The organism is Akkermansia sp. N21116 (assembly GCF_029854705.2).
Taxonomy (GTDB): domain Bacteria; phylum Verrucomicrobiota; class Verrucomicrobiia; order Verrucomicrobiales; family Akkermansiaceae; genus Akkermansia.
This window is the reverse complement of sequence record NZ_CP139035.1, coordinates 2,709,642-2,767,312: the sequence shown is the minus strand read 5'-3', so window position 1 is coordinate 2,767,312 and position 57,671 is coordinate 2,709,642. Positions and strand designations below refer to the sequence as shown.

Genomic DNA, 57,671 nt, shown 5'->3' with positions numbered 1-57,671 from the left:
GACCTGAATGTGCTTGCCACGGGCATCCATGAAGGGACTGACGGCATGGTCCAGAAGTTTGTCCCAGTCCTTGTTGGTATCTCCTCGGGTGGTGTCGAAGTATCCGTTGACTTTGCCTGTGACGAAAGTAACGGGGATTTTGGGGGCTTTGTCGTAGTCGTCGGCAAAGTAGCTGATGTATGCGTTGGTCGGTGTTTCCACCTGCACGATGTTGACTCCTTCATGAAGGGGCACGACGACTTTGTGAAGTCCCCATCCGTTGGGGTCCTTGGTCGGTTCGATGCCGGGGGCCGGCTTGCGCGTCAGGTTGGGCAGGAGGAGTTTGATCTCACGTCCCTGGGTTTTGCCGACGATGACAATGTGTTCTCCTTTGTCGAGGTACACGCCGGTCATGTTTTCGTATTTGCTGAAACCGTCTCCCAGACGCAGAGTCTGTCCGATGACTTGGGGAGTGGGGTAGGCTTCGTATTCCGCGGACAGATAGGCAGGCTGGAATTGATTGGCGAGAATTTTGTCGGCAAGGGCCTTCAGGGCATCCGATTGGAATTGCTGGGTACTGTTGACTCCATCTTTGAGAGCCGTACAGGTGGAGTCCTTAAAAAGTTTCATGTCGGCTTCAAGGCCCTGCTGCGTATTGGCGGCGAAGACGCTGCCCAGGGAGATGGCCGTGAGTGTCAGGATGAGGAATTTGTTCATATGGAAATCCTTGGATGGATGGGAACGGCCGGGAAGGACAGGGGATTCCCCGGTATTTTCCGGCCATTTAGGGGTTGATATGTTAGCCAATACGTTCTGTTGCTGGTGTTCCTTTCATGAGTGTTGTTATTATGACAAGACCCGTTTCGGCGGGGTTTAGCCTTTCCTGAATCCGGCTTGGTTGCTAGGATACTGCTTATGCAATCCGAGCTTTGTGATATGATCGTGACGGGCGAATGCCTGATTTCCCAGGATGAATCCCGTCCCGTCCTGACAGGCGGCGTGGCTGTCGCCGTCAAGGAAGGGAAAGTGACTGCATTCGGGAAACGGAGCGAAGTTTTGACTGAGTGGAGATCCGGCGATGTCCGCGATCTGAGGGAGTCCCTCCTAATGCCGGGACTTGTCAATGCCCATACCCATGTTCCGATGACATTTTTGCGCGGATTTGCGGATGATTTGCCTCTGATGGAGTGGTTGACTCGCCACATTTTTCCGGTGGAAGCTCATTTGACGCGTGAAATTGTGGCTCTTGGCGCCCGGATGGGGATGTATGAAATGATGCGGACGGGGACGACGTCGTTTGTCGATTCATATCTTTTGGAGGAATCTGTTTTGGAGACGGCTCTGTCCATGGGCATGCGTTGCGTGGGAGGGGAAGTCGTGTTCGCGTTCCCGTCTCCGGCTTATTCCGGGATGGAGGGGGCAGCCGAGTTGTATCGGAACCACGCGGAAAGATACCCGGCCGGTTCCCGCGTCCAGACCGCCTTGATGCCCCATAGCGTTTATACGACGAATGACGATGTGCTTGCCTCCTGCCGGGATCTGGCGGAAGAACTTGATTTGATGCTGCACATTCATCTTTCGGAATCGTCCGGGGAAGTGGCCCAGTCGTGCGAGCAGCATGGAGGACGGCGTCCCGTTTCCTATGCGGCGGATATGGGCCTTTTGTCTTCACGGTCCGTACTGGCGCATATGGTGGATTTGACGGATTCCGAACTGGAGTTGGTGGCGCGTTCCGGTGCCCAGGTGGTTCATAATCCGGCCAGCAATCTGAAACTGGCCTCCGGTTTTGCCCGGGTGGATGAAATGCGGCGTGCCGGGGTTTCCGTGGCTCTGGGAACGGATGGCGCGTGCAGCAACAATACTCTGGATATGTTTGAAACGATGAAGCTGGCTGCCCTTCTGTCCAAAGGGAGTACGCTGGATGCCACGTCGATGCCAGCAGCGGATGCCTTGCGGATGGCGACGGTGGATGGAGCCCGTATTTTTAGGACGCCGGGTCTGGGAACACTTTCCGTGGGGGCTCCTGCGGACATGATTGCCCTTGACTTGACCGAACCGAACATGATCCCGGTGTTTAATCCCGTGTCTCATGCCGTCTATTCAGCATCCGGAAAGGATTGCATAATGACGATGGTCGATGGGAAAATCTTGTATGAAAAAGGTTGTTATCTGGATGGCTGTTACGAGGATACCCGACTGGCTCTGGGAGATCTGGTCGGCTGGGTGCGCGATCGTGCCGCCGGAAAATGACGGCTCCGGATTATTGCGAGTCTTTTCCTTTACCCGGACGGGCAAATAAGTTAGGAGTACTGTATGCAATATGATTTGATTGTCATTGGCGGCGGTCCCGCTGGATATGTTGGCGCTATTCGTGCTGCGCAGCTTGGCAAAAAAGTTGTCTGTGTCGAACGCGAACGGGTAGGGGGAACCTGCCTGAACTGGGGGTGCATCCCAACCAAGGCTTTGTTGAAGAACGCGGAAGTGTTCCACTCCATCGACAAGCGTGCAGAGGAATTCGGCCTTGCCGTCGAAGGGCTCAGCTTTGACTGGAGCGAGGTGATCGGGCGGTCCCGCAAGGTGAGCGACCGGTTATCCCAGGGCATCGGCTTCCTGTTCAAGAAGAACAAGATCGAGTCCGTGACCGGAGAAGCCTCCATCCTTGGAGAAGGCAAGGTGGAAGTGAAGGCGGGAGACGGTACGGTAACGACGCTGGAAGGTTCCCATATTCTTGTTTGTACGGGGGCTGTCACGCGAACGGTACCCTCTATGCCGTTGAACGGACGCAATATCATCGGTTCCCGTGACGCCATGGTGTTGCCGGAACGTCCCGAAAGCATGATCGTGATTGGCTCCGGCGCTATCGGCATCGAATTTTCCTATATCTACAACGCATTCGGTACCAAGGTCACAGTGATTGAAGCATTGCCGCGCATTCTTCCCAACGAGGACGACGAGTGCAGCCAGGCGCTGGAACGCTGTTTCAAGAAGCAGGGCATCAAATGTCTGACGGGCGCTTCCGTGGAAGAACTCAAGGAAACGGAAGACGGCAAGGTGACGGCCAAGGTAAAGACGAGCCGCGGCGCCGAAGAGGAAATTACGGCAGATGTCTGTCTGGTGGCTATCGGGGTTAAACCCGTCGTGCCGGGAGGCAAGGAGTTCGAATTGACCCCCAAAGGTTTCATCAAGGTAAACGACCGCTACGAAACGTCCATCCCAGGCGTTTATGCCGCCGGTGACGTGATTGGCGGCGTGCTGCTGGCCCATACGGCTTCTTTCGAGGCTGTGCAGGCGGTGGAAGGCATGTTTGTTGACAGCTGCCAGCCCAAGCAGGTGAAGTTCTTCCCCAGCTGTACATATTGCCATCCCCAGGTGGCTTCCGTCGGCAGGACGGAACGTTCTCTGAAAGAAGAAGGCGTAGAATACAAGGTTGGCAAGTTCCCCTTGATCGCTATCGGCAAGGCTGTGGCCGCCGGAGAAACGGACGGTTTCGTCAAGTTGCTTTACGGTAAACAGTATGGAGAATTGCTCGGAGCCCATATCGTGGGTGAAAATGCCACGGAATTGATTTCCGGCCTCGGTATCAGTCTTCAGGCCGAATTGACGGACGGCGATATCCATGCCACGATTTTTGCCCATCCGACGCTTTCGGAAGCAATTCACGAAGCGACTCTGGCTGCCGACGGGCTCCAGATCCACGCGTGATTTTTTCCTTTCAACAGAATGTTTTTTACGGGCAACCGTCCATTCCATGACCGGGATGGACGGTTCGTCTTTTTATTCGTCCGAAGCCTGAATGTAATAAGCAGGCTTGCATACCTGGCGGTGATATGTAGCATGTCGGTTCCGTTCCCCCTAGAATATCCCGTTAATTATGAGCAGTGAATTGTATCCGGAGGATCATGAGCAGAAGTTGAAGGCCGGTCTTTGCATCGGTGCTCTTGGAGTGGTGTTCGGAGACATAGGAACGAGTCCTCTTTATACGATGCGGGAATGTCTGCGCGCCTTGCCGACGAACGGCGATCCCCAGGCGGATATTTTGGGAGTGCTTTCTCTGATTTTCTGGACGATCTCCCTGGTGGTCTGTTTCAAGTACGTGATGAACATCATGAGAGCCGATAACAAGGGAGAGGGCGGCATTTTTACCTTGCTGGCACTGAGCGGCTTGAAGAATGGTTGGACGAAAGGGAAAGGCGGCTTGTGCGGCGGCGTCCTTCTGGCTTTGTTTGCGGCGGCTCTCCTGTTTGGGGAAAGCAGTATTACGCCGGCTATCACGGTTCTGTCCGCCGTGGAAGGGTTGAAGGGGTTTGATATTTTCCTTAGTACCAACTGGTGCATCGCCATATCCCTTGTGGTGCTGCTGGTGCTGTTTTTTGTCCAGAGGAAAGGGACGCATGCGATCGGCAAGGTGTTCGGGCCGGTGATGCTCGTCTGGTTTGCCGTGCTCGGCGGTATAGGCCTGTACCATATTATTGGCAATCCCGTCGTCATTAAAGCCCTGAACCCCGGCTATGGCATCCGCCTCTTGCTGACGGGACTTCCTCCCGGCGGCGTGACCATGTTGTGCGGTTCCGTCGTCCTGGCGGTTACAGGTGTGGAGGCATTGTACGCCGACATGGGGCACTTTGGGCGCAAAGCGATTGCTGCCGCCTGGTATTATTTCGTCATGCCCGGCTTGCTGCTTAACTATTTCGGACAGGGTGCCTATGTTTTGGGGCATCCCGGAGCGGAAAACCCGTTTTTCGAGCTTTTACCCGTTGGCATTTGGCAAGGTGGATTGTCCTTGTTCGCCATTGTAGCGGCTGTTATTGCCAGCCAGGCCGTGATTACCGGGGCCTATTCCGTGACGAGTTCCGCAATTCACCTGGGCTTCTTCCCCCGCCTGAAAATCCTGCATACAAATCCGGAAGTTCCCGGGCAAATTTACGTTCCCATCGTCAATTTCGCCATGCTGGCCTTTTCTCTGGGGATCGTCATTTTGTTCAGGACGAGTACGTCTCTGGCCGCTGCCTATGGCGTTGCCGTGACCGGGGCCATGATTGTGACGACCGTTCTTTACTACTTCGTTCTGGTGAACCGTCGCCACTGGACTCCTTCCAAGGCGCTTGCCTTGTGCGGTGCCTTTTGGCTGATGGATTGGTTCCTGTTTATTTCCGCCATGCATAAATTTATGGATGTCGGTTGGATAGCTTTGCTGGTTAGCTTGTTCATGTTCATCATCATGCATACGTGGAAGAGTGGGCGCATGGCTGTCGAGAAGGCTATTTCCAGTGCGACATTGGAGAGCATGTCCGTCGATTTTCTCATCAAGGATCCCAAACTTGTCCGGGTTTCCGGGTGCGGCGTTTTCATGTCGTCTTCCGGCAAGGGGATTCCCCTTGTCTTGATTCATCACGTCAAGGCCAACAAGTGCATCCAGAAGACTGCCGTCATTCTCACTATTGTCACGACGGAAGAACCGTACGTCATTGATGAAGAACGTTTGCAGGTGGTAGATCAGGGAAGCGGCCTGTGGCGTGTCCATTGTTCCTACGGCTACATGGAACAGCCGGATGCCGAAAAAATATGCCATGGGATCAAAAAGGCGGGCGTTCCTCTTGCTCTTCCTGCAACGACGTTCTTCTTCAACCGGGAAATCGTCATTCACGGGGATAAAAGCCATCTTTACGAATGGCAGGCGGAGCTTTATGCCTTCCTCTCACGCAATGCCCAGCCCATGCGGGATTACTACAGCATTCTTCCCAATCAGGTGATCGAAGTCGGACTGCCCGTTAAAATATAATCCCGGTTACTTCTTGGGCATTTCCCCCCTTTCTCAGCCTGGTTCTTCTACCCGGTCTGCCGGATGGTATAAAAATGAATCCTCCGCAAGGTTTGTTTCATGCGGAGGATCAAATCAAAAATGGGAAGCCGCCCCATTCTTCTCTCTTGTTGCCCGGGGCGGCTTCCTGTGTGTTTGCGTCTTCTGTTCCTAATCAGAAGTTGTACCTGTATCCGAGTGATCCGTTGATGCTTGTGGCTCCGGAGCGGATATCGCCGTTGGCTTCGGCGAAGATGGTGCCCTGTTCACCGCTGGGGATGCTCAGTCCCGCCCCGAATTGCAGCGAGGTGGTTCCCAGTTCGGCTCCGCGCACTCCCGTCCTGTATTGCGGGAGCCCCGTGAAGCCGACGTCGGCCCGGGTGCGCGTGTCGCCCATGTCCTGGGCCACCTGGAGGCGGAGTTCGCCCTGGGACTGGCGTCCGAAGACGTTGCTGCCAATCAGGCTCAGGAAGCGGGCTCCGGCGGCGACGGTGGCCGTGGTGCCTTCCAGGCCGCCGACGCCGAGGCCGGCGGCTCCGGCTCCCGTTTCGCTGTAGTCGTTCATCGTGTAGCGGGCGACCTGAGCGGTGACGATGGGCTGGAGGATCATGCCGGAGGTTTCATCCCCCAGGGAGATGTCGTAGCTGAGTTCGTAGAGGGCTCCGTAGGCGCTGCCGCTGGTTTCCCCGTGGCCTTCGTAGCCTCCGGTTCCGGCCCCGCCGTTGACGCTGCGGTCGTAGGTGGCGTTGTTCCAGCTGCCGGTGAGGATGAGGCTATGGCCCCAGTTCTTGTGCTGGTAGCGCCCGAAGAGGCTGACGTAGTAGCCGTCGAGGGTGCCGCTGAGGGTGTCGGCCGCACTGGAGGTGAGGTCGCCGTAGCTGGCGCTGAAGGCGGCTCCGACGGTGAGGCTGGGGCTCAGGTCGATGTCGGCTCCGAAGGTGCCTCCCCAGGTGTTGAGCTGGTAGCCCGCGCAGTCTCCGTCTCCGTCGACCCGGTTGTAGCTGCCGGTGCCCTGGGCCCACATGTTGTAGAGGGGGAGGTCCCCGGCGTAGGTGTAGGCGGGGTTGAGGCCCATGTTGGCTACGCGGTTGCGGAGCATGTTCTGCTGGTTCTGGAATTCCCACCGCTGGGCGGTCAGGAGGCTCGTGACGGTGCTGCCGGCGGAGGCGGCCATGAGGCGGCTGGCTCCGGTGGCGTCGCCCGCGGAGATGCGGGCGTCGACGGCGTTGAGCAGTCCGGCGAGTTCTCCGGCGGGGTCCTGGGCCTGCGGGTTGAGGGTGGTCAGCACGCGGTCGAGGAGGGAGCCGCCGGCCGTGGCGACTTCACTCTGCCCCCGGTGGATGTAGAAGCCGTTGCGGTTGGCGGCGGTGGTGAGGGTGAGGATGCCGTTGACGGTGCGGACGCTGGAGGCGGCCGTGTCGAAGTATTTGCCGAAGAGTTCGTCGAAGGCGAGGCGCACGTCGCCTTCCTGGACGACGTGGTCGGCCAGGGCGACCTGGAGGGGGAGGTCCCCGTCGATGTATTCCTGGCCCCGGGCGGCGGCGAGGCGGAGGGTGGCTCCGCTGCCGATGCCGAGGGTGGCCTGGACCGCGTCTTCTCCCTCGGCCGAGGCGACGTGGAGGAGGGGTCTGCCTTCGCTGTTGATTCCCTGGGAGGTGTTGAGGGTGAAGGCGAGGACCGAGTCTCCGGCGATACTTCCGCCGTTGTTGAGGGTGAGGGTGTTGTTGGCCCCTTCGGAGTTGCCCGCGAGGAGGTGGACGGTGCCGCCTCCCGAGGCGCTCAGGGAGCCGTAGGCGGCGCTGCCGGCCCGGTAGTCGAGGGTGAGCGTGCCGGAGGAGTCCGCCGCGAGGGCGGCCCCGGCTCCGTCGAGGGTGGTGACGGTGAGATGCGCCCCGTCGCCGGCGGCTTTGAGGCTGCCGGTGAAGGAGGCGAGGCTGCCGCCGAAGGTGGCCGTGCCTGTGATGGCGGCGGTGCCGGCCCCGGAGAGGCTTCCCGCGACGGCTCCGGGGGTGCCGGAGGAGTCGGAGGTGTACCAGTCGCGGAGGCGGGCTTCGGCGCCGCTTTCGAGGGCGAGGGTGGCTCCTTCGGCCTGGTCGAGGGTGACGCCGTCGAGGCCGGACCGGGCCGCTTCTCCGGTTTCTCCGGAGGTGTCCGGGCTGCTCAGGAGGAGTTCCCCTCCCCGGAGGGTGACGAGGGCTTCCCCGGGGGTGGCGGCGCGGATGGTTCCTTTCCAGGTGCCGCCCCGGACGAGGTTGAGGCGGGTGCCTTCACCCAGGTCGATGGCGCCTCCCGTGGTTCCGTCGAGGGTGTCGGCGCTCAGGAGGCTGCCGTCTCCGTCGAGGGCGATGCGCCCGTTGGCTCCGACGCTCAGGGAGCCGGCTTCCAGGACGGAGTCGAGCCCGCTGAGGGTGAGGAGGGCTTCCGTTCCCGTTCCGGCTCCGGTGACTTCGAGGGCGGCCACGCTGTGGCTGCGCCCGGAGGCGGTGAGCTCGAGACGGCCTTCGCGGACGGCTACGGTGCCGGCGGAGGAGAGGGTGCCTCCGATGGCGAGGGTGGCTTCTCCGGTTTTCTCAATGAGGGTGCGTTCGCCGCCGGTGAGGTTGCCGGCGAGGCGGGAGTGGACGAGGTCTCCGTCCTTGTCGCGCCCGTTGAAGAGGATGGCGCGGGCCGTGCCGGAGGCGTCGCCGCAGGAGATGTTGAGGTTGGCTCCGCGGACGCCGCTGACGTATTTCATGACGAGGGCGGGGTTGTCGCCGTCGCTGCCGGAGGCGGGAAGGGTGACGTTCATGTCCCGGTCGACGTAGACGGCACGGTAGTCGATGAGATCCCCGTTGCCGGTGATGTCGCCGTGCCTGGAGGCGAGCCAGACGGAGAGGTTGCCGTCGACGATGACGTTGCCTCCCTGGATGCCGACGATCTGCAGGCCCCATTCGCGGAAGAGGGGGTTGAAGCGGATGGCGGTGCCGGGGTCGAGGGTGCCGTTGGTGATGCTCAGCGAGACGCGGTCGCCCAGGGGCTGGGGTTCGGCGTAGTCGGGGAGCAGTTCGCTCGCGTCGTATTTGACGGTGAGGGCGCGCAGGATGTTGGTCTGGAGGTCTTCGCCCAGCTGGATGTTCATGACGCCGTCTCCGGCCATCCCGACGGTGGTTTCGCTGCCCTGCGGGGCGGCGAAGTTGATCAGGGCGGTGGCCGCGCCGCCGGGACCCTGCGGGATTTCCTGCCCGGTGGAGGCGTCTTTGATGGTGGCGTTCATGGAGTCGAGCACGAGGTCGGCCCGGTTGAAGAGCACGTTGCCCCGGCCGAGGTTGTCGATGCTGCTGCCGGAGGCGAGGGTGGCGTTCCGCAGGGCGCTGCCGGTGAGCCCTCCCATGTCGAGGCTTACGGCGGGGCCGCCGATGAAGCCGCTTGCGTCGATGGCGCCTCCCAGGGCGGTGACGGTGCCGGAGGCCGACCAGCCGCCCGCGCGGCGGAGGGCCCCTCCCTTGATGGTGATGTCGTTGTCCAGGGCGAGGTCGTTGAGGTCGAGGATGCCTCCGTCGACTTCCATCAGGACGCTGCCCGTGTCGACTCCCGCGTTCAGCAGGACGACATGGTCGACTCCTCCGGCAGCAACGAGGGTGTAGTCCCCTTCGAGGGCTCCGGAGAGGACGGCGTCTTGCAGGACGAGGCGCTGGCCTTCGCTGCCGGTGATGGCGGCGTCGGCGTTCAGACGGAGCTTGTCGAGGGCGAGGAGGGCGTCTTCCCCGTCCCCGAGGACGAGGGAGGTGTCGCGCGTTCCGGCGCCCGGGACTCCGTTGCCCAGGACGATGGTGACGGCGTCCCCGTCGATGGCGGCTCCGGAGAGGTTGAAGACGGCTTGGTCGAGGACGAATTCACAGGCGCTTCCGGCGGTTCCGGAACTCCGGACGGCTCCCGCGAGAGTGATGGGACCGCCGTTGCCCGAGAGAGTGGCCGAGGTGCCCGAGAGGGAGGTGTCCCCGGACAGGACGGTGCCGTTGCCGACGCTCATCGACGAGCCTTGCCCGTAGGCGACGGAGGCGGAGACGGTGGCGTCTTCTTCCAGCATGGCGAGGCTTCTGCCTCCGAGGATGGAGACTCCGCCTTCCCCGGCGACGGCTTTCTGCAGGGTGACGGCAGCGCCGTTGATGCGCAGGGTGTGGCCCGCGTCGACGGTAACGAGGTTGTAGGATTCGCCCGAGAGGGTGAGGGTGCCTCCCTGGCCGGCGTCGCTGCGGCGGATGTTGGAGTAGGTGTCGGCATCGCGGTCGGTCAGGCGGATGCTCCCGGCGAAGTCGCCGGTGAGTTCGAGGTCGCCCGTGCCGAACTTGTTGAGGACGAGTTCGGCGTTGGAGTTCAACACGCTGTTGAGGCCGAGGGAGACGCTGCCGGCTTCCCCGCCGACGGCGAGGTTGAGGTCGTTGAGGATGGTGTTGCCCTGGTCGTCCTGGGTGGTGTTGACGCTGAAGCGGTCGGAGAGGGCGTCGGAGACGCTCTTCGCCATGGCCGTGCCGAACTCGAGGGTGCCTCCGTCAAAGGTGATGGCGCCCTGCGTGCCGAGGGCCCGGGCGTCCTTCATCACCAGGGTACCCCGGCGAAGCGTGGTGCCGCCGGTGAATTCGTTGGCCTGGTGGAATTCGACGATGCCCACGCCGCTGACGAGCATGGTGGTGGCCAGGGGGGCTCCGGCGGCATTGAGGCCGTCTTTGATGGCTCCTCCCCGGAAGATGTAGGTACCGTTGGATTCCACCTGGACGTAGACGGGGGTGACCCCCTCGGCGGCGATATCGACGGTATGCTCGGTCAGCGAGGTGTCGCCCGCCGCCCCGAAGAAGACGGCGTGGTTGGCCGGCCCGTCGGTTTCGGCCTCCTTGCCTTGCCAGTTGGCGTTGAAGGTGTTGCCGTCCACCCAGTCGGCCCGGGCGTTGCCCGCCCAGATCCAGGTCTTGGTGTCGGTGTTGATGTAGGCTCTCAGCACCCACGAGGCTCCGTCGCCGGAACGTTCCAGGGCGTAGGAGTAGATGGGCGAGACGTCGTCCCAGTCCATTTCCACCCCTCCTTCTCCCAGGGCGATGCCTTCCGTGAGGCTGCCCCCGTCGCTGCCGAACGAGGCGATTGTGTAGTTGCCTTCCGAGAGCTTTTGGAGGAAGTCGGCCGAGAAGTTCAGCGCGACGGATCCCTGCGAGGTGAGGGCTCCGGCGACGCTGACGAGGGCGTCCCCGGCGGACATGCTGAGGTTGTCCATCGTCAGCGACGTGCCCAGTTCCAGGCAGTCGGCCTTCAGGCGGGAGTTGGTCTTGAGGACCGTGCCCCCGGTGACGGAGAGCGTGGAGCCCGGCGTCATCGAAGAGAGGGTGTTGCCGCCGCCCAGGGAGAGCGAGGCGGCCGTGAGGGTGCCGTCGAGCGTGGCGGTGCCCGTGGCGTCCGACAGGGCGATATCCAGTTTGCCGACGCCCGAACCGGCGCCGCCCTTGAGCGAGCCGCCCGTCATTGAGACGTTGTTGGCCAGGGCGTTGCCGTTGATGTCCAGAACGCCGCCCGAGATGCTCGCCTCCTGCGTCCCCAGGGCGGAGGCGGATCCTGCGCGGAGGGTGCCCCCCGAAATGGAGACGGCGCCGCCGTAGCCCGAGTTGTCGCCCGACAGGAGCACGGTGGAACCGGTCACCGACAGGGCGCCCGTTCCGGTCATGCTCCCGGAAATGGTTTTATCTCCCGTGCCGCCGAAGCTCAGCGACGAGGCGGAGTCCCCGGTGTTCACGGCGCCCGCCGCGAAGGCTCCGCCGACCGTCAGGCCGGCTCCCGAACCCAGCACGACCGTGCCGCCGAAATCGCCGTTCGCCCCCGTCAGGGACAGACGGGAACCGCCGGCCACTTCCACCGTCCCGGTAAGCCCTCCGTACCCGGAGAGGGAACCTCCGTAGACGTAGCCTCCGGCTTCCGTTCCGTTGAACCTGACCGTGCCGCTTCCGGCGATGGCCATGTCCCCCGCCCTGAGGGAGGCGGACTGGAATTCCAGAACGCCGGATTCCACGCGCACCGCGCCGGTGGCTTCATAGTTGCCCGTAATCTTCAGGGAACCGGCACCTTGCTTGATGAGGGCATGGTTGCCTTCGTCCCCTCCGAGGTGGTTTCTGACCGTGCCGGAAATGAGGAGGTCCACATCCGCCGAACCGTCGGCCACGCTGATGACCGTGTCGTTCTGGCGCAGACCCACGTCGGCGGAAATCGTCGCCGTCGTTCCGGACGCTTCCGTAAGAATCTTCGCACCGCCCCCGAAGAGGTCGATCCCCTTGCCGGTCACTCCCGAGGCCAGCCCCACGGAGCCTCCCCGGAGCGTCAGGACGAGCCCCTTCATGGTCTGGCTGCCGGCCAGTTCGACGCGGCCCGCTTCCTCCACGCGGATTGCCGAGGTGTTCACGGAGGAACCTCCCCAGCCCGTCGCGTCCTTGCCCATCTTGAGCAGGCCGTCGACGACGGACACAGCCCCCTTCACCACGCCGCCGGCTCCGCCGTCGCCGTTGCCCTTGAGTTCCACCGTCCCCCCGTTTATGGTCAGGGAACCGGATAAAATCCCCGTCCCGTCGAGCGTCAGCGTCCCGGCTCCTTCCTTCGCATACGAGGCGGCATTGTTCACCGCCGTGCCGAAGGTGACTTCGTCGCCGGCTCCGGAGATGTTCAGCGCCAGGGAGGTCCCGGCGGCGACACCGTCCTTCAGGCGGGCGGAAATGTCTTCCTCGTTGCCTTCCAGCCAGGTCAGCTTCGCGCCGCTGCCCGCCGAGATCTTCCCGGTGCCGAGGCCGCCGGAGACAAATTGCACTTCGCCCGACTGCAGGGACACCGCCCCCGACCAGTCCGAGCTGGCGAACTTCATGGAGACGACCGTGCCCGTCCCGGACACCGTCAGCGCTCCGTTGCCGGAAAGAGCCCCGTCCGTACCTTTCTCAAACGTGTAGCTGCCGCCCGTCACCGAGAGGGAACCGGGCTTCACCGTGCCGTTGACCGTCACCGTCTTGTCGGCCGCATCGGCTCCGAAGACGACCGAGTCGCCCGTGTGGAAGGCCGCCTCTTCGCCCGTCAGCCCCTGGGTGTTGGTCCAGGACGAGGCGTCCTTCAGGACTTCCCAGGCGTGCGAGCCGGAGGTGCCGGCCCAGGAGAGGCTCACCGGATCGCTCTTCTTGAAATTGAGGGTCAGCGTGTTGCCCGACGTATCGAAGCTCAGCTTGCTGCGGGCCGTCTTGTCGTACTGCATCCCGATGACGGCAATTTGACTGTCGTCCAGGGAGCTGAAGCCGAGGCTCGCCGCACCCAGCAGCTTCATCGTGTAAGTGCCCGCCCCGAATCCGGCAAACGAGGCCAGGTCGAGCGTCAGCACCGTATCGCCCGTCCCCAGGGAGAGCGCTCCGTCCACCTGGTAGAGAGCCTTCGAATCGTTCTTCAGCGAATAGTCCGCCACGATCACGCCGCCGCCCAGCACCAGTCCGCCCGCAAGCGTCCCCGTACCGGCCGCGCTCGTCGTCAGCGTCTGTTTGCCGCTGAGCGTCCCCAGCTTCAGGGCGCCTCCGTCAAGATTCAGCGTCACGGCGTTCGTCGCTCCGAGATTCGTCGCGCCGCTCACGTCCAGAATGCCCTGGCGGGCCGTCATGACCGAGTCGAACGTGCCCAGGTCCCCCGTCAAAATCTGCGTCCCGGCCCCGTCGTGGATGATCGAAACCCCATCCCCGATATCGCTGGTGTACGTGTTGCTCACGCCGGACGCCGTCGCGATCGTCAGCGTCGCCTTGTCCACGCCGCTTCCCCGGGCGACGTTGTTGTGGTAGCCGCGGCTCTTCAACCCGGCAATCGTCACCTCCTCCACCCCGAGCTCCAGCTTCGAGGTCCCGTAGGTGTTCGTCGCGCTTTCAGACGTATCGGCCTGCAGCTCCACCGTCGCGTTCTTCAGGGCATTGGTGTCGTTGAGGCGCAGGATGAAGTGCTCCCGCCCGGCCGCTCCGCCACAGTCGTTGAGCAGCGTCACCGTCCCGTTGAACGTCCCGGCACCGTTCAATTCGAAAATCCCGTCCACATCATTGTTATAGTCCTTCCGCAGGGAAAGCGTCTTGCCCGCGGCATCCCCGTCGAGGGAATCCGCCGACACGATCCCGATGACCTTGTTGAGGGAAATCGACGAATTGTCCGTCACCGTCAGCTTGCCCGCCCTGAGCAGAACCTTCGCCGACGTGTCCGAACCTTCCTTCTCCGCCAGGTTGATCGTGCCTCCGTTCAAATTGATGTCGAGCTTGTTGTCTCCAAAGGAAACCTGGTTGGTGAAATTGAGCGTGCCGCCGTTGATCGTCACCGCCCCCGTCTGGCCGCTCAGGTCGATGCCCTTTTGAAGAACCAGCTTCCCGTCCTTGCCCACCGTCACTTCACCCGATACCCCGAGATCCGAGAGCTTCACCGTCGTATCCACACCGATCGATCCGGCCCCCCTCAAGTTCCCCGCATAGGCGAAATTGTCGTTCTTGGAACCGGCGAAAACGAGCCGGCCGCCCTCTTCGAAGGTGATGGCCGAGGCGCTGTTGATGCTCTGGGTCACCTGGGCGCCGCTCTCGTCGCCCTCCACAACCCCCACCAGGGAATTGACCGTCAGGGTCGCGTCCTTCGTGATCGTAAAGCCGCCCAGATAGGAAAGGTTGTTGCCCGCCAGCACGACGCTGCCGTGCCCCTCAATGCGGAGTGAGGCATCGGCAGACCCCGTCAGGGTCCCCGAAATCGTCATGGCCGCCCCGTCCGTCGAACGCTGTCCCCCGGCCGCGTCGGTCGTGTTGAGCACGTACTTGTCCGTATGCAGCGTCACCGTCCCGTCAGGAAGCGTCAAACCCTTCGCCACCGTCGCGTCATCGATCAAACCCAAAGTCGAACCGGAAGACAGGGTCACGGTCAGGTTGCCGATATTGGCAATGCCATTGCTCCCGGCGATGTTCAACGCAACACCATCGGCAACATTGACCTTCACCGTACCTCCCCCGCTTACGTTTACACCCTTGTTGAAATTGCCGATCCCCCCTTCTTTAATGTTAATCGTCCCTGTTTTTTTACCGGAACTATTCATTCCCATAAACGCATTGACGAGATTGAATTCACCGAAAATGTTAATCTCCGTATTGTCGTACATCCCGAGGAACAAGGCCCCGTCACCCGTATTGCTTGAACTGGTGCTGGTGCCGAGCGCGGAAAACACAATCCCCTTATAGATATTGATTATATTGGTTTTACTTCTCGAATAGGGAGACAAAAGAATGGTTTTATTGATAATGACGGCCCCGCTGTTTTCAACATCGCTCCGACCAAAATCAATCTGACCGTAAGCCATTCCGATTTTGTCCATTTCCAGCGTACTCCCCTGTTGCAAATAGATGCGGCTGGTAAGGTATGTACTACCTAAATCGTTATATTCCTTCCCGAAAACTTTCGCGCCTCCGGTCAATTGATACGTCGCATTGTTGAGCATCCCAATGCCGTTGCCGAACTTCTTGGTCCCGCCATCCAGGGTGACGACGGCCCCGGATTCGGAACGCAGGACCAAATCCCCGTCAACGTCTCCGGAAATCGTCGCATCTTTCTGGAAGATCAACTTGCCCGCACCCGTCACATTGCCTATCTCGGTCTCTCCGGAAGTCGACAAAACCAAATCCCCTCCCCCCATGTTGAGAGAGGAGACGAGCAGGAACCCCGCGTTACTCCCGTCCTCAATCGTAAATGTCCCTGTGGTTTCGTTAAAAGACAAAGTTTCTTTAACATTCAGAGTGACTCCGTTTAGCATCAGGGAATCAGCCGTCGTTTCATCCGTGTCGAGGGTAACGATTAGGTTCTTCATGGAGTAGATGGTATCTGCTCCTTTGGGATTCAAGGTCGTAACACCGCCGGGCCGTGCATAGGTCAGATTATCTCCGGACGGAGAACCGTCGACGAGATTGTTGATTTGGGCAAACAGGATTTTGTTGCCGGAAACAGAACTTCCATACAAGACTCCGTCGATATCGGCCAGAATGGACTTGTCGACCCAGGAAGTGTCTCCCACAAGTGAGGCAGTCAAATCGAAGTTGGTCAGTTGACCGTCGGTAATCTTGGCGCCGGACAATTTGAAGGTGAGCGTGGAATCTTCCAACAGGGAAAGACTACCCATATTCAGCGTGTTGGAACCGTCGGTCAGATCCAGATTGATCGAAGAGATCCCGGAAAGGGCTGTTGCTCCGAGCGTTTTGCCGAGAAGACCGGATACTTCGGCATTGTCCATCAGGAGCAATTGACCGGAAAGATCTGTCGAAGCAGCCAGAGAGAGGGAACCGGAGAGTTGCAGGGAACCCTGGGCTCCGATATTGACAGCTTGTGTCAGTCCCGTCGATGCCCCCAGAGACAAACGGCCTGACTGAATGGTGATTGCTTTGTTGATGGCGGACAAGTCGCCGCTTAGCGTTTGCGTTCCCTTGCCTTGTTTGACCAGGGAAATGTTGGCTCCTATGGAACCGGTATATTCCGTCGTGCTGTTTTCAGCATTATTGAAGGTCAGAACCCTCGCCGTATTGTCCGCGCTGCGGACGGTTACGAAAGCATTGCTGTTTTTCAATCCTCCGATGGTAGCATCGTTGGAAAGTTCCAGAATAGCCTTGCCTTTGTCCACTGCCTTGCCCGCAAGGTTGACCGTCATACTGGCCAGGGCATTGGCCGATGTGGGGGACAAGATCAGTTCTCCAGCCTTTTCATTATTGTTCTGGACATTCAATGTTCCCGAGAAGGTACTTGTACCACTGACGTTGAGCTGGGATTTCCTGAGGTCGTCCGCATTGTTTCGAGTGACATTCAGGGTGATGGAGGCTCCATTGTCCGTTACTCCTTCCGTTGTTCCCAGCCCATTCAGGTTGATGATGGCGCCTCCACGGAAGTTGAGGGTTGAATTGGATGAAACGTCGATGGTTCCGGCGTCATAGGTATTCAGAGTATCGGAACCGCTGTATCCGATGGCCAGCGTACCTCCGGCAAGGACGGTATTTTTCATTCCGGCACCATTGACAATGCCCGTTTTAAGAAGCACCATGCCTCTTTGGACTTTCAGATATCCGGTGAAGTCCTTGAAGACTTTCGTATTGTCTCCGTCATCGCTACCGAAAAACAAGTCTTTGGCTCCTTCCTTCAGGATTTCACCGGAACCTGTGACAGTACCGGTCATATAGATCGTATTGGCTTGGACGCCGATCCGGGTTCCTTTGGACATGATCTCCCAGTTGCCGACGAAGGTTGCTCCGGAATCGGTACGAAAAGCGCTATGATAATAGCCGGGATAGCTCGATTCTTTATCCCCGCTCCATGTACCTTGTCCGAGGATGAAGTCATTGGTAATATTCGTGTTGTCAAAATTGAGCCATAAATGACCTCCATCAAGAATAATTGTTCCCGCGTTTTTGATGATGTCGTAGCTGGTAATTTGGAAACGCCCCTGTTCCAGAGACAGCGATTTGGACGTAACTCCGGCATTAATTTTGAACGACGAATTGGTCGCATTGCCTCTCAGCTTGACATTGTATCCGTCGGCACTGATTCCCGGAAGGGTTTTCAAAGATGATGCATTGTAGTTGAGGAACCAGTCCGTATCCTTGTCGGCGGTCAGTGTTTCCGATGGATTGGCGGTCAGTGTAATCGTTTCATAGGCGATTTCGTCGGCCGCCTGTGCCTGTTCGGAGACGAAGCAGGAGATGAGACAGGTTCCGATCACGGCCGTTCCGGTAGCGACGGAGGAGAATACTGTAGCGGTGTGCATGCAGGCAACAACGGCCGCACGCAAAAGCGAGGGTAAGCGTAGTTTCATGAGAAAGAGAAGAAAGAATTTACCTTTCTCTGATATAGTATCCAAAATACATTGACAAGCGGAAAGTTGACTTTTTTTTGATGGGTTGTCTTGATGCTTGCAAATTGTATTTTGTAAAGTTATTTAACTGCTATATGTGCTTATTATAAATGAATTAGATCATAAATGAATCGCAATTATCACGAGTTATTTTACAAAAAAACAGGATTTGATATTGTATGTGATACGTATCCTGGAACCCGAGTATTCCTATTGTGTTCACAGGACGTGAACGGTTGTATAAAATTATCGTTAATCGTGTATAATAGACACATAGAGAGAGGGAAAGGAAAGAGAAAGAAAGCAGATTCTGAAAACAGAGACTCCAGAGAAACGGGTATATTTTCAGAAATATCGGTGTGACATATAAGCGTCCTCGCCACTATTCGAGGAAGAGTTATAAAAGATAAAAACCCTTCTCCCTCAAGAGGACGGAATTTTGCCGGAAGGACGGGAAAAAATCAAATTCCGGTGTCCGGGAACAAGCCTAGGACTGTTTGGGCGGCTTTGGCCGCTGCTCCGCCGTGACCGAGCTTGTCGGTGGCTTCCTTCATGTTTCCGAGAACTTCTCGGCGGACGTTGGGATCCATGAGGCGTTCGATTTCGGAAGCGACGGCAATGGGGGTGAAGTCGTGCTGGATCAATTCCCGGACGACGGGGCGTTGTGCCAGGATGTTGACCATGCCCAGGAACTGGATGTTGATGACGGCTCTGCCGACGAGATAGGTTAAATAGGCGACTTTATAAACGAGGACATAGGGAAGCCGGTGCAGGGCGGCTTCGAGGGTGGCGGTTCCGGAGGCGACGGCGGCGGCGGCGGCGCGATCCATAAGGTCGTGATAGTTGCCGACGCGGATGTCGAGGGCTTCCGGGCTGAGACCGGCATCGACGACCATGGCGCGCATGATGTCCGCCAGCCTCTCATTGGAAGCGGCGGTTTCAAAACGCCAAAGCGGGTGAGTTTTGCGGAGCATCATGGCGGTTTGAATGAAAACGGGGAAGTGGCGTTCGATTTCGCGGGTACGGCTTCCGGGGAAAAAACCGATGAGATCCGGTTCCCGAATGTCCGTCCGGCGGTCTGCCAGGATGTCGTCGACGAGAGGGTGTCCGACAAACTCCGTAGGGAGACCTGCGTTTTCGAACAATTGCTTTTCAAAGGGAAAGATGCACATCATCAGGTCAAGCATCTTGACCATTTTCGGGATGCGGCCCTTGTGCCAGGCCCAGACCTGCGGAGAGATGAAGTAAACGATTTTGGTATCGGGGCAGTATTTGCGGACGCGTTCCGCAAGGCGCAGGTTGAACCCCGGATAGTCGATGAGGATCAGGCATTCGGGCTTTTCCCGTTTGATGCGTTCCAGCATGCCGAGAAGGTGTTTTTTGAACCATCCGTAGCGTTTCAAAACTTCGACAAGCCCGACGACGGCAGCTTCATCCGCCCAGTTTTCGACCTGGGGGCAGAGTTCGTGCATGCGTTCTCCGCCGAGACCGGAAAATTCGATATCGGGATTCAGCCGGGTTAGTTCACGCATCAGGAGGGCACCGTGTTTGTCCCCGCTCATTTCTCCGGCGATGATATAAAATTTCATGGTAGGCTACTGAACCGAATCTCGTTTTCGTGAGAATGATAATGGAATGGTTTCCTTGGGGCAATAAAAGACTTTTCAAGCCCTGCTTATTGTGCAGACTGTGCGCGTATGTTTCATGATTTGCTAGTACTGTGGATGAGCTGGGTGGAGGACTGGGGGTATGCCGGGGTGGTGATTTTGATGGCGATGGAAAGTTCGATTTTCCCGGTGCCGAGTGAATTGGTGATACCGCCGGCCGTGATGCATGACAACATGAGTCTCGTCGGCGTGATTGTTTCTGGGACATTCGGTTCCTGGCTGGGTTCCTCGATTACCTATGGCGTAGCGAGGTGGCTGGGCAGGCCGATCGTGATGAAGTGGGGCAAGTTTTTCTTCATGCCTCCGGCAAAGGTGGAAAAGGCGGAAGTGTTTATGCAGAAATATGAAGTGGGAGGAATTTTCTTTGCCCGTCTTTTGCCTGTGATCCGGCACTTGATTTCCATTCCGGCTGGTCTGGTGCGGATGAATTTCTGGATATTTTCCCTGGTGACTGTTCTTGGTTCTTTGACATGGTGTACGGTGCTGGCCTGGTGCGGGCAGTGGGTTAAAGAGAAGAATCCCGGTGTGATGAACAGCCCGGAAGAGTTAATTGCCGCCGTGAAGGCTGAAAGCCATATGATCATTATCGGAGTAGTCATTCTCGCTTTGTTGTACTTCGGGATGCTGGCGCTGACCCGCAAAAGCAGGACGGAAGGAACAGAACCCGCGCAAGGAGAATAAGTTTTCCCCGGAAAATCCGAAAAAGGAAAGATGGAAACCGTTGCATCAAAATTGGAAGGAATTCCCCTGACTCCGCGCGTCCTTGCTGCGCTGGATTATTTTCACCAAGGGTACAATTGTTCGCAGTCCGTGTTTGCGGCATTTGCGGATTACTGCGGTTTGTCGCCGGATGCGGCGTTGCGTCTCTCGTCGCCCTTCGGAGCCGGTATCGGGCGGATGCGGGAGGTGTGCGGGGCTCTTTGCGGAGCGTCGATGGTAGGCGGCGCCTTGAAAGGCAATGCAGGAGCTTCGCCGGAGGAAAAGGAACGTATTTTTTCCCTGATCCGCGAATTTGCCGAGGCATTCAAACGTGAGTTCGGTTCCATGTACTGCCGGGATTTGCTGCATTTGGAATCGGCTGAGGAAAGCGCCCGTCCCTCCGTGAGGACGGCGGCGTATTATGCTTCCCGTCCGTGTGAACGGTGTGTGGCTTTTTGCGCCGCACTGGCGGATGGCCTTGTTCCGGGGGAAGGGTGACGGATTTCGGCTTTCCGGGTTATCTGGGAGCGACTCCGAGATAGTTGCGTACGTTTTTCATCGAAGGAAAATAGACGCCGGTTTCGTGGCACCAGAAAGAGGATGAACTGCCCCCGTCCAGGTTAAGGGCGGATTTGACGGAAAATTGGCCGAGACACCCCGGTGTGGCCAGCCAGGAGGCGAGTTCCGCGAGCGTTAGCGGGGAAGTCATGGCGATGCACCAGTTGCCCCGGCGATCCGTGGCGACGAAGGTGCGGTAGGTTGATTTGGTGTTGTTGAGTCCGGCGACGGGTTTGCCGTTTTCGACGAGGAACGGACCTCCCTGGATGGCTTCGCGCGGAGCGGCCCCCTTTTGTGAGGCAAAGGCTTTGGAACGCTGCAGGAAGATGCCTTTGCCTGAGTCCCAGAGAATACCGGAGACCGTGAAGGAACCGGTGGCTAGAGGAAAGTTTTTTTTCCCGTTTTGGATGACGATGCCTAGAGGGCTGCCTTCGGGATTTGCGCCGAAGAAGCTGCCGTTGATGCCTGCGACACAGGGCGATTTCTTCATGGCCTGGTCAAGGGAACCGTATTTGGGTTTCCGCATGTCGCCTTCGTCGAGGACGACCAGCCGGTGAGTTTTGGAGTTGAAGAAGTAGGCGTTGATGCGGTCGCTGACGGAGAAGATTCCTTCTTTGCGCGTGAATGTTTTGTGTTCCGCGTGAGCGGCCAGTGAGACGGCGCAAACGAGGAAAGGTATGATGAGGCGGCAGAGAGACATCATGAGCGGGAGGGGAGGAATACGGTGGAATCGGCCCGGGTATTTTCCGGAACGACGGCTCCGGGCCAGACGATGCAGGAATTGAGACGGCTCCCGGGGCCGACGATGGCTCCGGGACCGACGACACAGTCGGCGTCGAGTTCGGCTCCGGCGATGTCGGCGGACGGGGCCAGGCGTATGCAGGATGATGCCGGCAGGGCGGTGACGGGTGACCGATGGGCGGCAATATAGGATTCCGGAGTTCCCAGGTCCATCCAGTCTCCATCGTCCATGACGACGCCGTTGACCTGGCCGCGTTTGATCAACGCCAGCAAGGCGGGGACGATGGAAACGATTTCTCCGGGGGGGATCAGTGGGAGGATGTCTGCCGGGCGGACACAATAGATGCCGGTAAACTGGTGGGTGCCTGGATGAACGCCCAGGGCATGTCTCATGTCCGTGATTCGTCCGCTGGCGGGATCGAAACCTACATTGCGCGTGGTGCCTGTACTGCGGAGCCCGAGCGTAGCGGATGCACCGGACAGGAGGTGTCCCCGGACAAGAGTGTCCAGGGGCAGGTTGGAGACGATGTCCCCGTTGTGAATGATCAGAGGGGAGTCTTCGTCCAGAAGGTCTGCGATGTTTTTCAGGCCGCCTCCCGTGTCGAGCAGGACGGGTTCGTGACGGAAACGGAGCGTACAGTCTTCCCAGAGACCGTCCGGAAAGAGTTCATCCCAGACATGCGGAAGGTGATGGGTATTGACGATGAAGTTCCGGATACCGAGTGCCTTGAGCCGGCGCATCGTATGAACGACCAATGGATCCTGGAAGACGGGAATCAAAGGTTTGGGGCGTATGTCGGTCAAGGGGCGGAGGCGTGTTCCCAAACCGGCTCCCAGAATGAAGGCCTGGATGGCGGAGGATTCCATGCGGAGACGTGAAGAAGTTTGGATGGATCAATGATGATCCAGTCCCAGTTTTTCCAGTTTAGGACGGATGACAAGACGGCAGTAGCCGTTCTTCTGCCAGTTGTTGCGGTAGTAGTCCATGTGGTACTGTTCCGCAGGATAGAACGTTTCCGCCGGGCCGATCCGGGTGACGACGGGGACGTCATAGCGTGCCGCTTCATTGGCAACGGCTTTTTCCGCAGCGCTTCTCTGGGTTTCGTCATGGTAGAAGATGACGCTTCTGTACTGGGTGCCGACATCTTCCCCCTGACGGTTGAGCTGGGTGGGATCGTGAAGTTTGAAGAACCATTCCAACAGGGTTTCGTAGGTGATGACGGCGGGGTCGTACACGATACGGACGATTTCCGCATGGCCTGTTTCCCCCGTGCAGACTTCTTCATAGGTCGGGTTTTCTTTGCTCCCCCCCATGTATCCCGGAGTGGCGGAGAGAACGCCGGGAAGTTGCGAGAAGGCGGCTTCCGAACACCAAAAACAGCCCGTCCCGAAATCGGCAATCCGCGTTGATTGATCTTCCATGCACGGAAGCATAACGATTCTGTCTGCTGATGCGAGCCGAATCCGGGGAATATCCCGGATGACCCGCGTCATGCCGATTGTTACAAAAATTCATAGAATCTTGACAGGATTGGGATGTTTCCCATATTATGACCTTTCAAAAATTCGTTCCCGCAAGAGGGAACATTCTCATCTATGCCAGCGTTTGTAATCGCCGTAATCGTTTTCCTCATTGTCGTCAATGCGCTCTATGTGGCGGCCGAATTTGCCGTCGTCAGCGTCCGTGCCAGCCAGATCCGCGGGATGGCGGATGAAGGGAGCCGTCTGGCGTCCGGGCTGCTCGGTATTATGTCCGAGACGTCCCGCCTGGATAGGTACATTGCGGCCTGCCAGTTCGGCATTACCATTTCCAGTCTGATCCTGGGGGCCTACGGACAAGTGTCCCTGACGGCTTATCTGTACCCGCTTCTGGAACACATGGGGATGGGGACTGCGGCGGCATTGTCAGTATCGGCTTTGGTTGTGCTTGTCTTTTTGACTGTGTTCCAGGTGATTGCCGGGGAACTGGTGCCCAAATCCGTGGCGTTGCAATTCCCGGTTCAGGCGGCCTTGTACACATATCTGCCGCTCAAGTGGTCATTGGCGGTGTTTTCCCCGTTCATCAGTTTGCTGAATGGGAGCGGCCTTTTGATTTTGAAAATGCTGCGGATTCCGCACGGCAGCCACCACCATATCCACTCCCGCGAGGAAATCGACATGTTGCTGGAGGAAAGCCGTGACGGCGGTCTGTTGCCACCCGATGAACATGACCGTTTGCAAAAGGCCCTGGATCTGGAGGATTTGACCGTTGGGAGGATCATGATTCCGAGGATTCATCTGGGAATGCTGCCGATGGATGCTCCTCCGGGGGATCTGGAACATCTGATGGAGAAATCGCCCTATACGCACATTCCCGTCTATGAAGGGGAGCGTGACAATGTCGTGGGCATGCTGCACATTAAGGAAGTGGCTGCCCAGTATGCGGCGAGGGGTGAACTGCCTCCGTTGAGGAAGTTGATTGCCCAGGTTCCGTTTGTTCCCGAGTACCAGAAGATGGACAAGTTCCTTCCCCTGATGCGGGAGAAACGGGCCCAGCAGGCCTTTGTCGTCGATGAATACGGACGTTTTGTCGGCATGGTGACCATGGAACGCATCTTGAGCGAAATGCTGGGCGAATTCGGAGATGAATTCCACGCAGGCCGCCAGTCCGTTGAAATATTGCCGGATGGGGCTGTCAGGTTGTCCGGTTTGATCCGGAGACACGCCGTCGAGTCGTGGATCCCCGGGATCGAGGACATGGAAGACGATGCCAATACGCTGGGCGGTTGTATCCTTCTGGCCCTTTCCCGGCTTCCCAAGGCGGGGGAGACGATTGATTTTGCCGGCAAGCGCATTTTGATCGAGCGGGTGAATAACAACATGATCGACTCCGTCGTTATCCTGCCGGGTACCGGGAGTTTGCAGGATGGAAAGGAGGTTCGTTAACCCATGGACTGGGAAACGATAGGGATCATTATTGTTTTGATTCTGCTGAACGGATTGTTCGTGGCAGCCGAATTTACGCTTCTGGGCGCTCCCCGGGCCGCTTTGGAACGCCGGTCTTTACAGGGTGGGTTCGGCAGCGGAACGGCCGCTCTCGTCGTCAGAATCTTGAAGAATCCCCGGCTTCAGGACCGCTATATTGCGACGGCGCAGCTGGGCATTACTTTTGCGAGCCTGGGGCTGGGCATGTTCGGCGAGCATGCCGTAGCTGTTTGGATTTACGATTTTCTCGAGCAATTCGGGGCTGAAAACTGGTTCGTGTCTCATGGCATTGCCAGTATTCTGGCTGTTTCGTTCCTGACGTATCTGCACATCGTGCTGGGAGAAATGGTGCCGAAATCCCTGGCACTGATGTATGCCGCGCGATTGTCCCTGATCATTACCATTCCGATGCAATGGATCAAGTTCGCCATGTATCCGCTGGTGGTCGGGCTGAACGCAACGGGGAATTTCCTGTTGAAAGGTCTCGGCATTCAGCGTTCCCTGGATAGTGGGTTTTACCATACGCCGGAGGAGATCCGCTACATTGTGGACGAGAGCCGCTGCCATGGCGCTCTCAATGAGGAACCAGGGCGACTGATGCAGGATTTGTTCGATTTCAATGCTTTGACGGCCCACGAGGTGATGACGCCGCGCGTCCGCATCGAAGGGTTGCGTCTCGGGGCGACCACGGATGAAATCCGTACCATTGTTCGTAAAACGCGGCGGACCCGCTACCCTGTTTACCGGGGTGATCTGGATCATATTATCGGCATGATCCATGCCCGTGACGTGTTCCTGTTGATGAATCGCAACAAGTCTTTGGACGAGTTTGTCGTCCATACGGTTCCCTTCGTTCCGATGACAATGAAGCTGGATGACGTCGCGGAAACGATGCGCGGAGCGAACTCCCGCATGGCGGTGGTAATGGACGAGCACGGCGGTACGTCGGGGTTGATTACGATCCAGGATATTTTTTCCGAGGTGATCGGGGAGACGAACGGCAATTCCCTCCGCAAGGAGGAAGTCGTCATGTTGCCCGACGGTTCCTGCCAGGCTGAGGGGACGATGCGGCTGGACGAAGTGGGGGAATTGTTCGGCAGAGAGTTGGAATATGAATCCGTCGATACGGTCAGCGGTTTGATTCTTTCCCTGTTGGAACGTCCTCCGCGCATCGGAGACAAGGTTTGCTACTCCGGATTTTCCTTTCAGGTACTGGATGTCGAGAACCGCGGCGTGGAACTGTGCCGGATTTCGTATGACGATACTTCGGAGGATTCCTCCGCCGGTGGAGAAGTGACTGCTTGATTCCTTCTTCATTCCGGCCCATACTTGCATCATGAATCCGAAAGACTATTTGGAGGTTCTTGAATGGCGTTATGCATGCAAGAAGTTCGACCCGTCGGCATCCATTGATCCCAGTGTGATGGATGCACTGGAAGAAAGCCTGCGTTTGGCCCCGTCATCCATCGGGTTGCAACCCTGGTATTTCGTAGTCGTTGCAGACCAGGAGCTTAAAAAGTCTCTGCGCGGGATAGCGATGAACCAGTCCCAAGTGGAGGATTGTTCCCGGTTTGTCGTGATGTGCGCCCTTCGCGATCCGTCTGCGGAGGATGTGGAACGCTATCTGGCCCGGGTGGAGGAAATGAGGGCGCCGTCTGCAGAAAAGATGGAAGCCTCCCGCAAGTTTTATTCCGGAGTCCTGTCTTCTCGCACTCCCGAGGAGCGTGCCGCTTGGGCGGAAAATCAAGTGTATCTGGCTTTGGGGTTCCTACTGAGCGCAGCAGCTTTGATGAAAGTCGATTCCTGCGCCATCGGCAGCCTGGACGGTCCGAAGTGCGATGTTCTGCTGGGATTGGACAAGACTCCGTACCGCACTGTGCTGGGGGTTGCCCTGGGGTATAGAAGTCCGGAAGATACTTATGCCGCTGAGGCGAAGGTTCGTTTCCTCCGCGACGATGTGCTGGAAACGAGGTAAGATCCGGCATGATGCAATGCGTCCATCTAGGGTGGAATCGCCGGCTGGTTGAAACAGTGGCGGTGCGTCTTCTTGAGGAGGGTTCTTCCTGGGACGGCCTATTGTTGTTAATACCGACGGTGGAATCAGGTAAACGCTTGCGGGAGGCGCTGGTTCGGCTGGCTCCGGGCCACGCCGTGATTCCCCCCCTGATGATGACGGCTGAAATGCTTTTGGAACGGGCGCACGGGAATTCCGTCCGTGACCGTCTTCTGACGGAATTGGCATGGGCGCGCGTGATTTGCTCCCATCGGGAATCCAATGCCTTGATTCGGACAGCTCCTGTCGAGCGCACTCTTTCGTGGGGGCTTTCCATGGCGGATATTTGTTTGCGGGCACGGAGGACGCTGGGAGAAAGCATGATGCGGTTCGCCGATGTCGTCCGTCATCCGGAGACACCGCCCGAGGAGGCGGAACGATGGCAGGTACTGGATGATTGGGAACGCGAGGCTGTGTCCATGGTTGAATCCTGGGGGGGGCACGACCCCCTTTTGGAAGAACTCGACTGGGTACGGAGCCCCCGGCTGCCGGAAGGTATATGTCGTGTGGTTGTCGCCTGTGTGCCTGATCCCCTGCCTTTGGCGATGCTGGCTTTGCAGAAATGGGCCGATGCTCCGGATGCCTCCTATGAAAACCGGATAGTGGAATGCTGGGTGCATGGACCGGAAGATTTTGCCGTAGATCCCTGGGGAAGGCCTATTGGCCGAAATGTAGATGACGGTGCCGGGGATATGGTCATTCCTCTTCCATCGGGAGAGGAACCGCTCGTTCTTCGTCAGGGACCGGAGGGGATGGTGGAGGAAATCGTCCGTTTTTTTGCGGAATCCGGTTCGGATAATTCCGATTGCTCTATCGGGTTGTGTGATCCGGCGTTTGCGGCTGCCGTGCGGGACGGCGTATCATCGGCAGGATGGAGCGTGTATCGTTCGGGGGGGGACGAATCCGTCCGTACCGGGGTTGTACGCCTGCTGGAAGGAGTGAAGGATGCTATGAATGCCCCGGGTGATTGGTTGCCTGTCGATCAGTTGTGCCGTTCGGGGGTGTTGGCTGCCGCTCTGAAGTTGCAGGATCCGTTCGGCTTGTCCGTCATGCTGGACGAATTGGCTGATAAGCATATTCCGCAGAGCCTTTCCTTTGTCCTTACACTGATGCGGCGAGAAGACGCGGGGGGATGGAAACTGCGCGACTTCGAGAAGATTCTGCAATGGCTGGAAGAATGGACAAAACAGGGAGTCGGCGCTACAGCTGCTTCCCTGGTGGAACGGTTACAGTCCGCAGGGTGGGGCGGAGAGTTCCAGGAGGCTCTTCTCGACAGGTTGGGAGATATGGCGTCGGTGGTGGCTTCCCTGGAGGACGGAATCCCCGGTTTTTCCGTCCGGGATGCTATGGTGTTGTTGTGTCGTGCCATGAAATCGGTTCGCGTGTATGCCGACCGCGACGACCGTGACGTGTCCATGCAGGACTGGATGGAACTGGCCTACGACCCGGCCGGTACTCTCGTCCTTGCCGGCATGCACGAGGGATGCATCCCCGACAACGAATTTGAAGATCCCCTTTTGCCGGAGGGAATGAAGCGCAAGCTCCGGCTAAGGAGCCGGACCCAGCGGTTTTACCGGGATGCGTTTTTATACCGTGGGATGATTGAATCCCGGCGCGAGTGCGGGAGAGTGCGCGTGCTCGTCGCCCGTGAAAATCCGTCTGGCGTGCCCTGCAAGCCGTCTTCCCTCCTGCTGCAATGCCCGGCTGAAGATTTGCCGGAGAGGGTTCTGCTCTTGTTCGGCGATGCCGCGGAGCCGCCGAAGAGCGTTTCCCGTGACGAGACGGGGTGGCATCTCGTACCTCCCGTTCAAAGGAATCCGTGGGCCGATCAGGCGGCGGAGTGGAAGAGCGGCGGGGAGATGGATCTTTTGGTGCGGAGAGTCAGCTTTTCTCCCAGTTTGTTTGCATCCTTCCTGTCGTGTCCCAAGCGGTTCTGGCTGGAGAAGGTATGCCGGTTCGAACGGCTTGATCTGGGGAAGGAGGCCAATGCGATGCAGATCGGAGAGGATATCCACAGGTGTGTTGAACGTCTTGGCCCCGGCGGAGATTTGTACGAAGAACGCCGGGAGGAAGTTTTGTCCCGTGCTTTGCAGGAGGGATTGATGCAGGAATTTTCCAGAAAGTACGGGCAGGAACTAACCCTGCCTCTGCTGGTGCAGAGAGATTACGCATTGCAGCGTTTGGAACGTATGGCGGCGATCCATCTCCAGGCTTTGAGAGAAGGTTGGTCCGTGGTTGGCGTGGAGAAAAAGATCGTCTGGGTTCCCTGGACGGATCTTCCTGTTGAGTTGAACATGCGCATCGACAGGTTGGAGGTCAATGAGCATACGGGCACTCTCCGTGTGGTGGACTTCAAAACGGGCAAGGGTAAAACACCGGAAGAGGCCCATTTGGCGAATCTAAGCGCTCGGGCCGTGTCCATGCTGGCCGAGTGGTTTCCCGGTTTGGAACCGTTGCCTGCCGAAGGGAGAAGCAAATCGCTGCGGCGCTGGCGCAATCTTCAGCTTCCTCTTTACGTTCTGGCCGCGGAAAATATGCTGAGGGAGATGTACGGTGTTTCCGATGTTGTTTCCGCCTATTTCAATTTGCCGATTCTTGCGGAACAAACGGGTATTGTGGAATGGGGGGGGCTAAACCGTGATTTGTTGGAATCTGCCGGAGCATGGGCGCATTTCATTGCGGATATCCTGCTGAACCGCGATTTGTCCGTTTTGCCTTCCGCCGAGTCCCTGGGGTGGGAGACGTACCCGAATGATCCGTTTGCGAAGATTTCTCCGGACGGTCTGGACCATTTGTTTGCGTCTCCGGTCAAGGAAGGAGGCCGGGCATGAATATTCGTCCTTATATCAGTACGCGTATCAGTGCGTCTGCCGGTTCCGGGAAGACCTACCAGCTTTCCCTGAGGTTTATTGCCCTTCTTGTGCTGGGTGTCCCTCCGGAAAGGATGATTGCCCTGACGTTTACGCGCAAGGCCGCCGCCGAATTTGCCGACCGTATCATGTTCCGCCTGGCAAAGGGGGCGGCGGATGAGAACGAAGCGGCTCGTCTGGCCGGGGAAGTAGCGGAAACGATTCGCGGAGGTTCCGACCATCCGGGGCTTGTTCCGGAAGGTACCTGGGACGGCCCTTTGCCTGACCGGGGAGTTTTCCTCTCCTTGCTGCGCTCCATGGTGTCCAACCTGGGGCGTCTGAACATGAGTACGCTGGACAGTTTTTTCGCACGGATGGCTATGGCGTTGAGTCTGGACCTCGGGTTGGCTGCGATTGAAGTGCTGGAAGACGACCGTCTTGCCGACGACCGGGCCCGGGTGCTGCAGGAGTTGTATTCCCATGCTCTGCTGGATGAGGGTGAAAGAGAGGCCTTCCTGACCGGGTTCAAGCTGGCAACGGCCGGGCGCGAGAATGAGAGGCTGGATACCAGCTTACGAGAATTTGTCGAGAAGTACCACGACCTTTACCTTCAGAACCCCGAACGGGAGAAATGGGGGAATGAGCAATGGATCAGGCAGGGAGCATGGTGGAACGGCGCTCCGGAACGCTGGAAAATTTTCACATTGCTCCGGCATTTGGTAGAGGAGCGAAAAGGAGATTTGCCTGCCGGATTTTTCAATCAGCTAGATAAGTTCGTGGAATTTTCCCTGACGGGAGGAACCTTCAAATGGCCGTCGATTTTTTCTACTGAATTCGTGCAGGATCTGCGGCGAGGAATCGGGGATTTTTCATATTCCAGAAAGGAATATCATTTGGATCCCGTGCTGGTGGAGTCGCTTCTTGCCGTATGTGGAGCCGTGGTGAAGGATTTGGTCCTTTCCGGAGCTGAACGGATGCGAGGCATGTATTCGTTGATGAACCGCTTTGAGATGCTGTACAGTGCGCGGGTCAGGGCTGCGGGGCGTTTTATGTTCAGCGATGTAGCCCGTTTGCTTTTGCCTGAGGAATACGGTGGAACGTCCATGAATGGAGAGCTGGCCGAGCCGATGGCGGGATTGCAGTTCAGGATGGATGGCTGGTACGATCACTGGATGCTGGATGAATTCCAGGATACGTCGCTGATGCAGTGGCGCATTGTCGAACCTTTTCTGGACGAGGTTGTCCAGGATGCCGGAGGAGGACGTTCTTTGTTTGTTGTCGGAGATGCCAAACAGAGTATTTATCAGTGGCGCGGAGGAAGTCCGAAGATTTTTGAAGGGCTGGCAACTCAGTCTCCATGGCGGGATGTGCTCCAGGAATGGTCGATGGATGTCAGCTACCGTTCATCGCCGGTGGTACTTTCGTTTGTCAACCACGTCTGCGATTTCAAACGGACGGCTCCCGATGCCTCTCCGGGGGCATTGGACCGTTGGATTTTTCATCCGCATCGGGCAGAAGGAACGGCGGAGGATCTGGACGGTTGCGTCCAGGTATGGGAGGTTGAAAAAACCGACCGTGACGATATCCTGCCTGGCAAACCGGAACACCGTGCCGTGACGGCATTGCTGAAACGAGTCCGCCCTCTGGAACGCGGGCTCGGGTGTGCCATCCTCGTCGGCTCCAATGCCCATGCCGCCGCAATGCGGGAGTGGTTGACCAGTGAACCGGGCGGGGGCTTTGCAGCAGATGTGGAGGCAGACGTTTCCGTAGGATCGGATTCTTCCATCGGGTTGGTCTTGACGGATTTTTTCCGATGGCTGAGCCATCCGGGAGACAGATTTGCCTGGAACCATTGTCTCCAGTCTCCTCTGAGACACTGGTTGTCCCGCGGGACGGAACATACGGTTTGGCGCACATGGAGACGGTTGTATGAATGCAGCGGTGTGTCGGCTGTGCTGACTGAATGGGAAAGACTGTTGGATCGGGAATTGCCGGGACTTTTGACGGATTTTCAACGTAACCGATTGGGAATTTGGAAGAGCGAATCTGCCGTATTCGATGCCAGGGGAGGGAGTTTGGACGACTGGCTGCGCATGGCGGAAACGATGAAGAAGCGCGAACATACCGCTTCGCGCAGCATCCAGATTATGACCTGGCATAAGGCCAAAGGTTTGGAATTCGACATGGTGGTGCTACCGACAGGGCCCATGAAGGCATTTGCCAACAAGACCCATCTGGAGATTCTACGGGAGGAGGATGTCTCCGGCGATGTCAGGAACATGATTTTTGCTCCGCCCTCCGATACGGCCGACAAGGACGAGACTCTGGCTGCTATGACGCGTGCCTGGGCGGAAGAGCAGGAGTATGAAGGATTTTGCAAGCTTTACGTTGCCATGACACGTGCGAAAAGGGCTTTGTATCTGTTTTTGCCTCCGGAACCGAAGACTGCCGCTGCCTCGTGCGGAGTGAGAACGATCCTTCGTCATGCCTGCTCTTCGCTGGATAGCGAGGAAGATTCTCTGGATGGTTCGGCTTTGTCCAATCTGGCAACCATGGGGCATGCATTATGGTATGAAAGCTTCCCTATCGGAGAAAATGCGGAATTGGCCGGGGAATCGGTTGCATACCGTCTTCCTTCTCCCGTACGCCGGAAGAGTTCCTTGTCTCCCTCCGTTCTGGAAGAGGGGGGGATTGTTTTGCCGGAGAGGGGGGCGGAGGATGCTCGTCGCCTGGGAACGCTGGTTCATGCTCTTTTCGAGAAGTTGGAATGGTTCACCGGAGAGTTCCCTCAGGATGGGGCGGATCCTGAAGCCGCAGCAATGGTGAAATCCGCGTTGGAGTCCGATGAATTCCGCAAGTGGCTCATAAGACCCGAGGGCGATGTGAGATTGTGGCGTGAATGTCCGGTGGCAGGCATGATTGAAGGGAATCCGGTCAATGGCATTGCCGACCGTGTGATGTTGCAAGGCGACCGGTTGACCGTTTTGGATTTCAAAACCGATGAGGAAGATTCCCCCTCCGTGCTGGAAACCAGACATGCTCCCCAGCTGAGGTGCTATCGGGATTTATTGTGCCGCGTGTTCCGGGTGCCGGAGGAACGGGCTCAATGCGTCATCCTGGCGGTTCGCTCAGGGAGGGCGGTTGTCTTCCGGTAAAGGGGATGATCTATCGATTTGTTAAATCATGCCGGGCATTGAAAGAGAAGGGAAAGGGAAAACGTATATTTAAAGTATTTCCGGTGGCGTTCCGGTGTGTATTTCCTTATTCTTTCCTTTTTTCCCATGATGTTGCGAACTTCATTTCGATTATCCATCCTGTTTCGCCGCATGTGCGTGCCGGCGGTTTTGTTGTTCTTTGCCGGGGAAGTATTTGCCGTGCAGGAAGATGTTTTTACCGCAATTGAAGACAGGATGATTGAGGAGTTTCAACAAGCTCCCAGGAAGGGCCGTTCCGCGAAGCATGACGGGAGGCTGGAGGGCATCCTGGATTCCCTGCATAAGGACGGTTCGTTCGAGGGTATCGACTACCGGGTGACTCACAGAACACAATGGTCGCCTATCAGACATCTGGGAAATGTGTTTCAGATGTGCCGGAGCTACACGATCCCTGGAACGAAGTGGTATAGGAATAGCTCGTTGAAGGCTGATATCGAGAAGGCATTGCAGTACTGGTACGATGCCACCCCCCGTTGTAACAATTGGTGGATGAACCAGATTGCCGTTCCCCAGCAGATGGGGAGGATTCTTTTACTCATGGATCGGAAGGGAACTCCGGTCGAGTCCGGACTGAGGAAAAAATTGATTGCCCGCATGGAATCCGCAGCTCCCAGCTTGGCCCCCCACACGGGAGCTAACAAGGTAGATGTGGCTATTCATTATATGTACCGGGCTTGCCTGACCCATGACGCCAGGTTGATGAAAATGGCGACGGATGCGTTGTTCGAGCCTTTGTCCTACACGATGAAAGAAGGTATCCAGCATGACAATTCCTATATGCAGCACGGTCCCCAATTGTATGTCGGGGGGTATGGAATGGTGATGATCCAGGGAATTGTGACGAATGCCAAAGCTCTGGTTGGTACGGAGTTTGCCTTGTCCGGTGAAAAGCTTGGAATCCTGAGTCGGTTTGTTCGCGAGACATATCTCCCTTCCATCCGGGGTGGGAGCCTGTCCTGGAATTTGCTGGGAAGAGGGGTGACAAGGCCCGGCTCGCCGTCCCAGAGAGGGTTGCCCTCTCTGCTGGAGGATTTATGCCGGATGGATCCTGCCCACGAGCGGGAATACCGCCAGGCGATCGACCGTATTCGCGGGGATCGCGGACCGGAGTGGGGCGTTGTTCCCGAGAGCAGGTATTACTACCGTGCGGACTATGTGCGGCACCAGAGACCCGGATATTTCTTTGATGTCCGCATGGTGTCGAACCGGACGGCTAGAAATGAACAGGGCGTCGGAAACGGAGAGGGGTTCAAACAGTATTTCCTATCGGACGGAGCGACTGCGTTGCAAATTTCCGGCAAGGAATTCGACGGGATCTATCCGGTGTGGGATTGGTCTGCCATCCCCGGGGTAACATGCCCGCAGATGGAAAAGATACCTTTGGCTCAGAGCTGGGTGGCGATGGGAAAAAATCCGTTTGTAGGAGGGGTTTCCGATGGGATGTATTCGGCTGTCGCATACCGATATGCCGATGATTACCAGGGGATCGACTCTGAAGCGCGGAAGGCATGGTTCATGTTTGACCGGGAGATCGTCTGCCTGGGAAGTGCCATCGGTTCACGAGGGAAGGCTCCCTTGAGAACAACGGTGAACCAGTGTCTTTGGGAAGGCGGCGCCTCTGTTGTGGAAGACGGGAGGGAACGGAAAATTTCCAAGGGAAACCACGAGTGCGGAGGCAAATCGGCCTGGGTGTTGCATGGAGGTGTCGGTTATTGGTTCCCATCAGGAGGGAACGTCAAGGTGGTTGCCCGGGAACAACAGGGTAAGTGGCACGACATCAATACCAATTATTCCGATGAGATTGTCAAAAAAGACGTGTTCTCACTCTGGGTGGATCATGGAATTCAGCCGGAAGCTGCTTTGTATGCCTATGCTATTGTTCCCGGAATCAAGAATGCGGGGGATGTGAAGAACTACCCGGTCAATAACATCGGGATTCTCCGGAACGACGCGACTGTCCAAGCCGTGTATCACAAGGAACTGGATTTACTGCAAACCGTTTTCTGGGAACCTGGGGAATTGGCCTTTAAAGGGGGCGTCATCCGTGTAGACCGTCCCTGCATCCTGATGATGAAAAGACTGCCCCGCAAGGGACTGGTCTTTTATCTGGCTGATCCGACTCAGACTCTGGACAAGGTGACGGTGACTTTGAATCCGGCATCCCGGTCGAAGAAAGTGTTGACGTTTCGCATGGACGGCGACAAAGCCTGGGAGAAAGGACGGACGCATGTGTACGAAATGGACAGGAACCGTTACCTTTCTTTAACATCTTCGGCATCTTTGCCATATTCCCAGTAAAGGAACAGGAGGTCGGCGGACGACCAGCTGAAATGCTGAGCCTTGAGGCGTTCTCCTGTTTGGGAATTATAGTTTTCGTGAATCGGGGCATTTCCCGTTAAGCCTTGCAGGCGTGTGAAAACCTGGTCGGTGTAGTGGTCCGCTTCCCGGATGTAACCGTATTTGCGGAGTCCGGAAATGCCGAAGTACACTTGATTGAGCCAGATTGGGCCGCGCCAATAACCGTTCGGTTCGTAATCCGGGTGGTCGAAGGCCAGAGTCGGAAAGGGAATGTAAGTGGAGAATTTGGTGGGCTTGCTGATGAGATCGTGAACGCGTTCAGCCTGTTCGGGCAGGGCGATTTCAGTCCACAGGGGGGTCCAGCCTTCGCAGCCTTCCACTTTGACGAAGTCTCCGGACTTGAGTTTTTTGTCGAAGAAGTATCCGTGTTCTTTGTCAAAGAAATACTGATGGACATTGGCCGTGCGTTCGGGTTCCTGGAAGTCGCGGCACAGGAGACCGGTGATTTTTTCGAGGATACGGTATTCCTGAGCGAGGTAGGAGTTGAGATCGACGGATTCCTGATCCATGCTCCACGCTTTGTCGGCGTTTTTGACCATGGAGATGTGGTCATATCGGACGGCATTGTCCATGCCGCTTTCCCATCGTGCGGCGATTTCCGATCCGTCGGTGGAGCCGAATTCGCAGATTCCGTTTTTGTCGTTATCGCGGAACTTGTACCACCATTGATGGTAGCGAAGGAGTTTGGGGTACATTTCTTCGAGGAATGACTTGTCTCCGTCCTGTTGCCAGATTTCATAGACTGCCCAGGCAGCGAGGGGGGGCTTGGTATCACGATAGTTGTTGCGGGCCGGATTACTGAAGATGCAGTCTGCAATCATACCGTGTTCGTCCTGATAGTCGAACATGGAACGGACTTGCGATTTGGCAAGTTCGGGATCGAATTGTGCGGTGGCGACGGCTTGCTGCCATGTGTCCCAAGCCCAGAAACCTCCTGCGAAATTGCCGGTGGCATGGGATGGACACATGCCGTCGTGTTTGAGAGCCCCTTTGGCGGAACGCCAGTTGGAAACGAGGGTGACCATGCTCTTGACGGCGATGCGGTCATATAGTTCCGGGCGTCCCGGACGGAGGATTCCGGAGATGTAGTCGTTCCAGCGTTTTTCTTCACGGTCGAGTTCCGGCACCGGATTGTCCTGGATGGAGGCTGCTCGGGCAAGTCCCCGTTCCATGTCGTCCTTATCATTGAAAAAGGAGATGACGATGGTGTTTTCCCGGGTATCTTTGCCGTGGGTACGGGTAGTGGAGTAGGAACCGTCGGGTTGAAGGGCAGGGATATCATCTCTACCGAAGGTAACGGCGGCACATTCGCCATGCGGCAGGAAGAAGATGAGTTGATTGCCCTTCTGTTCGGAACGGATGCCTTTGAATGTAGCCTTTCCTGAGAATTGCCAGGATAAGGGGTTTGTGGAAGAGCAGGAGAGGACGGCGTTGTTTCGGTCGACGAAGCGGAGTTTTTGAGTGAGAGTGGTCTTGCCGTCGTAACTTTTCATGTACAGATGGCCGGGGTAGTAGATCCTCTTCAATGGAGCGAAAACTCCTTGTTCCCCGTAACCGATTTGTACGAGGGAGGGACTGATCCAGAATTTGTTGTCGATGTCGTAGGGACCGCAAAAACCGTTGAGAAAACCGGATTCTTCAGGAAGGGTGAAGCCCATCCACGATCCATGGTCGGTGAACCATCCCGTGCCTCCGTGGTCTCCCCGTGGCGTATGCGAGATGTCCAGGATATCCGGGTAGGAGAGGGTTTTATCGTCTCCGGCATGACCGTTCCATGCGGACAGGGTTAACAGAAAGCCAAAGGACAGGACTGGGAAGATGGAAAGGTGCGATAACATGATATATAGATATATAAAAAGGTGAATGTCCTTAAATACGGCAAACCGGTGGTTTTTCTTTCAAAAATACGGCAAACCGTGGTTTTTCTTTCAAGGCAGGAGAGGGAGCGTTATGCTTTTGAAGCGATGCAGGAAACGTTTACATGCGATGAAGGAGTATTCCGTTTGGTACCTCGCATTGATGAGGAAACCGTGCGGTTGAATGTGAAGGAGATGGCCGGCGATATTGTCGGACATCTGGGGGGCAGGCCGTTCCTGATGATTGTGTTGCTGGAAGGTGCAAAACCTTGGGCTGAATGGCTCCTTAGGGAATTCCCCGTGCGACCGGAGGTTCGGTACGTCAAAGTATCGAGTTATTGCGGTACGGAAACGACGGGAGAGGTGACTCTTCCCCGGGATTGGGGAGTACTGGCTCCCGATATGCCCGTTCTCGTTGTCGATGACGTGTTGGATAGCGGATTGACCTTGAAGGCCGTGAAAGAAGATTTGGAGAATCGTGGCGTTCGTTGCGTGTTGATGGCCGTCGGCGTAGACAAAAAGCCGGGACGGCGCGTTTCGGTCGAAGCCGATTTCAGGGCATTGGAGATGGGGGCGGAGTTTTTGGTGGGATGCGGGATGGATTACAACGGTCATTTCCGGGAGTTACCATATATTGCAACGGTCGTGTTCGAAGGAGATCATAAAAAAGCGCTTCAAGGTTAAAAAGGATGAACATTTGAGATGGTATTTGTGTCATATTCCTTATGGGGTGATTTTACCCACAAATAGGAAGGAGATATGACAAATGAATACTCTGCATGACAAGAAATCAGACCGGACTGCGGATACGGAAGGTATCCTTGATAACCTGTTGATCCGCGATGTGATTGACGATTTGGAAATGGAGCACGCCTTCGGGTGGATTCTGAAACGCCTTCATGACGATAAAGTGTCTCCGGAGCCGGTGCATATGTACAAGACATCGCTGTTCTCGTTTTACGTAAATTATGGAGAAGGAACCGTATTCATTTCTTCCGAATTGGGAGGATGTCATCCTCCGGATCAGAGTTTTCCCCTCGTCTATTTTTATAAGCTGCTGGTTGAGGAATGTCCGTTCCGCGATCCCGATCCGCCGAAGAGGCGGAAGGCTGTTGGTGCTTCCTTTGCTGAAGAAGAAAAGTAGGTTGCTTCCTCCTGCCGGGCGCGGGAGCGTATTCCGGCAGGGGGGGATTTCCTGCGAATTTGTCGATTAGGATGTGGTTTTTCCTTCCGAAAGTACAGGTATTATCGAGAGTGACGGAAAATCATTGTGATTCCGTTGTATTTCATGTAATGACTCGCCTGTATGAGTGATGCTTCCCTCCCTCCTTCCTCCGGTAAATTGCGTACATTTGGCGCGCGCCTGTTCAGCACGGTGATTCTTCTGGGAATTTTGGTTGCTGTTGTATGCTGGGGCAATGTTTGGGGATATCGCGGGGTCGTGTGTATTTTGTGCATGTTGACGGCATGGGAATGGGGAGATATGCTGCGCAAGTCCGGCAAGCCTTCCCAGCCTTGGTTGGCGACGGTGTTCGGGATGGCGTATCCTTTGGCGATGGTCAGCCTTCTGGGGTATTGGGAGTTGAAAGCTCCCGGGTCCTTGAGGAACCTGCCATCGGTACAGGACAAGCTTCTGCCGCTCATGGTCGGGGCTCCCGTTCTTTTGATCGTGATGTCATTCATCTGGGAAATGAGGAGGGTCATCATCGGTAGCCGGCCTTTGCGTTCCGTAGCGGTGACGGTCTTGTCGTTCATTTACCCGGTGTGGATGTTTTCCTTTGCCTTTCTGCTGACCGGATCGGAGCGGCTGTGCATTGTGCTTCTCTTGTTGATTTTGTTGACGAAAGCCTCCGATATTTTTGCTTATGTGAGTGGATTGTTGCTGGGCGGGCGTTTTGTGAAAAGAAAACTGATTCCCCATATCAGTCCGAAGAAGACTTGGGAGGGATTGATCGGTTCATATCTTTTGACCATGGGGGCTGGTGTGGCGGTAGCGATATATTTTGGTGGGTTTACCTGGCAGGTGTTGCCGGGAATGACGTTGTTGTTCCTGCTGGCGGTGACGGGGGATTTGGCCGGATCGCTGATCAAACGGAGTTTGGCCCTGAAGGATTCCAGCGCGATGCTGCCTGGCATTGGTGGCTTTTTTGATTTGATCGACAGTATGGCGTTTACGTTGTCCTGTGTATGCGTATGGCTGATGATGTCCGGAATATGATGTCGGATGATCGCTTGCAGGGCGGACTTCCCATTGAGAAAGTCCGGGAAAGTTTTATGGAGGCAATGGCAGAGCCTTCTCCCCGTGTGTTGCTAAGAGCCCCGACGGGAAGCGGTAAATCGACGGGAATTCCTCCGATGATGCTGGAAGCCGGTCTGGGGGAACGCGGTATGGTACTTGTCGTTCAGCCGAGGCGTATGGCCGCCCGCTTGCTGGCCCGCTATGTGGCCCGGAAGAGTGGAAGTGAACTGGGCCGGGAAATCGGCTATATGGTGCGCTTCGAACGCTGTATTTCTTCGGCAACGCGCCTGGCTTTCGTGACGGATGGCGTGTTGGAACGCCGCTTGACGGACAATCCTGATTTGTCCGGGGTGAGTGCCGTTGTGTTTGACGAATTCCACGAGCGCCGCCTGGCGGGAGACTTGTCTCTGGGCCGCGTACTTGATCTGCAGGAAGGAGTCCGTCCGGATTTGGCTGTCGTCGTTATGTCGGCGACTTTGGAAGTGGAGGGGTTGCAGGAGTTCATGGGGGTGTCCTGCAGGGTATTGGAAGCGTCCGGACGCCAGTTCCCGGTAGAAGTGGCGTATAGGCCGGCAGCTATGGTGCGGGATGGACGTGGGAATATGGTTTATCCTCCGGTGTGGGAACAAGCGGCAGCGGCTGTCGCGACTGAGGCTCGGAAAGAGGATTGCGGGAATATGCTCGTTTTTATGCCGGGAGGATTTGAAATCCGCAAAACGGTAGAGTGTCTGGAGGGGATGTCAGCCTTGAAAGGATGGGAGATTGTCTCTCTGCACGGATCCTTGAGCCCGGAGATGCAAAACCGGGCTGTGGAACCTGGGGGCATCCCCCGCGTCATTGTCTCGACAAACGTTGCGGAAACATCGCTGACGATTGAGGGCGTCCGTACAGTCATCGACAGCGGATTGGCCCGCCATGCCGGGTGGGATGCCCGCCGTGGGATGGATACCCTCCTTATTGAAAAGATTGCTCGGGCGGCTGCCGACCAGAGGGCGGGGAGGGCTGGCCGGGTTGCTGCCGGAAGGTGTATTCGGCTGTGGAGCGAGGCGGATCACGCTCGGCGGTCGGCTTTTGAAACACCGGAAGTGCTACGGGTGGATCTGAGCTCTTCCGTTCTGAACCTCAAATTGTGGGGAGTGGACGATGCCTCGGATTTTCGCTGGTTGACATCTCCCGACTCTGCCGCCCTGAAACGAGCGGAAGATCTTTTGAGTTCATTGGGTGCCCTTGATGCAGGAGGAAAGTTGACCCCGGTAGGGCGTGCAATGCTGAGATATCCTCTGGCTCCCCAGCTGGCGCGCCTGATGGTGGCTGGGAGGGAAGGAGGATGCCTGCCGGAGATGGCGGCCGTAGCCGCTTTGATACAGAGTGAATCGGTGGCGGTCAAAGGGGAACTTCAGGAAGTGTTCCGGGAGAAAGATGATTATACTGACTTCCAGGCTGAATGGCGTGCCGCCTTGCGGGCGGAAGCCTGTCGGTTCGATGTCTGCGAGTGTTCCCGGCTGAACTTGATGGGGCGTGCGTGCCGCGAGGTTTTATCCTCTTACCGCCAGTTGCTTCAGATTGGTGCCCGGGGAGGACGGATGGCATTTGCTCCGGAACCGGATTTTTCCGCTGTTCGCAAATCTGTTGTTAGGGGACTGGTGGAGAGTTTTGCCGATTCATTAGGGACGCGGAATGGAATCGCCTCCAATACCTGCCGCTTAGTTGGCGGGAGAGGAGGAAGAATTTCCTCTGGTTCGGTCGCGATGCATGGTTTGCATTTTGTCGCGGCTGATGTGTCCGAAGTCGGGGGCAGGGGTGTGGAGACGCGCATCGGGCGTTGTACTCTGGTTGATCCTGCGGAATTGAAGGAATGGATGCCGTCCGAGGTGGTCGATGAGGATGGCGCCGTGTTTGACGATATTCGCCGTCGCGTTGTATCCCGCCGCCGGATGATGTTCCGGGATCTTGTGCTGGTAGATAGAGAACAGGGCGATGCCGATCCTGCTGCCGCTGCTGCCATTCTGGCGGAAAAAGTGGCTGACGGTACGTTGAAACTGACTCATTGGGACGATTCCGTCGAGCAATGGATCCGGCGGTTGAACGGCTTGAGACAATGGATGCCGGAACTGGAACTTCCGGGATTCGTCTATGAGGACAAGATTGTTGCGATGGGCATGCTTTGCGACGGAGCGGTTGGCTACAAGGATATTAAAGACCGTGAGGTGATGCCCGTGTTGCATGAATGGTTGTCGCACTGGCAACGTGAGGCTCTTGACAAGTTTGCTCCTGTTTCTTTGTCTTTATCCAACGGACAACATGCGAAAGTCCGTTATGCCGAGGATTCTACTCCGGTGATTGCTCTGACGGTTCAGAGGCTCTTTGGCGTCATGGAGACGCCTCTTATTGCCGATCGACGGGTACCCGTCCGCGTCGAAGTGCTGGCGCCAAACCAGCGACCTTGGCAAATTACCGCTTCTCTGGAAAGTTTCTGGAAGACGGGCTACACCCAGATGAGAAAGGATTTGGCCGGGCGCTACCCCAGGCACAAATGGCCGCCGGAAGCTCCGGGACTGTAGGCAGGTGGATGGATTTTTCCGCGCATTTCACTCCTTAATCTTGTTTTTCGGGGGATGATTCCTGTTGTGATGAGTTGTCGGACGCGGAGGAGGAATCGGCATCCGAGTCGGGGAGGGGAGTTTTCGTCGGCATAGGATCATAAGTGGGGAGTCCGATAATGCCTTCGTTACCGGAATGAGCGGCATCTGTATCCGTTGTATCGGATGGTATCGTGACAGGAGTGACTTCTTTTTCCTTGCTGTCGTCGGAAGTTTGTTCCCGGCTTTCGGGTTCGGCCAGGTTCTGGTAGCGGAAGACGATATCCCCTTCTTCTACGGAACCGCTTCGGATGTCGGCCGGAACTCGGAGCCTGCCGATGCGTTCCGCCGTGACGACGAGATTGGCGATGCGGGAGCTGGCCTCTCCTTCCGGAGATTGGGAAATCAACGTTGTTCCTGCTTCCGGGACGGCTCCGAACAGGCGGATCAGTACATAGTTGTAATTTTTGTACACATGGTCGACTTTACCAACGTATACGGGGGTACTTACGGTTTTCTCGGCTTCTTTCGGTTCCTGGGAACAGGAAGCGAGAAAGAGGGCGGCGCACAATGCGGCAGGGATAGTCGTCCGGTTCACGGCTTTACTTTGTAGCAAATTGACGGACGTTCGGCAATTCGTGATGATGGAAATCTTCAAATTGCCGCGAATTTGTCCGGCTGACGTGAGATTATTGTTGCCAATTGACTGGTATTAACCATACTGGCGGTCCTCAATGTGTCCAATTTAGCCGCTGCCACGAGCTAATAAACTAATTAAGGAAACACAAATCAATGAGCGAAGAAATCAATTTGCAGGACTACAAGATGCACGAAACTGACACCGGCAGCTGCAGCTACCAGGTGGCCAGTCTCACCAAGCGCATCAAGCACCTGACGGAACACCTTGGTCAAAACAAGCACGATGCTTCATCTCGTCGTGGTCTGCTTGCCATGGTTGCCCGCCGCCGCAAGCTGCTTGACTATCTCAAGCGCGAAAGTGTTGAACAGTACACTACTCTGATTCAGCGTCTTGGCCTCCGCCGCTAATGTCGGTCGGAGAGGACGCATGACGTCCGTCAAATTATAACTCAGTGAGCCGCTTCACGATTCGTGGGGCGGCTTCATTATTGATACCGGCCTGTTACTTTGAAGGATGAGGATGCCGAAGGTGGTTCAAGGAGGATAGGATGGTTGCTACACAATTCAGGATGTTGGAGCCAATTTAGTTGAATCTCCTCCCAAGAGACACGGAGAGGAGAAACGACATGATTTAAAATTGTCATGTCATTTCGATGGGTGTACTATGGCGTAACGTCAGAGAATGAAAGAGATGATGTCGAATTGACCGAGGACTTGAAATTCAAGCAAAGATTATTTATGAAAATGTAAGATTAGTAAGAAAATCTACTTTTATGAATTCAAACGTCACATATCTTGTGTTTGTTAATCTGAAAATTGATTCCATTGTCGGATAGGTTAATTGAGGGCGGACAAAACTTTCTTGTTTTTTAATATTTCTTTTATTTTTTAGAAAGTGTAAATTTTTTGATGATGTATTACGCTCATACCAAACAGGAAGACAAGAGTTTATGGGAACCTTTGTATACAGATGGTTGGGATGTCCCCATAGTCGGGCATTTGAATAGGTGTGCCCGTTTGGCCTCTTGTTTTGCTTCCGGTGTATCACCTTATTTCCCCCATGTTTGGGGGGAGTGCGGCAGGATGGCGGGCTTGTGGCATGATTTGGGGAAGTTCCTCAATGAGTTCCAGGTCTATCTGGAGAAATCCGCTGACGGAGATTCTGTGGTGAGAGGCAGTGTGGATCATGCGATCGTTGGGGCTCGCTATGCTGTAGATACTTTATTTCCTGCTGACCTGAGTCCTATTTCTGATTTGTTTGCCTATGTGATTGCAGGGCATCATTCCGGTTTGCCTGATGGCGATAGCCTTTTCAACATCAGGTTGCTCAAGGAGATCGGGGAATGGAAAAGCCATGCTCCTGCCAGCCTGCTGGAGCCGGGGACTCTTGCTAAGAGTTGGGGGGAGGCCGCACATCGTATTTGCTCCGGAGAAAAAGGGAGTGTGCCGGGAATTCACCCGTGTATGATTGGGGGCTCTTGCGAAAGGCACGGATTTGCGGTCGCGATGCAGGTGAGAATGTTGTTTTCTTGCCTCGTTGACGCGGACTGTTTGGCATCTGAAGAGTTTAGGTCTCCTGACTCGTATAGGAACCGCCCCGTTTGGCCGGAAGATATCCTGCAACAAATGAGCCGGGAGTTGGAGGAAAACCTTAGGGAAAAGGAGGAGAAGAATGATGGTTCTCCCATTTCGTCCTTGAGACGGAAAATTCACCATTCCTGCTTGGAACAGGCATCCGGCGACCCGGGAATTTATCGTCTGAATGTGCCCACCGGAGGAGGCAAGACGCTCTCATCCCTCAGTTTTGCCTTGAAGCATGCTTTGGCACATGGATTGAAGCGTGTGATTTATGTGATTCCCTACACGAGTATTATCGACCAGACGGCTTCCGAGTTTCGTCAGGTTTTTGAGCGTTTGTCGAAGGAATTGAATGTTTCCTGCGTATTGGAGCACCATTCCAATATCGATGTTCCCGACAAGAAGGATGAGGATGGTGATTCTCTAAACCCGACTGTGCTTGCTGAAAACTGGGATGCTCCCCTAATTCTGACAACGGGCGTACAGTTTTTTGAGTCCCTGTTTTCCAACCATCCCTCTGCCTGCCGCAAATTGCACCGGATGGCTCAGGCTGTCGTGATTTTCGATGAAGCGCAGACCTTGCCCGTATCCTTGTTGTCTCCATGCCTGCTGGCGATGCAGGGGCTCCACCGCGACTATGGTTCGACTGTAGTGCTTTGCACGGCGACCCAGCCACCGCTTGAAAAGTCGGATGATTTCCCGATAGGCTGGGATCATGGTGAACAAAAAAGTCTGCTGGGGCAGGAGATGGAAGAACGGTTGTTTTCCTGTATGAAGCGTGTGAAATTGTCCAGCCTGGGCGAACTCGATGTGGAGACACTGGTGGAACACGTGGTCAGCGAGTCTCTGCCCTCATGCCTGTTGATTGTCAATTTGACGGCGCAGGCGCAGGCGGTGTATGGAGCTCTGGCGCAGAAAGAGCAGGTGGACAGGGACGGATTGTTCCATTTGTCCGCGCGGATGCGGCCCGTGGATCGCAAGCGCATTTTGGATCTGGTGAAAGAGCGCTTGCGCCTCGGTGAGCCTGTTGTACTGGTGGCGACACCGGTGGTGGAGGCCGGGGTTGACCTCTCCTTCCACGTCGTTTACCGTGATATGGCTGGGGTTGATTCGATTGCCCAGGCGGCAGGACGCTGTAACAGGCACGGCGAGTATGCGGATGGGGGGCGCGTGTTTCTGTTTGCGTCGAGCGATCGTCAAGTTCCCAAAGAATTGCCTTCATTGCGGAAAGCTCAGGCTGCAACGCGCGATGTGTTGGGTAGTGTCGATGTGGCGGATCTTCTGGAACCTCATGCCGTCGATTTGTTCTTCGAACATTATTATCAAGACCATAAAGACTCGACTGATAGATGGGATACTCCGGGCATCGTAGAAAAGACTGCTACGGGTGCTTCCAATCCCACGAAAATGTATCGGAATATGAAGTTCAAGGCAGTAGCGGAGAGCTTTCAGATGATTCCAGAGCAACAACATCGCATCATGATTGTGAGGGCAGGTGAGAAGGAGGCTGAAGCTATTTATCAGGAGTTCAAGTGGCGTGAACAAGCCGGGCTGATGCCGCCTCGGGATTTGTATCAGAAGGCGGGATGGTGGTCTGTGAATGTGTATGATAACGATTGGGTCGCTCTTCAACACGGGAAAGTGGAAAAATTTGCAAGAGAGACGATTTTTATTGTGCCGGCAGGAGACGATATTTATGATGCTAATATTGGTTTTCTTTCAAGCAAACTGTGGGATCCCAATTGGAAAGCTTACATGATTTGACGTATGATATCTGGAATAAAATTACATGTATGGGGTGCATTTGCCTGTTTTACGCGTCCGGAGTTGAAGGCGGAACGTTTTTCCTATGAAGTGATGACTCCTTCGGCGGCGATTGGCGTTTTGTCTGCGATTTATTGGAAGCCCGAAATCCGATGGGTGATCGACAGGATTCACGTGTTGAAGCCTATCCGTTTTTTCCAAGTCAGGAGGAATGAAGTGGACGGAAAATTTCCGAAGCCCAAGAAGGAATGGATGCAGGGAGGAAGCGGCAATGCCGGGATGTTCATCGAAGAGAGAAGACAGCAGCGAGCTTCGACTATTTTGAGGGATGTCGAGTACCTGATTGAGGCTCATATTGAGGTCCTGAAGGCCGATGAGAATCCTGCCATTGCTTCGGAAGTGAAGCATTTGGAGATGTTCAAGAGGCGGGCGTCCAAGGGGCAGTGCTTCCATCAACCTTATTTCGGGACGCGGGAGTTCCCCGTTGATTTTGAGCTTTGGGAGGAGGAATCTGCCCCTCCATCAGAGCTCCCTGAGCGGGACAGGAACAGGAATCTGGGACTGATGCTGCACGAGATCGACTATATCCCGGATCAAAAAGGCAAGATTGTCAGGTCGAACGACGGCGTCAGAGTGACTGCACAGCCGAGGTTTTTCATGGCGTCACTGGAGGATGGAATCATGTCCGTGCCGCCACTGTCTGAAACAATGAATTGAAGATGCCATGATTTTACAGGAACTTAATGCCCTTTACTCTCGTCTGCTTCAGGAAGATGGGAACCAATTGCCGGATTTGGGATTCAGCACCCAGCTCATCGGCTTTCGCATTGTCTTGAAAGAAGATGGAACGCTCGTGGAAATACGGGACATACGAGAGCCTTCCCCGACGGACAAGAAGCCCAAGCCCAGAGCTCAGAAGATGATCGTCCCCGGTGGTACCAAGCCTTCAGGGTCGGGACTGAATCCATGCTTCCTCTGGGACAATAGCGGGTATTTGCTGGGTTACAAAGGGGCAGATGACAAGAAGCCGGCACGTACCCGCGAGGCATTTGCCGCATTGAGGGACAAGTATCTTGCCTTCGAATCCCGGGTGGGGCATCCAGCGTTCAGTGCAGTGTGTCGGTTTTTGGAATCGTGGAACCCGGAGTTGACTCCTGAGAAAATCAGCGATGCCTCGCTATACACCTGTAACGGCGTTTTTCGCATCCAGAGCAGTAAGAAGGATGTACACACGACGCCCGAGATTCAGGACTGGTGGAGGAGAGAGGGAAACGATGCCTGGTCGGGCAAGGACTCCGGCTCCGATGGCACCAACAGGGGGATTTGCCTGGTTTCGGGGAAGGAAAGTAACTTGGCGTTGCTCCATGAACCTGCCATCAAAGGGGTGTGGAAGGCGCAAGTATCCGGTGCCAAGCTTGTGTCCTTCAATTGTTCTGCCTTTACATCCTATGGCAAGGAACAGAGCCTCAACGCCCCAGTTGGGGAATATGCGGCCTTTTCCTACTGCAATGCCCTGAATTATCTGTTGGAGAACGAGAACCACAGTCTTCAGTTAGGAGCGGCATCGACGGTGTTTTGGAGTGATGCCCCGGTCTCAAAAATGGAGGAAGTCAATATCGTTTTCCGCTCGATGATCAACACGCTGCCGCCTGCCATGGATAAGAGCGTGAGCGAGAGGGTGGAATCCATCTTGACTGCCTTGAAACAGGGGCGCTTGGACAAGGGAGTGGATCCGGATGATGATGTGCGTTTTTTCATTCTGGGGCTGGAAGCCAATGCGTCGCGCCTGTCGGTGCCCTTCTGGCTTGTCTCAAGCTTTGGAGAATTACGCCGTCTCGTCCAAAACCATTACGAAAACCTCAGTATTGTCCCCCGGTGGACTAAGGAAAACAGCAAGTTCCCCGACCCGGAATTGCCCCTTCCTTTTGACTTGTTGAGGCAGACCTGTCGCGAGTCTAAAGATATCCCCAAACCCTATGTGGGGGCCTTGATGCGGTCTATTTTACAAGGCCTTCCATATTCGGATGCCATAGCGGGCGCTATGTTGAGGAGGATACGGATAGATTGTGACGTCAACTATTTACGCGCTTCATTTCTTAAAGCGTGGCTTATCAGAAACAAACAACATTCCATAACGAAAATGCTGAATACAGACAACGAAGAACCCGGTTATGTGATAGGGCGTCTTTTTGCCGTCTACGTCAAGACGCAGGAAGACGCCGGACTTACATCGACCGTTAAAAGCTATTTTTCAAGTGCCTCCATGACGCCCCTGCTCGTCATGTCTCGCCTTGCCAGGCTGAACCAGCACCATTTGAAAAAGCTGCCCTCGGAAGGGCACAGGGTGAATAGAGAGAAGTTGCTCGGGGAGATTGAAGACAAGATCAAAACCAGTATGCCTCGACGTTTCACCTTGGAACAACAAGCCCTCTTCACTTTGGGGTACTACCACCAGATGAATAGTTTCTACCAAAAGAAAGACACTCCATCCAATTCAGAACAACAACCAACCGCTTAATCAACAATCATGAACAAAATTGACTTTATTCTCCTCTTCGATGTGCTGGATGCCAACCCCAATGGCGATCCGGATGCAGGCAACATGCCCCGCCAGGATGTGGAAACGGGGCAGGGGCTGGTAACTGACGTGTGCCTGAAACGCAAGGTGCGCAATTTCATTCAGTTAACGAAAAAGGATGTTCCCGGTTTCGATATTTATGTGAAAGAGAAAGCCATTCTCAATGACCAGAATGCGCGTGCCTACACGGCACTTTCACTTGATCCTGACAAAAAAGCAGGAGCTAAGGAAAAGGACGATGCCCGCGCCTGGATGTGTCAGAACTTTTTTGACATCCGCGCATTCGGTGCCGTGATGACGACTGATGTGAATTGTGGTCAGGTAAGAGGGCCTTTGCAGCTTTCTTTCGCACGGTCGATCGACCCTGTTTTCAATGCCGAATTCGCTGTGACGCGTTGTGCCGTGACCACTCAAAAAGAATCCGATAAACAAGGCGGAGACAACAGAACCATGGGGCGCAAATATGCCATTCCCTATGGTCTCTACAAGGCACAGGGATGCCTGAATCCGTTTCTTGCCGAGCAAACCGGGTTTTCCGAGGGCGATTGGGAAACATTTGTCGATGCTCTGACTCACCTGTTTGAGTTCGACACCTCTGCTGCGCGTCCGGCGGGTTCGATGGCCATGAGGAAATTGATCCTCTTCAAACATAACAACCAGCTTGGGGCCGCTCCGGCACACAAATTGATCGACCTTGTCAAAGTTACCAAAAAGAACGGAGTAGATGCTCCGCGTTCCATTGGAGACTATGTGATTGATATTGATCGTGAAAAGCTTCCAGCTGGAGTAACGGTCGAAGAAATTGACTGTTAAACAATTTATTTCTCCTCCCGTCTCCTTCTCCTTACTGGAGGAGGCGGGTAGGGAATGGCTTTGCCCAGTGTTGGTCAGCATCCTTCATGCCAGCCTCCTCCATCCCCATTTCTGCATTGCAGCACTACCTTTTTTGTCCGAGGCAGTGTGCGTTGATTCATGTCGAGCAGGAATGGGGGGAAAACTATTTGACGGCTGCTGGAAGAATCGAACATCAGCGCGTTGACTCCGGTGAATCCGGAAACCAGGGTGGTATCAGAGTCGAACGGAGCGTCCATTTGCAATCCGCGCGGTATGGGATACATGGGGTTGCGGATCTCGTGGAGTACCATGGCTCGTCCAAACGCTGGTCTGCCATTGTACCGGTCGAATATAAACACGGTAAACCCAAGGAGCATCGGGCAGATGAAGTTCAGTTGTGCGCTCAGGCTCTGTGTTTGGAAGAAATTCATGGGATAGATATCCCACTGGGAGCGTTTTTCTATTGGCGCACCAGGCGGAGGCATGAAATAGCCATGGATGATTCCTTAAGAGAGCTGACAAAGGCAACTATACTGGCGGTTCAACAATTGATCGAATCCTGCCACATACCGGAACCATCTCCCGGCCTGCACTGTTCGGCTTGCTCCATGAACGAATTTTGCCTGCCTGGCATTGTCGGGAACCGAAAAACATCTGCTACCAGCTACATCGAAGATCAATTGAGGACAATGCTTGCCGAAGAGACTGGGGAGACATCATGAAACAGCATTTAAATACTCTTTTTGTTACGCGGGAAGGCGTGTGGCTTGCCAAGGATGGCGAGACAGTGTCCATTCAGGAAAAAGGAAACACCTTGATGAGGGTTCCCTTGCATAATTTGGAATCAATCATGACGATGGGGTGGGACATTGCCGTATCTCCTCAATTGATGGCGGCCTGTGTAGAACAAGGAATATCCTTGAGCTTTTGTTCTCCTCACGGGCGTTTTTTTGCCTCTGCTACGGGAGCGACTCGCGGTAATGTTCTTTTGAGGAGAACCCAATATCGATGGGCGGATGATGCTGAACGCGGTCTTCATATTGCTCGTGAAATGATAACCGCCAAGGTACTCAATTGTCGAAATGTCTTAATGAGGGCATCCCGGGATCATCCCGACGCACAGTCGGCCCTGCAACCGGCAATAGATGGATTGGCCGCCAGCATCCGTCAGATACGGAAAGTAGATGCAGCTGCTAGCTTGTTAGGGTTTGAAGGACAGGCTGCGGATATCTATTTTTCGGCATTTCCCCACATGATTTCAAATTCCCATCGGGCATTCGTCTTTTCTGGGAGAAACAGGCGTCCTCCGAGAGATGCCGTCAATGCCGTATTGTCCTTTCTCTATAGCCTTTTGGCTCATGATTGCCGATCCGCATTGGAAGCTTGTGGACTTGATTCTTTTGTCGGTTTTTTTCATCGGGACAGACCGGGGCGTGCGGGACTGGCTCTTGACTTGATGGAAGAATTTCGTGCCCCTCTGGCTGACAGAATGGCCTTGAGCCTGATCAATCGGCAGCAACTGGATATGAAGGATTTTGAATACGAAGCAAGTGGAGCAGTTCTACTTCGGGAAGAAAGTCGTAAAAAAGTCATAACCGCGTGGCAGGAACGAAAAAAAGAGCAGATCATTCATCCTTTCTTGCAAGAAAAGATGACGATTGGATTTCTTCCTCATATTCAGGCGCGTTTGCTGTCACGCCATCTGAGGGGAGATATAGACTCCTATCCACCCATGATTTGGAAATAACCAGAGTATATGTTTATCCTGATTTGTTATGATGTAGCTACATCCACTAAAGCGGGCGAGCGTCGTCTTCGTCGGATTGCCCGCATATGCGAGAACTATGGGCAAAGAGTTCAAAATTCCGTATTCGAGTGTCAAATTCCGTCGGCACTTTTTGTTGGCGTGAAAGATCAACTGCTTCATGAGATGGACAAGGAAGAAGACAGCATGAGGTTTTACTTCATGGGAAAGACAGCAGGCAGTAAAGTTCTTCACATAGGAACCAAAGTATCCTACGATATTGACGGGACTCTCCTGATTTGATCGCTTCCGCGAACATCAAGCTATAGGAAAAACTCCGGAAGGTTCGCGGAGATTCCAGTAGCTTGGTTCTCTGTAGATTGAAATAACGAAATTGAAAAGAGGAACGATTCCTTCCTCCAATATCCCGAGGTTCGCGGAATCCTCCTCTTTGATACAGTAGTATGAACATGTTATCATTTCTACTGTCGCACCCTACGCGGGTGCGTGAATTGAAACATTGGATTGTTGGATAATAAAGAGACACTCGTATGTCGCACCCTACGCGGGTGCGTGAATTGAAACGGGATCCGTTGCTGACGCTCCTATTATTATAGGAGTCGCACCCTACGCGGGTGCGTGAATTGAAACTATCGCCCCATGCCGGACTTTCGATGATGCCTTGTCGCACCCTACGCGGGTGCGTGAATTGAAACGACCCAATGAAGCTCAGAAAGCATTCTATAACAGGTCGCACCCTACGCGGGTGCGTGAATTGAAACGTATAATCCCGACCATGTACGGCCAGTTGTCAACGTCGCACCCTACGCGGGTGCGTGAATTGAAACCCATCGTCCGTAGTGGGGATGGAGATACAGTCAGTCGCACCCTACGCGGGTGCGTGAATTGAAACATCGCTTCGTGGCGGGACGTTGCAGAGGCTTCAGTCGCACCCTACGCGGGTGCGTGAATTGAAACTACTATTATATTAACTTATGTATTCTATGATTTAGGTCGCACCCTACGCGGGTGCGTGAATTGAAACCCGTGTCGCTATTGATGAATCAAGCGTTGATGGAGTCGCACCCTACGCGGGTGCGTGAATTGAAACAGCATCGCTATGCGAATGGTACATATAGCAATGGGTCGCACCCTACGCGGGTGCGTGAATTGAAACCATGCGGGTACAGCGTGTATCCTCCGTGAGCATGGTCGCACCCTACGCGGGTGCGTGAATTGAAACATGTGTCAAAATGATACCTTGAAATCCATTTATGGTCGCACCCTACGCGGGTGCGTGAATTGAAACGGGACAAAATCATCAACACGCTGGAGCCTGAATGGTCGCACCCTACGCGGGTGCGTGAATTGAAACCAGATGCGCGGGAGTTTCTCGTCAGGATGCTTCCAGTCGCACCCTACGCGGGTGCGTGAATTGAAACCGAAAAGGAGGTCAGCCAAGGCAGGTCCCGAAAATGTCGCACCCTACGCGGGTGCGTGAATTGAAACTTAGCGTCATAGTCACGGTACCGGTACAGCGGCAGTCGCACCCTACGCGGGTGCGTGAATTGAAACGGTCTATTATGATTTCGGTGTCTCGATCCATTGTGTCGCACCCTACGCGGGTGCGTGAATTGAAACTACGTGAGCTTTGATATTGGGATGAGTGATGCGAGTCGCACCCTACGCGGGTGCGTGAATTGAAACACTGGATTACGGACAAGAACGGGCAGCTTGTCAGGGTCGCACCCTACGCGGGTGCGTGAATTGAAACGCCGGCAGGGACGCAGGTGTCTGATGAGGCTCCGGTCGCACCCTACGCGGGTGCGTGAATTGAAACGGGACCAGGAGGGTAAGGCTGTGGTGGGGAGTGAGTGTCGCACCCTACGCGGGTGCGTGAATTGAAACAGTCCCTTAAAGCCAAGAACCCCGAGAAGAGTGTTGTCGCACCCTACGCGGGTGCGTGAATTGAAACCCCCCGGCCGTCCTCCACCAAGGACGGCCTTTTAGTCGCACCCTACGCGGGTGCGTGAATTGAAACTGCTCCGTCTCAATCGGCTGAGCCGTCCGACGCACGTCGCACCCTACGCGGGTGCGTGAATTGAAACCTTTGAATCTCCCCGGCTTGCTCGGCAACAGCGGGTCGCACCCTACGCGGGTGCGTGAATTGAAACCGTTGCCGTTCCACCTCCGTCAACTTGTCGTAAAGTCGCACCCTACGCGGGTGCGTGAATTGAAACTACTCCCCGGAAAACGGTGGGTATGGTAGCCCGTGTCGCACCCTACGCGGGTGCGTGAATTGAAACATCGTCTGCACCCGGCGCTACGCTCAGGATCGGAGTCGCACCCTACGCGGGTGCGTGAATTGAAACTTGTGGGCAAGGGAAATCAAAGGTTAAGCGTAAGGTCGCACCCTACGCGGGTGCGTGAATTGAAACTGAATGCTATCACTCGAATGAAGCCGGCAGATTAGTCGCACCCTACGCGGGTGCGTGAATTGAAACCAGAACAATCTATCGGCGAGATATTTGTCGGCGTGTCGCACCCTACGCGGGTGCGTGAATTGAAACGAATTTATCATTGATGTGGGCAATCCGCTCAATACGTCGCACCCTACGCGGGTGCGTGAATTGAAACAATGATCGACAATGCCTACTTCGTCGTGTGGGAGTCGCACCCTACGCGGGTGCGTGAATTGAAACAATGATCGACAATGCCTACTTCGTCGTGTGGGAGTCGCACCCTACGCGGGTGCGTGAATTGAAACTACGGCGACTTGCCGAGAGAGAACAGCAAGTGCGTCGTCGCACCCTACGCGGGTGCGTGAATTGAAACGCTGGCGTTTCTGTCGTTTTGGACGCTTCTGGAGAGTCGCACCCTACGCGGGTGCGTGAATTGAAACTTGTAGATCTTGTCAGCCCCGGCGCGGCCTTCGAGTCGCACCCTACGCGGGTGCGTGAATTGAAACCGGAGCACATGGAAGGATGGACTTGTTGGGGGCGAGTCGCACCCTACGCGGGTGCGTGAATTGAAACCCCTTACAGCGAACGCCGGGAAATTCAGGACCCCGTCGCACCCTACGCGGGTGCGTGAATTGAAACTCTGTGCCGACGGAGGCAGCTCCGCATGGTCTGAGTCGCACCCTACGCGGGTGCGTGAATTGAAACGGCCTGATCTGCGACGCGCTTGAGGAGTACGATGGTCGCACCCTACGCGGGTGCGTGAATTGAAACTTTGCGATCGTCAAAAAGTACCATGCTGAGGCTGGGTCGCACCCTACGCGGGTGCGTGAATTGAAACGGGAGCTTCCTCTGTCCGATTGTCCCGGTGACGAGTCGCACCCTACGCGGGTGCGTGAATTGAAACAAATCGCGGAAGTCTGAGGCGGTGGCGTTTCGGGTCGCACCCTACGCGGGTGCGTGAATTGAAACACCGATCGTCAAGGTGGATGGACAGATGGGAACCGTCGCACCCTACGCGGGTGCGTGAATTGAAACGACGGCCAGGACATGATGGGCACCGACGTCTGGAGTCGCACCCTACGCGGGTGCGTGAATTGAAACGTGGTGTCCGGGATGGCGTGATGGCGTTTTGACGGTCGCACCCTACGCGGGTGCGTGAATTGAAACTGGGATTGTCCAGTCTTGCAGCGTTACAAATAATGTCGCACCCTACGCGGGTGCGTGAATTGAAACCCCTTGCCAATCACCATACTCATACCCCTATCCGTCGCACCCTACGCGGGTGCGTGAATTGAAACCAACATCATGCACATGTCCGGATCCCGACATGTAGGTCGCACCCTACGCGGGTGCGTGAATTGAAACTGAATGCTATCACTCGAATGAAGCCGGCAGATTAGTCGCACCCTACGCGGGTGCGTGAATTGAAACCAGAACAATCTATCGGCGAGATATTTGTCGGCGTGTCGCACCCTACGCGGGTGCGTGAATTGAAACGAATTTATCATTGATGTGGGCAATCCGCTCAATACGTCGCACCCTACGCGGGTGCGTGAATTGAAACAATGATCGACAATGCCTACTTCGTCGTGTGGGAGTCGCACCCTACGCGGGTGCGTGAATTGAAACAATGATCGACAATGCCTACTTCGTCGTGTGGGAGTCGCACCCTACGCGGGTGCGTGAATTGAAACTACGGCGACTTGCCGAGAGAGAACAGCAAGTGCGTCGTCGCACCCTACGCGGGTGCGTGAATTGAAACGCTGGCGTTTCTGTCGTTTTGGACGCTTCTGGAGAGTCGCACCCTACGCGGGTGCGTGAATTGAAACTTGTAGATCTTGTCAGCCCCGGCGCGGCCTTCGAGTCGCACCCTACGCGGGTGCGTGAATTGAAACCGGAGCACATGGAAGGATGGACTTGTTGGGGGCGAGTCGCACCCTACGCGGGTGCGTGAATTGAAACCCCTTACAGCGAACGCCGGGAAATTCAGGACCCCGTCGCACCCTACGCGGGTGCGTGAATTGAAACTCTGTGCCGACGGAGGCAGCTCCGCATGGTCTGAGTCGCACCCTACGCGGGTGCGTGAATTGAAACGGCCTGATCTGCGACGCGCTTGAGGAGTACGATGGTCGCACCCTACGCGGGTGCGTGAATTGAAACTTTGCGATCGTCAAAAAGTACCATGCTGAGGCTGGGTCGCACCCTACGCGGGTGCGTGAATTGAAACGGGAGCTTCCTCTGTCCGATTGTCCCGGTGACGAGTCGCACCCTACGCGGGTGCGTGAATTGAAACAAATCGCGGAAGTCTGAGGCGGTGGCGTTTCGGGTCGCACCCTACGCGGGTGCGTGAATTGAAACACCGATCGTCAAGGTGGATGGACAGATGGGAACCGTCGCACCCTACGCGGGTGCGTGAATTGAAACGACGGCCAGGACATGATGGGCACCGACGTCTGGAGTCGCACCCTACGCGGGTGCGTGAATTGAAACGTGGTGTCCGGGATGGCGTGATGGCGTTTTGACGGTCGCACCCTACGCGGGTGCGTGAATTGAAACTGGGATTGTCCAGTCTTGCAGCGTTACAAATAATGTCGCACCCTACGCGGGTGCGTGAATTGAAACCCCTTGCCAATCACCATACTCATACCCCTATCCGTCGCACCCTACGCGGGTGCGTGAATTGAAACCAACATCATGCACATGTCCGGATCCCGACATGTAGGTCGCACCCTACGCGGGTGCGTGAATTGAAACTCCTTGCACAGCCTCCAAAAAATGAGTCGATTGCGTCGCACCCTACGCGGGTGCGTGAATTGAAACGTCCCGATGCGGGGGCGGGCGTGGATTGCAAAAAGTCGCACCCTACGCGGGTGCGTGAATTGAAACATCGCTCCCTTAAGCCCGCGCGAAAAACCACTACGTCGCACCCTACGCGGGTGCGTGAATTGAAACTCGACGCTGATCGCGTTGTTGATCCTGGACGCGAGTCGCACCCTACGCGGGTGCGTGAATTGAAACTTATGATTATACCTGTCCCCGAGAACACGAAGGGTCGCACCCTACGCGGGTGCGTGAATTGAAACACGGCAGACCCAAGTACACCCCACTTGGCAGCCGTCGCACCCTACGCGGGTGCGTGAATTGAAACTTGACGTATGCGGACAAGTCGGCTCCAGGGGATAGTCGCACCCTACGCGGGTGCGTGAATTGAAACATGACAAAAGATCGATATGTTTCAGGATGGCGGGTCGCACCCTACGCGGGTGCGTGAATTGAAACTTTGTCAATGCTTCATCTCCCGGCTTCGTATCCCGTCGCACCCTACGCGGGTGCGTGAATTGAAACATGCGCACAACTCCATCTTGCTTAAATCAATGCGTCGCACCCTACGCGGGTGCGTGAATTGAAACGCCGCCGCCCCCTGCTGGAGACTCCCGTAAGCCCCGTCGCACCCTACGCGGGTGCGTGAATTGAAACCCAGTCCATTTTGGCACAGAGTCGATCCAATCTCTCCGTCGCACCCTACGCGGGTGCGTGAATTGAAACTGGAGGCCGACGCGTGCGGCGTCGCGGAGTGGGCAGTCGCACCCTACGCGGGTGCGTGAATTGAAACGATTTGATCAAAGCGCATAATGATACGAACTTCGTGTCGCACCCTACGCGGGTGCGTGAATTGAAACCTGTTGACGGGGGGAAGGAGCTGGTGTCGTTCGGTCGCACCCTACGCGGGTGCGTGAATTGAAACCGGGCGAGCTTGGCGCTCCCCGTAAAAGCCTGGAGGTCGCACCCTACGCGGGTGCGTGAATTGAAACGACCTGGTCGTAAATCTCCAACCTAAGCCACTCCAGTCGCACCCTACGCGGGTGCGTGAATTGAAACAGACGGATATCCCAGGGTACATTCGAGAGCGCCGGTCGCACCCTACGCGGGTGCGTGAATTGAAACGGCGAGCCGGGGGACGAGTCCTATCTCGTCAACGGTCGCACCCTACGCGGGTGCGTGAATTGAAACAGAGCCTCCTCCGGCCCCATCCAAATTGAAGCCGGTCGCACCCTACGCGGGTGCGTGAATTGAAACGACGGCAATCCCGCGGTCGTCAAGCAGTAGGCGGGTCGCACCCTACGCGGGTGCGTGAATTGAAACGACCGAGTACGATGTGGCCACCCTTGAGAATTTGGGTCGCACCCTACGCGGGTGCGTGAATTGAAACGCGGTTAACGAGTTGGGTGGACAATAGAGTGTTGAGTCGCACCCTACGCGGGTGCGTGAATTGAAACTTATTACAAGTATACTGAGGGTGAAAATCCGTATGTCGCACCCTACGCGGGTGCGTGAATTGAAACGATGCGTTTGCCACGGCATCTGATCTGACGGACTGTCGCACCCTACGCGGGTGCGTGAATTGAAACCCCTCTCAGCCTGCCCCTCTCCGAGGCAGGCTTTGTCGCACCCTACGCGGGTGCGTGAATTGAAACCCGACAAGGACGACTTTGCCGGGGCTGGTACGAAGTCGCACCCTACGCGGGTGCGTGAATTGAAACTGGAAGAGAATCGCGTGGAGACGGTCCGGAAGTGTCGCACCCTACGCGGGTGCGTGAATTGAAACGTTGCTGGCACCGGACCAGTTGCCGATGTTGGTC

At 55.9% G+C, this 57,671-nt stretch carries 32 protein-coding genes and 1 CRISPR repeat array (2 of these 33 cut by a window edge); of the genes, 23 read left to right on the top strand and 9 right to left on the bottom strand.

Translation table 11 applies throughout. The features are described 5' to 3' along the window. On the bottom strand, positions 1–696 hold the start of the coding sequence (locus QET93_RS10470; protein ID WP_280131906.1) for a M60 family metallopeptidase. It extends 822 nt beyond the left edge of the window; 696 of the gene's 1,518 nt are visible here — the first part of the coding sequence; the start codon lies at positions 694–696; its stop codon lies off the left edge, out of view. Positions 697–894: 198 nt separating this feature from the next. Between QET93_RS10470 and QET93_RS10465 the strand changes: the two genes are divergently transcribed. From QET93_RS10465 to QET93_RS10455, 3 genes are all read left to right on the top strand, one after another. Next, entirely contained in the window at positions 895–2,229 is a 1,335-nt protein-coding gene (locus QET93_RS10465) for an amidohydrolase (RefSeq protein ID WP_280131907.1), read from the top strand. 63 nt (positions 2,230–2,292) lie between these two features. Next, the gene (gene lpdA, locus QET93_RS10460) at positions 2,293–3,681 is read left to right on the top strand and encodes a dihydrolipoyl dehydrogenase (RefSeq protein WP_280131908.1); all 1,389 of its coding nucleotides are present in this window, start codon (positions 2,293–2,295) and stop codon (positions 3,679–3,681) included. Positions 3,682–3,850: 169 nt separating this feature from the next. Next, positions 3,851–5,758, top strand: coding sequence for a KUP/HAK/KT family potassium transporter (locus QET93_RS10455; protein WP_280131909.1), 1,908 nt, complete (start codon positions 3,851–3,853; stop codon positions 5,756–5,758). A 193-nt stretch (positions 5,759–5,951) separates the two neighbouring features. On the opposite strand, the gene QET93_RS10450 is transcribed toward QET93_RS10455, so the two are convergent. Next, a complete protein-coding gene (locus tag QET93_RS10450) occupies positions 5,952–17,615 on the bottom strand; it encodes a hypothetical protein (RefSeq protein ID WP_322189976.1) in 11,664 nt (3,887 codons plus the stop codon). A 500-nt stretch (positions 17,616–18,115) separates the two neighbouring features. Beyond that, complete coding sequence (gene lpxB / locus QET93_RS10445; protein WP_280131826.1) at positions 18,116–19,243, bottom strand: lipid-A-disaccharide synthase; 1,128 nt, start codon at positions 19,241–19,243, stop codon at positions 18,116–18,118. 135 nt (positions 19,244–19,378) lie between these two features. Between lpxB and QET93_RS10440 the strand changes: the two genes are divergently transcribed. Both QET93_RS10440 and QET93_RS10435 read left to right on the top strand, forming a co-directional pair. Further along, positions 19,379–20,002, top strand: coding sequence for a DedA family protein (locus tag QET93_RS10440; protein ID WP_322189975.1), 624 nt, complete (start codon positions 19,379–19,381; stop codon positions 20,000–20,002). Positions 20,003–20,032: 30 nt separating this feature from the next. After that, positions 20,033–20,518 carry a C-GCAxxG-C-C family protein gene (locus tag QET93_RS10435; RefSeq protein WP_280131828.1) on the top strand — a complete coding sequence of 162 codons (486 nt, stop codon included), beginning with the start codon at positions 20,033–20,035 and terminating at the stop codon, positions 20,516–20,518. A 19-nt stretch (positions 20,519–20,537) separates the two neighbouring features. Here the strand turns inward: QET93_RS10435 and QET93_RS10430 are convergent, their stop codons facing one another. Genes QET93_RS10430 through msrA form a run of 3 tightly spaced genes read right to left on the bottom strand, consistent with a single transcriptional unit; the run spans position 20,538 to position 22,741 of the window. Further along, positions 20,538–21,281 (bottom strand): phosphodiester glycosidase family protein, encoded by a 744-nt coding sequence (locus QET93_RS10430; protein ID WP_280131829.1) that lies wholly within the window; start codon positions 21,279–21,281, stop codon positions 20,538–20,540. Then, positions 21,278–22,186: a nucleotidyltransferase family protein gene (locus QET93_RS10425; RefSeq protein WP_280131830.1), complete on the bottom strand. Its 909-nt coding sequence runs from the start codon at positions 22,184–22,186 to the stop codon at positions 21,278–21,280. Before QET93_RS10425 ends, QET93_RS10430 begins: the two co-directional genes overlap by 4 nt. A 27-nt stretch (positions 22,187–22,213) precedes the next feature. Next, on the bottom strand, positions 22,214–22,741 hold the full coding sequence (gene msrA / locus QET93_RS10420; RefSeq protein WP_280131831.1) for a peptide-methionine (S)-S-oxide reductase MsrA: 528 nt from the start codon (positions 22,739–22,741) through the stop codon (positions 22,214–22,216). Between the two features lie 174 nt (positions 22,742–22,915). Between msrA and QET93_RS10415 the strand changes: the two genes are divergently transcribed. The 5 genes from QET93_RS10415 to QET93_RS10395 are packed head-to-tail and all read left to right on the top strand — an operon-like array spanning position 22,916 to position 32,340. Beyond that, positions 22,916–24,244 carry a hemolysin family protein gene (locus tag QET93_RS10415; protein WP_280131832.1) on the top strand — a complete coding sequence of 443 codons (1,329 nt, stop codon included), beginning with the start codon at positions 22,916–22,918 and terminating at the stop codon, positions 24,242–24,244. Positions 24,245–24,247: 3 nt separating this feature from the next. Continuing rightward, positions 24,248–25,588 carry a hemolysin family protein gene (locus QET93_RS10410; protein ID WP_280125525.1) on the top strand — a complete coding sequence of 447 codons (1,341 nt, stop codon included), beginning with the start codon at positions 24,248–24,250 and terminating at the stop codon, positions 25,586–25,588. A gap of 31 nt (positions 25,589–25,619) precedes the next feature. Continuing rightward, positions 25,620–26,258 (top strand): NAD(P)H-dependent oxidoreductase, encoded by a 639-nt coding sequence (locus QET93_RS10405; protein WP_280131833.1) that lies wholly within the window; start codon positions 25,620–25,622, stop codon positions 26,256–26,258. Positions 26,259–26,266: 8 nt separating this feature from the next. Then, positions 26,267–29,167 carry a PD-(D/E)XK nuclease family protein gene (locus QET93_RS10400; protein ID WP_280131834.1) on the top strand — a complete coding sequence of 967 codons (2,901 nt, stop codon included), beginning with the start codon at positions 26,267–26,269 and terminating at the stop codon, positions 29,165–29,167. Then, positions 29,164–32,340, top strand: coding sequence for a UvrD-helicase domain-containing protein (locus QET93_RS10395; protein ID WP_280131835.1), 3,177 nt, complete (start codon positions 29,164–29,166; stop codon positions 32,338–32,340). The genes QET93_RS10400 and QET93_RS10395 overlap by 4 nt, the downstream gene beginning before the upstream one ends. Before the next feature lie 150 nt (positions 32,341–32,490). Here the strand turns inward: QET93_RS10395 and QET93_RS10390 are convergent, their stop codons facing one another. Next, complete coding sequence (locus tag QET93_RS10390; RefSeq protein WP_322190172.1) at positions 32,491–32,724, bottom strand: hypothetical protein; 234 nt, start codon at positions 32,722–32,724, stop codon at positions 32,491–32,493. Between QET93_RS10390 and QET93_RS10385 the strand changes: the two genes are divergently transcribed. Continuing rightward, a complete protein-coding gene (locus QET93_RS10385; RefSeq protein WP_322190171.1) occupies positions 32,716–34,698 on the top strand; it encodes a polysaccharide lyase family 8 super-sandwich domain-containing protein in 1,983 nt (660 codons plus the stop codon). The two genes, QET93_RS10390 and QET93_RS10385, sit on opposite strands and share 9 nt — an antisense overlap. On the opposite strand, the gene QET93_RS10380 is transcribed toward QET93_RS10385, so the two are convergent. After that, entirely contained in the window at positions 34,653–36,596 is a 1,944-nt protein-coding gene (locus tag QET93_RS10380; RefSeq protein WP_280131837.1) for a trehalase family glycosidase, read from the bottom strand. The two genes, QET93_RS10385 and QET93_RS10380, sit on opposite strands and share 46 nt — an antisense overlap. A gap of 126 nt (positions 36,597–36,722) precedes the next feature. On the opposite strand from QET93_RS10380, the gene QET93_RS10375 reads away from it, so the two are divergent. The 4 genes from QET93_RS10375 (at position 36,723) to hrpB (ending at position 41,414) form a co-directional block, all read left to right on the top strand. Further along, a complete protein-coding gene (locus tag QET93_RS10375) occupies positions 36,723–37,298 on the top strand; it encodes a phosphoribosyltransferase family protein (protein ID WP_322189974.1) in 576 nt (191 codons plus the stop codon). Between the two features lie 82 nt (positions 37,299–37,380). After that, positions 37,381–37,758, top strand: a complete 378-nt coding sequence (locus QET93_RS10370) for a hypothetical protein (protein ID WP_280125532.1) — start codon at positions 37,381–37,383, stop codon at positions 37,756–37,758. A 162-nt stretch (positions 37,759–37,920) separates the two neighbouring features. Next, positions 37,921–38,832, top strand: a complete 912-nt coding sequence (locus QET93_RS10365) for a phosphatidate cytidylyltransferase (protein ID WP_280125533.1) — start codon at positions 37,921–37,923, stop codon at positions 38,830–38,832. Continuing rightward, positions 38,829–41,414 (top strand): ATP-dependent helicase HrpB, encoded by a 2,586-nt coding sequence (hrpB, locus tag QET93_RS10360; protein WP_322189973.1) that lies wholly within the window; start codon positions 38,829–38,831, stop codon positions 41,412–41,414. The genes QET93_RS10365 and hrpB overlap by 4 nt, the downstream gene beginning before the upstream one ends. Positions 41,415–41,448: 34 nt before the next feature. Here the strand turns inward: hrpB and QET93_RS10355 are convergent, their stop codons facing one another. Further along, the gene (locus QET93_RS10355; protein ID WP_280131840.1) at positions 41,449–42,030 is read right to left on the bottom strand and encodes a hypothetical protein; all 582 of its coding nucleotides are present in this window, start codon (positions 42,028–42,030) and stop codon (positions 41,449–41,451) included. A gap of 194 nt (positions 42,031–42,224) precedes the next feature. On the opposite strand from QET93_RS10355, the gene rpsO reads away from it, so the two are divergent. From rpsO to cas2, 8 genes are all read left to right on the top strand, one after another. After that, a complete protein-coding gene (gene rpsO / locus QET93_RS10350) occupies positions 42,225–42,479 on the top strand; it encodes a 30S ribosomal protein S15 (RefSeq protein WP_280131841.1) in 255 nt (84 codons plus the stop codon). Between the two features lie 501 nt (positions 42,480–42,980). Continuing rightward, positions 42,981–45,413 (top strand): CRISPR-associated helicase Cas3', encoded by a 2,433-nt coding sequence (gene cas3, locus QET93_RS10345; RefSeq protein ID WP_322189972.1) that lies wholly within the window; start codon positions 42,981–42,983, stop codon positions 45,411–45,413. A 3-nt stretch (positions 45,414–45,416) separates the two neighbouring features. Next, positions 45,417–46,130 carry a type I-C CRISPR-associated protein Cas5c gene (gene cas5c / locus QET93_RS10340; protein WP_280125537.1) on the top strand — a complete coding sequence of 238 codons (714 nt, stop codon included), beginning with the start codon at positions 45,417–45,419 and terminating at the stop codon, positions 46,128–46,130. Between the two features lie 7 nt (positions 46,131–46,137). Continuing rightward, positions 46,138–47,931, top strand: coding sequence for a type I-C CRISPR-associated protein Cas8c/Csd1 (gene cas8c / locus QET93_RS10335; RefSeq protein WP_280131843.1), 1,794 nt, complete (start codon positions 46,138–46,140; stop codon positions 47,929–47,931). A 9-nt stretch (positions 47,932–47,940) separates the two neighbouring features. Further along, positions 47,941–48,804: a type I-C CRISPR-associated protein Cas7/Csd2 gene (cas7c, locus tag QET93_RS10330; RefSeq protein WP_280131844.1), complete on the top strand. Its 864-nt coding sequence runs from the start codon at positions 47,941–47,943 to the stop codon at positions 48,802–48,804. 86 nt (positions 48,805–48,890) lie between these two features. Continuing rightward, entirely contained in the window at positions 48,891–49,547 is a 657-nt protein-coding gene (gene cas4 / locus QET93_RS10325) for a CRISPR-associated protein Cas4 (RefSeq protein ID WP_280131845.1), read from the top strand. Continuing rightward, positions 49,544–50,572: a type I-C CRISPR-associated endonuclease Cas1c gene (cas1c, locus tag QET93_RS10320; RefSeq protein ID WP_280131846.1), complete on the top strand. Its 1,029-nt coding sequence runs from the start codon at positions 49,544–49,546 to the stop codon at positions 50,570–50,572. Before cas4 ends, cas1c begins: the two co-directional genes overlap by 4 nt. A 9-nt stretch (positions 50,573–50,581) precedes the next feature. Continuing rightward, positions 50,582–50,872, top strand: coding sequence for a CRISPR-associated endonuclease Cas2 (gene cas2 / locus QET93_RS10315; RefSeq protein ID WP_280125542.1), 291 nt, complete (start codon positions 50,582–50,584; stop codon positions 50,870–50,872). Positions 50,873–51,056: 184 nt separating this feature from the next. After that, a CRISPR array of direct repeats spans positions 51,057–57,671; the repeat unit is 32 nt; unit sequence GTCGCACCCTACGCGGGTGCGTGAATTGAAAC (it continues 232 nt past the right edge of the window).

What these genes read in the sequence shown, in the direction of transcription:
- QET93_RS10440 (WP_322189975.1), top strand. Translation starts at nt 19,379, where the DNA reads ATGAGCTGGGTGGAGGACTGGGGGTATGCCGGGGTGGTGATTTTGATG.
- QET93_RS10455 (WP_280131909.1), top strand. Translation starts at nt 3,851, where the DNA reads ATGAGCAGTGAATTGTATCCGGAGGATCATGAGCAGAAGTTGAAGGCC.
- QET93_RS10405 (WP_280131833.1), top strand. Translation starts at nt 25,620, where the DNA reads ATGAATCCGAAAGACTATTTGGAGGTTCTTGAATGGCGTTATGCATGC.
- QET93_RS10400 (WP_280131834.1), top strand. Translation starts at nt 26,267, where the DNA reads ATGATGCAATGCGTCCATCTAGGGTGGAATCGCCGGCTGGTTGAAACA.
- QET93_RS10375 (WP_322189974.1), top strand. Translation starts at nt 36,723, where the DNA reads ATGCAGGAAACGTTTACATGCGATGAAGGAGTATTCCGTTTGGTACCT.
- QET93_RS10425 (WP_280131830.1), bottom strand. Translation starts at nt 22,186, where the DNA reads ATGGAATCCTCCGCCATCCAGGCCTTCATTCTGGGAGCCGGTTTGGGA.
- QET93_RS10370 (WP_280125532.1), top strand. Translation starts at nt 37,381, where the DNA reads ATGAATACTCTGCATGACAAGAAATCAGACCGGACTGCGGATACGGAA.
- cas5c (WP_280125537.1), top strand. Translation starts at nt 45,417, where the DNA reads ATGATATCTGGAATAAAATTACATGTATGGGGTGCATTTGCCTGTTTT.
- QET93_RS10365 (WP_280125533.1), top strand. Translation starts at nt 37,921, where the DNA reads ATGAGTGATGCTTCCCTCCCTCCTTCCTCCGGTAAATTGCGTACATTT.
- QET93_RS10380 (WP_280131837.1), bottom strand. Translation starts at nt 36,596, where the DNA reads ATGTTATCGCACCTTTCCATCTTCCCAGTCCTGTCCTTTGGCTTTCTG.
- QET93_RS10465 (WP_280131907.1), top strand. Translation starts at nt 895, where the DNA reads ATGCAATCCGAGCTTTGTGATATGATCGTGACGGGCGAATGCCTGATT.
- QET93_RS10450 (WP_322189976.1), bottom strand. Translation starts at nt 17,615, where the DNA reads ATGAAACTACGCTTACCCTCGCTTTTGCGTGCGGCCGTTGTTGCCTGC.
- QET93_RS10395 (WP_280131835.1), top strand. Translation starts at nt 29,164, where the DNA reads ATGAATATTCGTCCTTATATCAGTACGCGTATCAGTGCGTCTGCCGGT.
- lpdA (WP_280131908.1), top strand. Translation starts at nt 2,293, where the DNA reads ATGCAATATGATTTGATTGTCATTGGCGGCGGTCCCGCTGGATATGTT.
- cas4 (WP_280131845.1), top strand. Translation starts at nt 48,891, where the DNA reads ATGCCAGCCTCCTCCATCCCCATTTCTGCATTGCAGCACTACCTTTTT.
- lpxB (WP_280131826.1), bottom strand. Translation starts at nt 19,243, where the DNA reads ATGAAATTTTATATCATCGCCGGAGAAATGAGCGGGGACAAACACGGT.
- rpsO (WP_280131841.1), top strand. Translation starts at nt 42,225, where the DNA reads ATGAGCGAAGAAATCAATTTGCAGGACTACAAGATGCACGAAACTGAC.
- msrA (WP_280131831.1), bottom strand. Translation starts at nt 22,741, where the DNA reads ATGGAAGATCAATCAACGCGGATTGCCGATTTCGGGACGGGCTGTTTT.
- cas1c (WP_280131846.1), top strand. Translation starts at nt 49,544, where the DNA reads ATGAAACAGCATTTAAATACTCTTTTTGTTACGCGGGAAGGCGTGTGG.
- QET93_RS10430 (WP_280131829.1), bottom strand. Translation starts at nt 21,281, where the DNA reads ATGATGTCTCTCTGCCGCCTCATCATACCTTTCCTCGTTTGCGCCGTC.
- cas7c (WP_280131844.1), top strand. Translation starts at nt 47,941, where the DNA reads ATGAACAAAATTGACTTTATTCTCCTCTTCGATGTGCTGGATGCCAAC.
- QET93_RS10435 (WP_280131828.1), top strand. Translation starts at nt 20,033, where the DNA reads ATGGAAACCGTTGCATCAAAATTGGAAGGAATTCCCCTGACTCCGCGC.
- cas3 (WP_322189972.1), top strand. Translation starts at nt 42,981, where the DNA reads ATGATGTATTACGCTCATACCAAACAGGAAGACAAGAGTTTATGGGAA.
- QET93_RS10410 (WP_280125525.1), top strand. Translation starts at nt 24,248, where the DNA reads ATGGACTGGGAAACGATAGGGATCATTATTGTTTTGATTCTGCTGAAC.
- QET93_RS10415 (WP_280131832.1), top strand. Translation starts at nt 22,916, where the DNA reads ATGCCAGCGTTTGTAATCGCCGTAATCGTTTTCCTCATTGTCGTCAAT.
- hrpB (WP_322189973.1), top strand. Translation starts at nt 38,829, where the DNA reads ATGATGTCGGATGATCGCTTGCAGGGCGGACTTCCCATTGAGAAAGTC.
- cas2 (WP_280125542.1), top strand. Translation starts at nt 50,582, where the DNA reads ATGTTTATCCTGATTTGTTATGATGTAGCTACATCCACTAAAGCGGGC.
- cas8c (WP_280131843.1), top strand. Translation starts at nt 46,138, where the DNA reads ATGATTTTACAGGAACTTAATGCCCTTTACTCTCGTCTGCTTCAGGAA.